This is a genomic window from Actinomycetota bacterium, assembly GCA_016700055.1.
In the GTDB taxonomy this organism is placed as follows: domain Bacteria; phylum Actinomycetota; class Acidimicrobiia; order Acidimicrobiales; family Ilumatobacteraceae; genus Kalu-18.
Genome location: CP064997.1, coordinates 1,028,335 through 1,085,713, shown reverse-complemented (window position 1 = coordinate 1,085,713; position 57,379 = coordinate 1,028,335). Strand labels below are relative to the sequence as shown.

General features: G+C 70.7%; 54 protein-coding genes, 1 tRNA gene, 1 pseudogene and 1 riboswitch (2 of these 57 running past the window's edge). Of the genes and pseudogenes, 41 read left to right on the top strand and 15 right to left on the bottom strand.

Annotation, left to right across the window (positions count from 1 at the left end; all coding sequences use genetic code 11):
- The 3 genes and pseudogenes from IPM43_05200 to IPM43_05190 all read left to right on the top strand — a co-directional run.
- Window positions 1-416, top strand: partial view of an IS481 family transposase gene (locus IPM43_05200; GenBank protein ID QQS25765.1) — the final stretch only. 790 nt of this gene lie to the left of the window's left edge; only the last 416 of its 1,206 coding nucleotides appear in the window; the start codon falls outside the window, past its left edge; it ends in the stop codon at window positions 414-416.
- A 52-nt stretch (window positions 417-468) separates the two neighbouring features.
- Complete coding sequence (locus IPM43_05195) at window positions 469-1,665, top strand: helix-turn-helix domain-containing protein (GenBank protein ID QQS25764.1); 1,197 nt, start codon at window positions 469-471, stop codon at window positions 1,663-1,665.
- Window positions 1,666-1,808: 143 nt separating this feature from the next.
- Window positions 1,809-3,011 (top strand): annotated as a pseudogene (locus IPM43_05190) (IS481 family transposase).
- A 40-nt stretch (window positions 3,012-3,051) separates the two neighbouring features.
- On the opposite strand, the gene IPM43_05185 reads toward IPM43_05190, so the two are convergent.
- A tRNA-Arg gene (locus tag IPM43_05185) sits at window positions 3,052-3,123 on the bottom strand.
- Between the two features lie 94 nt (window positions 3,124-3,217).
- On the opposite strand from IPM43_05185, the gene argS reads away from it, so the two are divergent.
- The 11 genes from argS (at window position 3,218) to IPM43_05130 (ending at window position 18,692) form a co-directional block, all read left to right on the top strand.
- On the top strand, window positions 3,218-4,957 hold the full coding sequence (gene argS / locus IPM43_05180) for an arginine--tRNA ligase (GenBank protein ID QQS25763.1): 1,740 nt from the start codon (window positions 3,218-3,220) through the stop codon (window positions 4,955-4,957).
- A 10-nt stretch (window positions 4,958-4,967) separates the two neighbouring features.
- Entirely contained in the window at window positions 4,968-6,245 is a 1,278-nt protein-coding gene (gene lysA, locus IPM43_05175) for a diaminopimelate decarboxylase (protein ID QQS25762.1), read from the top strand.
- Between the two features lie 150 nt (window positions 6,246-6,395).
- A riboswitch (cyclic di-GMP riboswitch) is annotated at window positions 6,396-6,476 on the top strand.
- 114 nt (window positions 6,477-6,590) lie between these two features.
- Window positions 6,591-7,811 carry an LPXTG cell wall anchor domain-containing protein gene (locus tag IPM43_05170; GenBank protein ID QQS25761.1) on the top strand — a complete coding sequence of 407 codons (1,221 nt, stop codon included), beginning with the start codon at window positions 6,591-6,593 and terminating at the stop codon, window positions 7,809-7,811.
- A 119-nt stretch (window positions 7,812-7,930) separates the two neighbouring features.
- On the top strand, window positions 7,931-8,440 hold the full coding sequence (locus IPM43_05165; GenBank protein QQS25760.1) for a type II toxin-antitoxin system PemK/MazF family toxin: 510 nt from the start codon (window positions 7,931-7,933) through the stop codon (window positions 8,438-8,440).
- A gap of 71 nt (window positions 8,441-8,511) precedes the next feature.
- Entirely contained in the window at window positions 8,512-9,780 is a 1,269-nt protein-coding gene (locus IPM43_05160; protein ID QQS26338.1) for a homoserine dehydrogenase, read from the top strand.
- A 10-nt stretch (window positions 9,781-9,790) separates the two neighbouring features.
- Window positions 9,791-11,164: a threonine synthase gene (locus tag IPM43_05155; GenBank protein ID QQS25759.1), complete on the top strand. Its 1,374-nt coding sequence runs from the start codon at window positions 9,791-9,793 to the stop codon at window positions 11,162-11,164.
- A gap of 403 nt (window positions 11,165-11,567) precedes the next feature.
- The gene (gene rho / locus IPM43_05150) at window positions 11,568-13,427 is read left to right on the top strand and encodes a transcription termination factor Rho (GenBank protein QQS25758.1); all 1,860 of its coding nucleotides are present in this window, start codon (window positions 11,568-11,570) and stop codon (window positions 13,425-13,427) included.
- Between the two features lie 113 nt (window positions 13,428-13,540).
- Window positions 13,541-13,756, top strand: coding sequence for a 50S ribosomal protein L31 (gene rpmE, locus IPM43_05145; GenBank protein QQS25757.1), 216 nt, complete (start codon window positions 13,541-13,543; stop codon window positions 13,754-13,756).
- Window positions 13,757-13,894: 138 nt separating this feature from the next.
- Window positions 13,895-15,205: a DUF1800 domain-containing protein gene (locus IPM43_05140; protein ID QQS25756.1), complete on the top strand. Its 1,311-nt coding sequence runs from the start codon at window positions 13,895-13,897 to the stop codon at window positions 15,203-15,205.
- 12 nt (window positions 15,206-15,217) lie between these two features.
- The gene (locus IPM43_05135) at window positions 15,218-17,674 is read left to right on the top strand and encodes a DUF1501 domain-containing protein (protein ID QQS25755.1); all 2,457 of its coding nucleotides are present in this window, start codon (window positions 15,218-15,220) and stop codon (window positions 17,672-17,674) included.
- A gap of 10 nt (window positions 17,675-17,684) precedes the next feature.
- Window positions 17,685-18,692, top strand: coding sequence for a hypothetical protein (locus tag IPM43_05130; GenBank protein QQS25754.1), 1,008 nt, complete (start codon window positions 17,685-17,687; stop codon window positions 18,690-18,692).
- A gap of 11 nt (window positions 18,693-18,703) precedes the next feature.
- Here the strand turns inward: IPM43_05130 and IPM43_05125 are convergent, their stop codons facing one another.
- Entirely contained in the window at window positions 18,704-19,201 is a 498-nt protein-coding gene (locus IPM43_05125; protein QQS25753.1) for an Hsp20/alpha crystallin family protein, read from the bottom strand.
- 125 nt (window positions 19,202-19,326) lie between these two features.
- Between IPM43_05125 and prfA the strand changes: the two genes are divergently transcribed.
- Both prfA and prmC read left to right on the top strand, forming a co-directional pair.
- Window positions 19,327-20,409 carry a peptide chain release factor 1 gene (gene prfA / locus IPM43_05120; protein ID QQS25752.1) on the top strand — a complete coding sequence of 361 codons (1,083 nt, stop codon included), beginning with the start codon at window positions 19,327-19,329 and terminating at the stop codon, window positions 20,407-20,409.
- Window positions 20,410-20,429: 20 nt separating this feature from the next.
- On the top strand, window positions 20,430-21,287 hold the full coding sequence (gene prmC / locus IPM43_05115; protein QQS25751.1) for a peptide chain release factor N(5)-glutamine methyltransferase: 858 nt from the start codon (window positions 20,430-20,432) through the stop codon (window positions 21,285-21,287).
- A gap of 27 nt (window positions 21,288-21,314) precedes the next feature.
- Here the strand turns inward: prmC and IPM43_05110 are convergent, their stop codons facing one another.
- The 6 genes from IPM43_05110 to IPM43_05085 form a co-directional block, all read right to left on the bottom strand.
- Window positions 21,315-21,719 carry a hypothetical protein gene (locus IPM43_05110; GenBank protein QQS25750.1) on the bottom strand — a complete coding sequence of 135 codons (405 nt, stop codon included), beginning with the start codon at window positions 21,717-21,719 and terminating at the stop codon, window positions 21,315-21,317.
- A gap of 37 nt (window positions 21,720-21,756) precedes the next feature.
- Window positions 21,757-23,961: a prolyl oligopeptidase family serine peptidase gene (locus tag IPM43_05105; protein ID QQS25749.1), complete on the bottom strand. Its 2,205-nt coding sequence runs from the start codon at window positions 23,959-23,961 to the stop codon at window positions 21,757-21,759.
- A gap of 7 nt (window positions 23,962-23,968) precedes the next feature.
- A complete protein-coding gene (locus IPM43_05100) occupies window positions 23,969-25,039 on the bottom strand; it encodes a zinc-binding dehydrogenase (protein ID QQS25748.1) in 1,071 nt (356 codons plus the stop codon).
- Between the two features lie 53 nt (window positions 25,040-25,092).
- The gene (locus tag IPM43_05095) at window positions 25,093-25,728 is read right to left on the bottom strand and encodes a 4'-phosphopantetheinyl transferase superfamily protein (protein ID QQS25747.1); all 636 of its coding nucleotides are present in this window, start codon (window positions 25,726-25,728) and stop codon (window positions 25,093-25,095) included.
- Window positions 25,729-25,741: 13 nt separating this feature from the next.
- A complete protein-coding gene (locus IPM43_05090; protein QQS25746.1) occupies window positions 25,742-26,704 on the bottom strand; it encodes a nucleoside hydrolase in 963 nt (320 codons plus the stop codon).
- A 119-nt stretch (window positions 26,705-26,823) separates the two neighbouring features.
- Complete coding sequence (locus IPM43_05085; GenBank protein QQS25745.1) at window positions 26,824-28,314, bottom strand: acetyl-CoA acetyltransferase; 1,491 nt, start codon at window positions 28,312-28,314, stop codon at window positions 26,824-26,826.
- 59 nt (window positions 28,315-28,373) lie between these two features.
- Between IPM43_05085 and rpiB the strand changes: the two genes are divergently transcribed.
- The 17 genes from rpiB (at window position 28,374) to IPM43_05000 (ending at window position 41,582) form a co-directional block, all read left to right on the top strand.
- Window positions 28,374-28,820 (top strand): ribose 5-phosphate isomerase B, encoded by a 447-nt coding sequence (gene rpiB / locus IPM43_05080; protein ID QQS25744.1) that lies wholly within the window; start codon window positions 28,374-28,376, stop codon window positions 28,818-28,820.
- A 23-nt stretch (window positions 28,821-28,843) separates the two neighbouring features.
- Window positions 28,844-30,100 carry a serine hydroxymethyltransferase gene (locus tag IPM43_05075; protein QQS25743.1) on the top strand — a complete coding sequence of 419 codons (1,257 nt, stop codon included), beginning with the start codon at window positions 28,844-28,846 and terminating at the stop codon, window positions 30,098-30,100.
- 190 nt (window positions 30,101-30,290) lie between these two features.
- The gene (locus tag IPM43_05070; protein QQS25742.1) at window positions 30,291-31,511 is read left to right on the top strand and encodes an undecaprenyl/decaprenyl-phosphate alpha-N-acetylglucosaminyl 1-phosphate transferase; all 1,221 of its coding nucleotides are present in this window, start codon (window positions 30,291-30,293) and stop codon (window positions 31,509-31,511) included.
- Between the two features lie 83 nt (window positions 31,512-31,594).
- Window positions 31,595-31,915, top strand: a complete 321-nt coding sequence (locus IPM43_05065) for a hypothetical protein (GenBank protein ID QQS25741.1) — start codon at window positions 31,595-31,597, stop codon at window positions 31,913-31,915.
- A complete protein-coding gene (locus IPM43_05060) occupies window positions 31,912-32,361 on the top strand; it encodes an ATP synthase subunit I (protein ID QQS25740.1) in 450 nt (149 codons plus the stop codon). Before IPM43_05065 ends, IPM43_05060 begins: the two co-directional genes overlap by 4 nt.
- 58 nt (window positions 32,362-32,419) lie before the next feature.
- Entirely contained in the window at window positions 32,420-33,181 is a 762-nt protein-coding gene (gene atpB, locus IPM43_05055; GenBank protein ID QQS25739.1) for a F0F1 ATP synthase subunit A, read from the top strand.
- Window positions 33,182-33,249: 68 nt separating this feature from the next.
- Window positions 33,250-33,519: an ATP synthase F0 subunit C gene (gene atpE, locus IPM43_05050; GenBank protein ID QQS25738.1), complete on the top strand. Its 270-nt coding sequence runs from the start codon at window positions 33,250-33,252 to the stop codon at window positions 33,517-33,519.
- 18 nt (window positions 33,520-33,537) lie between these two features.
- Window positions 33,538-34,140, top strand: a complete 603-nt coding sequence (locus IPM43_05045; GenBank protein QQS25737.1) for an ATP synthase F0 subunit B — start codon at window positions 33,538-33,540, stop codon at window positions 34,138-34,140.
- Complete coding sequence (locus IPM43_05040) at window positions 34,137-34,709, top strand: hypothetical protein (protein ID QQS25736.1); 573 nt, start codon at window positions 34,137-34,139, stop codon at window positions 34,707-34,709. Before IPM43_05045 ends, IPM43_05040 begins: the two co-directional genes overlap by 4 nt.
- Window positions 34,706-35,236 carry an ATP synthase F1 subunit delta gene (gene atpH / locus IPM43_05035; GenBank protein ID QQS25735.1) on the top strand — a complete coding sequence of 177 codons (531 nt, stop codon included), beginning with the start codon at window positions 34,706-34,708 and terminating at the stop codon, window positions 35,234-35,236. Before IPM43_05040 ends, atpH begins: the two co-directional genes overlap by 4 nt.
- A gap of 85 nt (window positions 35,237-35,321) precedes the next feature.
- Window positions 35,322-36,914, top strand: a complete 1,593-nt coding sequence (locus tag IPM43_05030) for a F0F1 ATP synthase subunit alpha (protein ID QQS25734.1) — start codon at window positions 35,322-35,324, stop codon at window positions 36,912-36,914.
- Window positions 36,914-37,894, top strand: a complete 981-nt coding sequence (locus tag IPM43_05025; protein ID QQS25733.1) for a F0F1 ATP synthase subunit gamma — start codon at window positions 36,914-36,916, stop codon at window positions 37,892-37,894. The genes IPM43_05030 and IPM43_05025 overlap by 1 nt, the downstream gene beginning before the upstream one ends.
- Before the next feature lie 29 nt (window positions 37,895-37,923).
- The gene (gene atpD / locus IPM43_05020; GenBank protein ID QQS26337.1) at window positions 37,924-39,351 is read left to right on the top strand and encodes a F0F1 ATP synthase subunit beta; all 1,428 of its coding nucleotides are present in this window, start codon (window positions 37,924-37,926) and stop codon (window positions 39,349-39,351) included.
- On the top strand, window positions 39,351-39,764 hold the full coding sequence (gene atpC, locus IPM43_05015; GenBank protein ID QQS25732.1) for an ATP synthase F1 subunit epsilon: 414 nt from the start codon (window positions 39,351-39,353) through the stop codon (window positions 39,762-39,764). The genes atpD and atpC overlap by 1 nt, the downstream gene beginning before the upstream one ends.
- Window positions 39,765-39,777: 13 nt before the next feature.
- Window positions 39,778-40,563, top strand: coding sequence for an SDR family oxidoreductase (locus tag IPM43_05010; protein ID QQS26336.1), 786 nt, complete (start codon window positions 39,778-39,780; stop codon window positions 40,561-40,563).
- A 19-nt stretch (window positions 40,564-40,582) separates the two neighbouring features.
- Complete coding sequence (locus tag IPM43_05005; GenBank protein ID QQS25731.1) at window positions 40,583-40,807, top strand: hypothetical protein; 225 nt, start codon at window positions 40,583-40,585, stop codon at window positions 40,805-40,807.
- A 10-nt stretch (window positions 40,808-40,817) separates the two neighbouring features.
- The gene (locus IPM43_05000) at window positions 40,818-41,582 is read left to right on the top strand and encodes an alpha/beta hydrolase (GenBank protein ID QQS25730.1); all 765 of its coding nucleotides are present in this window, start codon (window positions 40,818-40,820) and stop codon (window positions 41,580-41,582) included.
- 19 nt (window positions 41,583-41,601) lie between these two features.
- Here the strand turns inward: IPM43_05000 and IPM43_04995 are convergent, their stop codons facing one another.
- The 3 genes from IPM43_04995 to glpX form a co-directional block, all read right to left on the bottom strand.
- Window positions 41,602-42,564 carry a GDP-mannose 4,6-dehydratase gene (locus tag IPM43_04995; protein QQS25729.1) on the bottom strand — a complete coding sequence of 321 codons (963 nt, stop codon included), beginning with the start codon at window positions 42,562-42,564 and terminating at the stop codon, window positions 41,602-41,604.
- Window positions 42,565-42,566: 2 nt separating this feature from the next.
- A complete protein-coding gene (locus IPM43_04990) occupies window positions 42,567-43,829 on the bottom strand; it encodes a UDP-glucose/GDP-mannose dehydrogenase family protein (protein ID QQS26335.1) in 1,263 nt (420 codons plus the stop codon).
- Between the two features lie 78 nt (window positions 43,830-43,907).
- Window positions 43,908-44,894, bottom strand: a complete 987-nt coding sequence (gene glpX, locus IPM43_04985; protein QQS25728.1) for a class II fructose-bisphosphatase — start codon at window positions 44,892-44,894, stop codon at window positions 43,908-43,910.
- A 509-nt stretch (window positions 44,895-45,403) separates the two neighbouring features.
- Between glpX and IPM43_04980 the strand changes: the two genes are divergently transcribed.
- The 4 genes from IPM43_04980 to IPM43_04965 are packed head-to-tail and all read left to right on the top strand — an operon-like array spanning window position 45,404 to window position 49,319.
- Complete coding sequence (locus tag IPM43_04980) at window positions 45,404-47,203, top strand: S9 family peptidase (GenBank protein ID QQS25727.1); 1,800 nt, start codon at window positions 45,404-45,406, stop codon at window positions 47,201-47,203.
- 20 nt (window positions 47,204-47,223) lie between these two features.
- Window positions 47,224-47,964, top strand: a complete 741-nt coding sequence (locus IPM43_04975) for a hypothetical protein (GenBank protein QQS25726.1) — start codon at window positions 47,224-47,226, stop codon at window positions 47,962-47,964.
- 60 nt (window positions 47,965-48,024) lie between these two features.
- Window positions 48,025-48,720: a hypothetical protein gene (locus IPM43_04970; GenBank protein ID QQS25725.1), complete on the top strand. Its 696-nt coding sequence runs from the start codon at window positions 48,025-48,027 to the stop codon at window positions 48,718-48,720.
- Window positions 48,721-48,728: 8 nt separating this feature from the next.
- Window positions 48,729-49,319, top strand: a complete 591-nt coding sequence (locus IPM43_04965) for a dienelactone hydrolase (protein ID QQS25724.1) — start codon at window positions 48,729-48,731, stop codon at window positions 49,317-49,319.
- 5 nt (window positions 49,320-49,324) lie between these two features.
- Here IPM43_04965 and IPM43_04960 read toward each other — a convergent pair whose 3' ends face one another.
- Window positions 49,325-50,851 carry an MFS transporter gene (locus tag IPM43_04960; GenBank protein ID QQS25723.1) on the bottom strand — a complete coding sequence of 509 codons (1,527 nt, stop codon included), beginning with the start codon at window positions 50,849-50,851 and terminating at the stop codon, window positions 49,325-49,327.
- A gap of 23 nt (window positions 50,852-50,874) precedes the next feature.
- Here IPM43_04960 and murA point away from each other — a divergent pair, with 23 nt between their 5' ends.
- On the top strand, window positions 50,875-52,137 hold the full coding sequence (murA, locus tag IPM43_04955) for a UDP-N-acetylglucosamine 1-carboxyvinyltransferase (protein ID QQS25722.1): 1,263 nt from the start codon (window positions 50,875-50,877) through the stop codon (window positions 52,135-52,137).
- Here the strand turns inward: murA and IPM43_04950 are convergent.
- On the bottom strand, window positions 52,127-52,294 hold the full coding sequence (locus IPM43_04950; GenBank protein ID QQS25721.1) for a hypothetical protein: 168 nt from the start codon (window positions 52,292-52,294) through the stop codon (window positions 52,127-52,129). The genes murA and IPM43_04950 overlap by 11 nt on opposite strands.
- Window positions 52,295-52,424: 130 nt before the next feature.
- Between IPM43_04950 and IPM43_04945 the strand changes: the two genes are divergently transcribed.
- Genes IPM43_04945 through IPM43_04935 form a run of 3 tightly spaced genes read left to right on the top strand, consistent with a single transcriptional unit; the run spans window position 52,425 to window position 54,460 of the window.
- Window positions 52,425-52,649: a NifU family protein gene (locus tag IPM43_04945; protein QQS25720.1), complete on the top strand. Its 225-nt coding sequence runs from the start codon at window positions 52,425-52,427 to the stop codon at window positions 52,647-52,649.
- Complete coding sequence (meaB, locus tag IPM43_04940) at window positions 52,642-53,628, top strand: methylmalonyl Co-A mutase-associated GTPase MeaB (protein ID QQS25719.1); 987 nt, start codon at window positions 52,642-52,644, stop codon at window positions 53,626-53,628. Before IPM43_04945 ends, meaB begins: the two co-directional genes overlap by 8 nt.
- Before the next feature lie 34 nt (window positions 53,629-53,662).
- Window positions 53,663-54,460: an enoyl-CoA hydratase/isomerase family protein gene (locus IPM43_04935; GenBank protein QQS25718.1), complete on the top strand. Its 798-nt coding sequence runs from the start codon at window positions 53,663-53,665 to the stop codon at window positions 54,458-54,460.
- A gap of 18 nt (window positions 54,461-54,478) precedes the next feature.
- On the opposite strand, the gene glgP is transcribed toward IPM43_04935, so the two are convergent.
- Together glgP and IPM43_04925 are read right to left on the bottom strand one after the other, a co-directional pair.
- Window positions 54,479-57,001 (bottom strand): alpha-glucan family phosphorylase, encoded by a 2,523-nt coding sequence (gene glgP, locus IPM43_04930; GenBank protein ID QQS25717.1) that lies wholly within the window; start codon window positions 56,999-57,001, stop codon window positions 54,479-54,481.
- 52 nt (window positions 57,002-57,053) lie between these two features.
- On the bottom strand, window positions 57,054-57,379 hold the 3' end of the coding sequence (locus IPM43_04925; GenBank protein QQS25716.1) for a glycosyltransferase family 4 protein. Its footprint extends 823 nt past the window's final position; 326 of the gene's 1,149 nt are visible here — the last part of the coding sequence; the start codon falls outside the window, past its right edge; it ends in the stop codon at window positions 57,054-57,056.

Below are 57,379 nucleotides of genomic sequence, written 5' to 3'. Positions count from 1 at the left end.
CCATCACTGCTCTCCAACACCAACTCAACGTCTTCATCGAGACCTACAACCATCACCGACCGCACCGCTCGCTCCCACACCGAACCACCCCGCACGTCGCCTACACGACACGCCCCAAAGCCACCCCCACCGGCGTCCACTCACCGCACTCACGAGTCCGCCGCGACCGCATCAACGCCGGCAACATCAGCCTGCGCGTCAACGGCCACCTCCACCACATCGGCCTCGGACGAACCCTCGACCGAACCCCCGTCCTGATGCTCATCGACGACCTCGAAGTGCGCGTCATCCACGCCACCACCGGCGAAATCATCCGCACCCTCACGATCGACCCCAACCGCCGCTACCACGGCACCGGCAAACCAACCGGCGGACCCAAAGGACCCCGAAAAACCAAGAACCCGAACCCCAAATGAAGGTTCGGGCCTTGCCGATGTCTCGCGACATCACAAGCGTGCCCTCGGCAGTGTGTGGTTTCAGGACAAGGAAACGGGTGTCGCGACATGGAAACGCGGGGTCCGGGTGGGTCCGGCGGTGACTGCGGTGTCGATAGCCCGTCTGGTCATCACCGCTGTCGTTGTCCAGGGACGCTCCCAGGCTGAGGTCGCCCGCACCTACAAGGTGTCGAAGGGGTGGGTGTCGAAGCTCGTGGCCCGCTACCGCGCCGAAGGCGAGGCGGCGTTCGAGCCACGATCGCGTCGCCCGGCCCGCTCGCCGACCGCGACCCCTGAGACTGTCGTCGAGCTGGTCCTCGAGCACCGCAAGTCTCGTGTCGCCGGCGGGCCTGGACGCCGGCCCGGCGACGTTGGTGTGGATCCTCGAACACCATCACCCATCCGGGTGTCAGCGCGACCATCTGGCGGATCCTGCGCCGCGCCAGGGCCGTGGACCCCAACCGCACGCGCCCCGCTCGTCGTACATCCCTTCGCCGACCAACCCACGAGTGCTGGCAAGCCGACTTCACCCACGTCCGCCTGGCCGACGGCACCGACGTCGAAGTCCTCACTTCTGGCGACCACTCCCCTACCTCATCTCGGTCACCGCCACCGTCGGGTCACCGGCCCCATCGTCGTGGCCGCCTTCCGCCAAGCGTGCGCCACCACGGGATCCCATCCACCCTCACCGACAACGGCATGGTGTTCACCACCCGCCTGTCAGGTGGCCGTGGCCCAAGGCTTCGGACCGACTCGCCACCTCGGCGTCACCCAGAAGAACTCCGACCCAACCCCCCGGCACCTGCGGCAAGGTCACCTCCAACAAACCATGAAGCTTGGCTCACCGCCCGACCACCCCCACCACGATCGCGCTCCACGCTCTGCGACCGCTTCGTCGACGTCTACAACCACCAGCGCCCCACCGCTCCCTACCCGGCCACCACCCCGCCGTCGCCTAGCGACACGCCCAAAGCCACACCCACCCCGACACGACCGCCACCACCCCCGACACCGCGACCAGCCGGCGTCACCCTGCGCCACCACGGCGCCTCCACCACATCGGCCTCAGCCGAACCCTCGCCCGAACCCCGTCCTCTCCTCATCGACGACCTCGACATCCGCGTCATCGACGCCGCCACCGGCGAGCTCTACCGCCACCTCACCCTCGACCCCACCCGACCAACCCTCAACGACCGGGACCCCGACCCCAAAACAACAGCAACCCCAATGAAGGTTCGGACCGTTTCCTATGTCTCGCGACATCACAAGCGTGCCCTCGGCAGTGTGTGGTTTCAGGACATAGGAAACGGGTGTCGCGAGACATAGGAAACGCGGGGTCCGCGGCCGGGGTGGGTCCGGCGGTGACCGTTGCCGGTGTCGATAGCCCGTCTGGTCATCACCGCTGTCGTTGTCCAGGGACGCTCCCAGGCTGAGGTCGCCCGCACCTACAAGGTGTCGAAGGGGTGGGTGTCGAAGCTCGTGGCCCGCTACCGCGCCGAAGGCGAGGCGGCGTTCGAGCCACGATCGCGTCGCCCGGCCCGCTCGCCGACCGCGACCCCTGAGACTGTCGTCGAGCTGGTCCTCGAGCACCGCAAGTCTCGTGTCGCCGGCGGGCTCGACGCCGGCCCGGCGACGTTGGTGTGGATCCTCGAACACCATCACCACATCCGGGTGTCAGCAGCGACCATCTGGCGGATCCTGCGCCGCGCCGGGGCCGTGGACCCCCAACCGCACAAGCGTCCCCGCTCGTCGTACATCCGCTTCCAAGCCGACCAACCCAACGAGTGCTGGCAAGCCGACTTCACCCACGTCCGCCTCGCCGACGGCACCGACGTCGAAGTCCTCACCTTCCTCGACGACCACTCCCGCTACCTCATCTCGGTCACCGCCCACCGTCGGGTCACCGGCCCCATCGTCGTGGCCGCCTTCCGCCAAGCGTGCGCCACCCACGGGATCCCCGCATCCACCCTCACCGACAACGGCATGGTGTTCACCACCCGCCTGTCAGGTGGCCGCAGTGGCCGCAGGCTTCGAGACCGAACTACGCCACCTCGGCGTCACCCAGAAGAACTCCCGACCCAACCACCCCGGCACCTGCGGCAAGGTCAGGCGCGTCCAACAAACCATGAAGCTCTGGCTCACCGCCCGACCACCCGCCACCACGATCGACGAGCTCCAACAGCTCTGCGACCGCTTCGTCGACGTCTACAACCACCAGCGCCCCCACCGCTCCCTACCCGGCCACAGCACCCCCGCCGTCGCCTACGCGACACGGCCCAAAGCCACACCCGGCACCCGCGACGACGACCGCCACCACCGCGTCCGGCGCGACACCGTCGACCAAGCCGGACGCGTCACCCTGCGCCACCACGGACGCCTCCACCACATCGGCCTCAGCCGAACCCTCGCCCGACCCGCGTCCTACTCCTCATCGACGACCTCGACATCCGCGTCATCGACGCCGCCACCGGCGAGCTCTACCGCCACCTCACCCTCGACCCCACCCGCGACTACCAACCCTTCAACGACCGAGACCCCCGACCCACCCGAAAAACAACACAGTCCGAACCCCAATGAAGGTTCGGACCGTTTCCTATGTCTCGCGACATCACAAGCGTGCCCTCGGCAGGATTCGAACCTGCGCACACGGCTCCGGAGGCCGATGCTCTATCCCCTGAGCTACGAGGGCGGGCCGGGGCAGGCTACCTGGGCACCGTCGAGCGCTCCATGCCGGCGGATCGTGTAGGAGGATCGATCCGAGCGCGCGCCACAATGGGCGGCTCATGGCCGATCCGCTGCGCAACATCGAAGACCTGCTGCGCCCTGCCTTCGCGCAGGTGGCCGGTGGCGACGTCGACGTCGACCCGGTGGTGCGCCCGAGCGAGCACGCCGACGCGCAGGCCAACGGTGCCCTCGCCCTGGCGAAGCGTCTCGGCCGCAATCCGCGCGAGGTCGCGCAGGCGGTCGTCGACGCCGCGGGCGGCCTGGCGGCCGTGTGCAGCGGCATCGAGATCGCCGGGCCGGGGTTCTTGAACCTCACCTTCGACGACGCCTTCCTCGCGGGTCAGCTCGCATCGTCTGCTGCCGACGAGCGGCTGGGGGTGACTGCGCCGGCGCGGGCGCTGACCGTGGTGGTCGACTACTCCGCACCGAACGTGGCGAAAGAAATTCACGTCGGCCACCTGCGCACGACTGTGATCGGCGACGCATTGGTTCGCCTGCTCGGCTTCGTCGGTCACCGGGTGATCCGAGAGAACCACATCGGCGACTGGGGCACCCCGTTCGGGATGCTCATCGAGCACCTCGTCGACATCGGCGAGGCCGAGGCCGCGCAGCACCTGTCGCTCGGCGACCTCGACGCCTTCTACAAGCATGCTCGGGCCGCGTTCGACGCCTCCGACGAACTGAGAGAGCGCTCCCGGCAGAGGGTGGTCGCGCTTCAAGCCGGCGACCCCGAGACGCTGCGTCTGTGGAACCTGCTCGTGGAGGTCTCCGCCGCCCACTTCAACACCGTGTACGACCGCCTCGGCGTGCTGCTGAACGACGGCGATCTGATGGGGGAGAGCGCGTACAACGACCTGCTTCCCGAGGTGATCCGCCGGCTCGACGAGTTGGGCATGCTGCAGCAGTCCGCCGGGGCAGACGTGGTGTTCGTGCCCGGTTACACGAACCGTGAGGGCGATCCGCTGCCGCTGATCGTGCAGAAGGGCACAGGCGGGTTCAACTACGCGACGAGCGACCTCGCCTGCGTGATCGACCGTGTCGAGCGGTTGCACGCCGACCTGCTGCTGTACGTCGTCGGCGCCCCCCAGGCCCAACACCTGCAGATGGTGTTCGACGTGGCCCGGCTAGCCGGATGGCTGCGGCCGCCGGTCGAGGCCGTGCACGTTCCTTTCGGCAACGTGCTCGGCAGCGACCGCAAGATGCTGAAGAGCCGCAGCGGCGAGCCGATGAAGCTCGCCGATCTGCTGTCCGAGGCGGTGGTCCGCGCCCGCGCCGCGGTCGAGGAGAAGAACCCCGCCCTGCCCGACGCGCAGGCCGCCGAAGTGGCCCGCATGGTGGGCATCGGCGCAGTCAAGTACGCCGACCTGTCGACGGACCGCATCAAGGACTACGTCTTCGACTGGGACCGGATGCTGTCCTTCGACGGCAACACCGCGCCCTACCTCCAGTACGCGCACGCCCGCATCTGCTCCATTTTCAGGCGCGCCGGAGTGGAGAGGGCCTCCGTGCGGGCGGTGACGCCCCAGATCGCCGCGCCCGAAGAGCGCCGGCTCGCCCTCGCGCTGTTGGGTTTCGACGCCGCGGTGCAGGACACGCTGGAGCGCTACAGCCCCCACCGGCTGTGCGGCTACCTGTACGACCTGGCCACCGACTTCACCGCGTTCTACGAGCACTGCCCGGTGCTGAAGGCCGGTCACGAGGCCACGCGCGAGAGCCGGTTGGCGCTCTGCGACCTGACCGCGCGGGTGCTCGAAACCGGGCTCGGGCTGCTCGGCATCGAAGCCCCCGAGCAGATGTGAGCGGGCGGCGATGAGTGCCCCCGTGCCGCTGCGCCTGCTGCCCGACACCGCCGAGGTGGGCGCGTCCGGCGAGCTGCGCATCGGCGGTTGCGACGTGACGGCGCTGGCCGCCGAGCACGGCACCCCGCTGTTCGTGTACGACGAGGCCCACCTGCGGAGGCGCTGTCGCGAGGCGGTCGCCGCGTTCGGTCCCGACCGAGTCGTCTACGCGACGAAGGCGTTCCTGTGCACCGCGATGGCCCGCCTCGCCCACGACGAGGGGCTGCTGCTCGACGTCGCCACGGGAGGCGAGCTGTTCGTCGCGCTTCATGCCGGCGTGCCCGCGGACCGCTGCGTGATGCACGGCAACAACAAGAGCCTCGACGAGTTGCGCATGGCCTTGAGCGAGGGCGTGCGCCACGTGGTGGTCGACTCCTTCGACGAGCTCGATCGCCTGGACGCGCTCCGTGCCGAAGGGCTGCCCCGGCCTCGGCTTCAGGTGCGGGTCACTCCCGGTGTACACGCCCACACCCACGAGTACATCGCCACCGGGCAGGACGACTCCAAGTTCGGGTTCAACCTGTCGAACGGCGACGCGCTCCGCGCCATCGAGCGCATCCGCGCCTCCGGCGTCGGCGAGCTCGTCGGCGTGCACTGCCACATCGGCTCCAACGTCTTCGAGGCGTCGAGCTTCGCCAAGGCGGCCGAGGTGATGGCCGGCTTCGTGCGGCCGCTCGACCTGCCCGAGCTCACCCTCGGCGGCGGGCTGGGCGTCGCGTACGTGACCGACGAGGAGGCACCGACGATCACCACGTGGGGCTCGGTGCTGCTCGACGCCTGCGCCGCGCTCGGGGTGCGCAGTCGCGTGTACGTCGAGCCGGGCCGGGCGATCGTCGGCGCCGCGGCCGTCACCGTCTACACCGTCGGCACGGTGAAGCGCATCCCCTCCGTGCGTACCTATGTCGCGGTCGACGGCGGGATGAGCGACAACCCTCGCCCCGTGCTGTACGGCAGTGGCTACGAGGCCTTCCTCGTGCGCGACGTCTTGGCCGAGCGCCGTGAGCAGGTGAGGGTCGTCGGCAAGCACTGCGAGAGCGGCGACGTGCTGATCTTCCGCGCCGCCGTGCCCGCCGGGGCGGCGGTGGGCGACCTGCTGGCGATGCCGGTGACCGGTGCCTACGGGCACTCGATGGGCTCCAACTACAACAAGGTGCTGCGCCCGGCAGTGGTGTTCGTGCACGACGGCGACGCCCGTCTGGTGGTGCGCCGGGAGACGTTCGACGACCTGGTGCGCGGCGACGTCGGCTGAGTCGCGGTTCGGCTTCCGCGCTCGGCCGCCGACACGCCACGCTGGGGCGATGGGCCCAACGACCCATTCCCGTCAAGGATCTGCGAACGGCCGAGACATTTGCTACACCCATCGCGTAGGGTCTTCTTGCCGGATCGTTCGCGAACCGGCACGGTAGGGATGCGTTGATCCGCTGGCTGCAACTGGTCGCTTGGCCGGCGGGGAGCAAGAGCGAAACCGGCCCGCCACCGAACCAACCAAGCGCCGAACGGCGCTCGAGAGGCGGAGGCCGCAGCAATGACGAAAGTGACGTCAGGGAGCCCAAGTCGAAGGACCACCCGCATCCTGCTCAGCGCAGCGATTGCCGTGGCCGCGGTGCTGGCGTTGCCCGCTCTCAGTTCTCCGGTGAGCGCCCACCACTCCGACGTGTCCGCATACGCAGATTGCGAAGGCGTCGTCCACTACACCGCAACGGCTTGGGAAGGCTGGCCGGGGGTGGAAGGGTCACGCACCAACCCATCTGTCGTCATCGGCGCAGAGGGCGACAGCGGGTGGCTCGGGCTGGTCGGTTCGGGGGCGTTCACTCCCGAGAACGGCTATTCGTTCAGCGGCTCGTTCCCGTGGCCGGCGAGCAACCCCGCATACGTGCGGATCTACGCCGAGACCCAGGCCCCTTGGGGCTCGGGCGAGGCTGGTGGCCAGACCAACTGGTCAGGGACGGTAACGCGCCCGACCGACTGTGACGACCCCGGCGAGGGCACCGGGACGCTTTCGGTGAACTGCGTCGAGGGCACGGCGACGGTGAAGTTGACGCTGGCGCACACCGGCGGTGACGAGGCCGTCACGTTCGAGGTGCCGGGCTTCCCGAACCCGATCGTGATCCAGCCCGGAGGTGCGTCTCAGGAGCTGACGCTCACCACTGATGCACCGGATGGCTTGTTCCAGATCACGATCCGGATCGACGGTGTCGACACCCCGCTCAGCATCGACGTCGCTTGCGATCGCCCCGGCGAGGGTACGGCCGACCTGCGGATCGATTGCGACGAGGAGACCGGAGTGGCGACCGCGATCGTCACCATCACCTGGACCGGTGGCGACAAGCCGGTCACGTTCGTGGTCGACGGTGTGCAGTACGTGCTCGACGCGAACAACCCGAGCGTCCAGATCCCCTTCGAAGACGTCGACGACCCGGTGTTCCAGATCGTCGTCACCATCGACGGCCGCGAGGTGCCGCTGACCGAGGACGTCGACTGCGACCCGCCAGACACGACGAACCCGCCGTCCACGACGAACCCGCCGTCGACGACGAACCCGCCGTCCACCACGGAGCCGCCGTCGACTACGGAGCCGCCGACGACGGCGCCGCCGACGACGGAGCCCGCGGAGACGACGACGTCGGTCGACTCGGGTGGGCCGACGACCACCACAGGGTCCGGCTCGGGTGCGGTGACCACCACGATCGCCTCCGGCTCGGGGGGCGGACTGCCGAGCACCGGGGGTTCGGTGAGCCTGCTGCTCGTCGGGCTCCTTCTCGTCGGCGCCGGTGGGGCGATGGTGCTGGTTCGCCGCCGCCCGGACACCGCATGACCCTCGACAGCTAGGAAGCCCCGTCCCCTAGACCGTGGCCCGCCGGGAACTCGTCGCCCGGCGGGCCACGCTCGCGCCGCCGCTGATGCAAGGATGATCTTCGTGAGGGCGTGGCGGCGATGACCGGTCAGCGGGGCGGGTTGGCTCGGCGCACGATCGATGCTCTGCGCCGAGCCGTGCGTGGCGGCGGCGCCGGCGGTGGCGGCGAGGCCGTCCGAGCTCCGTCTGCAACCGACATCGAGCTGAGCGCGGACATCGCCGTCACCTACGAGCCCATGCTCGACGGCGACCCCGACCCGGGTGAGGTGGTGTGGACCTGGGTGCCCTACGAGGACGATCCAAGCCAGGGCAAGGACCGCCCGGTGGTGCTCTTCGGCCGGCGGCGAGAGCACGCGGTCGGGGTGGCACTCACCTCGAAGGAGCGCCCAGACGAGGCGCAGGTGTGCGTCGGGCGGGGACCGTGGGACAGAGAAGGTCGCACCAGCTACGCGAAGCTCGACAGGATCATCGACGTCGATCCGGCGCAAGTGCGTCGGGAGGGCACGGTGCTGGAGCGCGAGCGGTTCGACGCCCTCGTTGAAGCGCTGCGCGCCCACCACGGCATCGTCGTCGCGCCGCGACGCCGCTGAACTGCCTTCCCCGCCGCTCCCGCCGTCCCCTACCCTCACGGATCGTGACGCAGCAGGCGAAGACGGTCCGCATCGGTGTGCTCGGCTGCGGCAACGTCGGCGCCGCGCTGGTACAGCTCGTCACGCGCCAGGCCGACGCCATCGCCGCCCGCACCGGCGTGCGCCTGGAGGTGACGCGCGTGGCGGTGCGCAACCTGTCGCGCGAGCGCGAGGTCGACTTGGACGAGGGCGTGCTCACGCGTGACGCCCACGCGGTGGTTACGGATCCCAACATCGACCTCGTCGTCGAGGTGATCGGTGGCATCGAACCGGCGCGCGAGCTGATCACCGGCGCGATCGCCCGCGGCAAGCCGGTGGTGACGGCGAACAAGGAGCTGCTCGCGAACGTCGGCGCCGAGCTGTTCGCAGCTGCCGATGCTGCCGGCGTCGACCTGCTGTTCGAGGCCGCGGTCGCCGGGGGGATCCCTCTGGTGCGGGTGCTGCGCGAGAGCCTGCTCGGCGAGCCGGTGCGCCGAGTGATGGGCATTCTGAACGGCACCACCAACTACATCCTCACCAAGATGACCGAGGACGGCGCCGACTACGCCGAGGCTCTGGCCGAGGCACAGCGCCTCGGCTACGCGGAGCGCGATCCGACCGCCGATGTCGAGGGCTTCGACGCGGGGGCCAAGGCGGCGATCCTCGCCTCGATCGCGTTCGGCAAGCGGGTGGTCGCCGGCGACGTGTACCACGAGGGCATCGCCGCGGTGTCCGCGGGCGACATCGCGATGGCCAAGCGGCTCGGCTACGTGGTGAAGCTGCTCGGCATCGCGGAACAAGACGCGGAGACCGGCGAGATCGCGGTGCGCGTGCACCCGGCGATGGTGCCGGTGCACCACCCTCTGGCGAGCGTGCGGGAGAGCTACAACGCGGTCTTCATCGAAGGCGACGCGGTGGGCTCGCTGATGTTCTTCGGCCGTGGCGCCGGCGGCATGCCGACGGCTAGTGCCGTGCTCGGAGACGTCATCGACGCCGCCGTCAACCTGGTGAAGGGCGCACACGGCACCATCGGCAGCTTCGGCAAGGCACAGATCCGCGCGATCGACGAGACCAGCGCCGAGTACCTGCTGAGCCTCGACGTCGCCGACATCCCCGGGGTGCTCCACGCGGTCACCGGCGTCTTCGCCCGGCACCTCGTGAGCATCAGGGCCGCGGAGCAAGAGGGCAGCGGCGACGGAGCCCGCCTCGTGTTCATCACCCACGTGGCCAAGGAGTCCGCCGTGCAGGCGACACTGCGTGAGCTGCGCGACCTCGACGTGGTGCACTCCGTCGGCAGCCTGCTGCGCGTGATCGGGAGCTGACGCTTTGTCGATGCGGTACGTCTCCACCCGGGGCTCGGCGCCAGAGCTCGGCTTCGCCGACGTGCTGCTGGCCGGGCTCGCCGCCGACGGCGGGTTGTACGTGCCCGCCGAGTGGCCGGCGTTGCCCGAGTTGCCCGTCGGTGACTACGCCGCGATGGCGGCGGCGGTGATGGCGCCCTACGTCGAGGGCGAGATCGACCGCGCGGCGTTCAAGTCGATGTGCCACCACGCCTACGCGACGTTCCGCCACCCGGCGACCACCCCGCTGGTGCAGATCGGGCCGGACCAGTGGCTGCTCGAGCTGCACCACGGTCCGACGCTCGCCTTCAAGGACGTCGCGCTGCAGCTCGTCGGGCGGCTGTTCGATCACGTGCTCGGCCAGCGCGGCCAGCGGGTGACAATCGTCGGCGCGACGAGCGGCGACACCGGCTCGGCGGCGATCGACGGAGTGCTGGGCTGCGCGCACGTCGACATCGTCATCCTCTACCCGCACGGCCGGGTGAGCGACGTCCAGCGGCGCCAGATGACCACTGTCGACGCACCGAACGTGCACACCGTCGCCGTCGACGGCACGTTCGACGACTGCCAGGACCTGGTGAAGGCGATGTTCAACGACGCCCCCTTCCGTCAGGAGCTGTCGTTGTCGGCGGTGAACAGCATCAACTGGGCGCGGGTGATGGCCCAGGTCGTCTACTACGTGGTCGCCGTCGACGCGCTCGGCGGCCAGCCGCTGAGCTTCAGCGTGCCCACCGGGAACTTCGGCAACGTGCTGGCGGGCTGGATCGCCCGTGAGGCAGGGGCCCCGATCGAGACGCTCGTCGTCGGCTCGAACACGAACGACATCCTCACCCGCTTCTTCGAGACGCACTCGATGACGACCAGCACCGTGGTGCCGACGCTGTCGCCGTCGATGGACATCCAGGTGTCGTCCAACTTCGAGCGGCTGCTCTACGAGATCAACGACCGCGACGGTGGGATGACCGCCGAGCAGATGGCTCGCTTCCGGGCCTGCGGGCGCCTCGACGTGGAAGCCGACCAGTACACGCGTTGGATCGCCCCGGTGTTCCGCAGTGCACGCTTCGACGACGCTGCGACGCTCGCCGAGATCGGCCGAGTGCACGCCGAGACCGGGCTTCTGATCGACCCCCACACCGCGGTCGGCACCGCGGCAGCACGAGTCCGCTGCGTTCCGGGGATACCGATGGTGACCCTCGCCACCGCCCATGCGGCCAAGTTCCCCGACGCCGTGCACAAGGCCACCGGCGTGCACCCCCCGCTGCCGGCCCATCTGGCCGACCTGCTCGAGCGCCCCGAGCGCACCACCCGCCTGCCGAACGATCTCGCCGCGGTGCAAGCCTTCGTCCGCACTGTCGCCCGCCCCTGAGACCCCCGCCGCCGGCCACCGCGGCCCACCGCCGCCCTCCGCTCACCGCCTCGAAAAGCCGGAGGAAAACCGCAGCTTGCGCGCCAATGTGTCAACGAAACGACGCCTAGAGCAGGTTGGTTGACAGATTGGCGCGCAAGCTGCGCGCGCTGGTGGGGGGGCGGACGCGGTTGGTGGTGGGTGGGCTACTGCGGGTGGTGACGTTGCGGAGGGTGGGGCAGTCTCGGTAGGTTGGGGGTGCCCGATATGTCGGGCCGCACCCCGTCCGATCCGGCCGAACGTTCGGTCGAGCAGCCGGTCGTGTGCGAATCCCTCTTCCGGCGGTGGGGCCGCTGGTTGTTCGAGCTCTTCGCTCGTCACCTCCCCCACTTGTCCAGAACCCCTCTCGGGAAAGCAGGTAGTAGTGGCCGCAGAGGCGCTAGAGCAGTCGGTGCTCGAATCCAAAGACAAAGAACAACTTCTCGCGATCGCTTCGGCGCTCGGTGTGAAGGCGACGAGCCGGTCGAAGAAGTCCGACATCATCGACAAGATCCTCGAGACCGTCGGCGCCGGCGCATCAGCCGCGCCGGCGGCCGAGGGCAACGGCGCCACGTCACGGCCGGCGGACCGGTCGCCCCGGGGCGCAGCTTCTCCCGAAACCGGCGAAGCCGGCGACGACGAACGTCGCGCCGACGACAGCGCGGCCGCCGACGCAGCCGCGCCACCCTCGGCCGAGGTGGATGCCGTGGTGCTCGGACCCGACGGCGAGCCCCTCGCCGAGTGGGAGATCGAGCTGGCCAAGCAGGGGGTCGACACGGCCGAGCCGGCCTCGTCGGGCGGCGCAGCCCGCTCGGAGCGCTCGGGTGGGGACGCCGAGGGCTCCCCGCGCCCCCCGCGCGACGATCGCCAGGCCGGGCAAGGCCGCCAGGGCGCCGAGCGCCAAGGCGGACAGGGCGGACAGGGCCAGCAGGGCGCCGAGCGCCAAGGCGGACAGGGCCAGCAAGGTGGGCAAGGCGGCGCGCACGGTGACGACGGCGACGGGAATCGCCGCAAGCGTCGGCGTCGTCGGGGCAAGTCGGGCCGCGACGAGATCGGCCCCCAGGGGACCGACCGCGACATCGTGGAAGAGGGTGTCGAGCAGCCCTCGATGGAGCCCGTCGCCGTGTCCGGCTATCTCGACCTGCGCGACGAGGGTTACGGCTTCTTGCGCGTGAAGGGCTACCTGCCGAGCAAGGACGACGTATACATCTCGGTGCGCCAGACCCGCCAGTACGGGCTGCGCAAGGGTGACCACATCACCGGCATGTCACGTCCGGCTGCCCGCAACGAGAAGAACCCGGCGTTGCTCGAGCTGCTCACCGTGAACGGCGGCGACCCGGACAAGATCAAGAACCGGCCTCGCTTCGAAGACCTCACCGCGCTCTTCCCCGACGAGCGGCTGCACCTCGAAGACGGCAGCGACCCGATGAACATGACGGCGCGGATCATCGACCTCGTCTCGCCGATCGGCAAGGGCCAGCGCGGCATCATCGTGTCTCCGCCGAAGGCGGGCAAGACGACGGTGATGAAGACCATCGCCACCGCGATCGAGCGCAACAACCCCGAGGTGACGCTGATGGTGCTGCTCATCGACGAGCGCCCCGAAGAGGTCACCGACATGCGCCGCACGGTGAAGGGGGAAGTGATCTCTTCCACCTTCGACCGTCCGAGCGACGAGCACACCCACGTCGCCGAGCTCGCCATCGAGAAGGCCAAGCGTCTCGTCGAGCAGGGCGAGGACGTGGTGGTGATCCTCGACGGCATCACCCGCCTGAGCCGCGCCTACAACCTCGCCGCCCCGGCGAGCGGGCGAATCCTGTCCGGCGGCATCGACGCCGGTGCGCTCTACCCGCCGAAGAAGTTCTTCGGAGCGGCGCGCAACGTGGAAGAGGGCGGCTCACTGACGATCCTCGCGACGGCGCTGGTCGAGACGAACAGCCGCATGGACGAGGCGATCTTCGAGGAGTTCAAGGGCACCGGCAACATGGAGCTGCGTCTCGACCGCAAGCTCTCCGAGCGGCGCATCTACCCGGCGATCGACGTCGACGCGTCGAGCACGCGCCACGAGGAGCTGCTGTTCGACCGCAAGCAGCTGCAGATGGTGTGGAAGCTGCGTCGCGTCCTCTCCGGTCTGGCCGCCGACGGCAACGCCGCCCCGGGGCTCGAGCTGCTGATCGACCGGTTGCGGACGTTCCGCACGAACGACGAGTTCTTGAACGAGATCGCCAAGCAGCCCTCGATGTGACGCACCCGCTGTCACCTCGGCCACCCGTGATGGGTGGGGCGAGGAGGCCGCGTCGGTACACTTATTCGGTCCTTGGAGCGAGGGATTCGCTCGACGAAGCGGAGCAGATCGCGATGAAGTCCGACATCCATCCCACCTACACCGAGGCCGTCGTGGTCTGCTCGTGCGGCAACACGTTCACCACGCGCAGCACCCGCGACGGCGAGCTCCGTGTAGAGCTGTGCAACGAATGCCACCCGTTCTTCACCGGCAAGCAGAAGCTCGTCGACACCGGTGGCCGGGTCGAGCGGTTCAACCGCCGCTACGGCCAGCGCAAGTCCAAGGGCTGATCCTTAGGGTCCCGCCACCCTCCGTGGTGGCCCTTGACGAAATCCTGACTCTTCCTTTGGTGTACCGGCGCTCGGGCGCGACCGATACCTGACCTGGGACCGCGGCGGCAGAGCGCGGCGAGTTGGGAAGGGGTCTCCGTGGCGTCGAGCACCGACGACATCACGCATCTGTTGCGGCGCACCGAGTTCGTCGCTCGTCCGGCGCGGGTCAGCGCGCTGACCCCGCTCGACTTGAGCGCAGCCGTCGACGACGTGCTGAACGTCGGCCTGAACCCCGCCGACACGCTGCCCCCGTTCCTCCAGGCCCACAACGAGAACATGACCTGGGAGCAGTTCGTCGCCTCCGTGCACTGGTGGATCGACCGCATGGTCGACGTGCCTCGTCCGGTGCAGGAGAAGATGACGCTGTTCTGGCACGGGCACTTCGTGAGCGGGTGGGAGAAGGTGTTCCGCACCGACGCGATGCTCAGCCAGAACCGGCTGTACCGCCAGCGGGCACTGGGCGACCTGCGGCTGCTGGCACAGGCGATGGCGATCGAGCCGGCGATGCTGCTGTATCTCGACAACGCCGAGAGCGTGAAGGGCAACGAGAACCAGAACTTCGCCCGTGAGCTGCTCGAGCTGTTCCTGCTCGGCGTCGGCAACTACGCCGAGTCCGACGTGGAGGCCGCGGCAAAGGCGTGGACCGGGCACAACCTGGACTGGGACACGTACCGGTACGTGTTCCGCCCCGGTGACCACGACACCGCCCAGAAGACGTTCTTCGGCACGACGAGGGACTGGAACGGACCCGACATCATCGACCACGTGCTGCGTGACAACCCGTCCACGCGCGCCGTCGCCGCTCGGTTCATCGCCAAGAAGCTGTGGGAGTTCTTCGCGTACCAGGGGCCGAGCGCCGATCTCGTGAACGCGCTGGCCGACGGCTTCATCACCAGCGGGCTCGACATCCGCGCGCTGCTGCGCGCGATCCTGCTCCACCCCGAGTTCTACAGCCAGCGTGCCCGGCAGGGGATGGTGCGGTCGCCGATCGACTACGTCGTGGCGCTGATGGAGGCCACCGGGCATCGCTGCGCGACGTTGCACCCGGAGTGGTTCTTCGAGGACATGGGCCAGGTGCCGTTCAACCCCCCGAACGTGTCCGGCTGGCGGCTGAACGGGTACTGGGTGAACTCGGCGACCTTCGGTGGACGGGCGTCGATTGCTCGCCACGCCACCTGGTCGATGCGCGAGGACGGTGGATTCGACCACCTGAAGCAACTCACCGTCCCCGCGGCGATCGCGGAGATGGCGACGATGTTCCGCCTGGTGCCGCTGTCGTCGACGACCGACGCGGCGCTCACCACCTGGCTGCAGGGCGAGCGATCCGTGGAGCCGTGGGGCGGGTGGTGGCAGCCGACCAACCTGCTGACGATGTCGATGCTCACCCCCGAATTCCACGTGGCCTGATCGGAACCGACGATGCTTGACCCCGACATCTCCACTGCTGATGCCCGCCGGTTGCTCTCCGTCCAAGACGACGACCCGAGCGGCTGGAGCCGCCGGCAGTTCCTGACCGCGGTCGGTTGGGGCGTCGGCGGCGGCGTGCTGTTCGGCAGCCTCGGGGAGCTCGTCGCCCCCGGCCTGTTGCCGGGAGGGCTGCGCGACGCGTGGGCCGCCGAACCTGTCGCTGACGACGAGGGGATCCTGATCTCCATCGTGATGTACGGCGGCAACGACGGCCTGAACACCGTCGTCCCCTTTGCCGACTCCAACTACCAGACCCAGCACGGCCGGCTCGCGATCGGAGCCGCGCAGGCGCTGGCCCTCAATGCCAGCGTCGGGCTGAACCCCGAGCTGACCGAGCTGAAGACACGTTGGGACGCCGGCCAGCTCGCGGTGATCCAGGGTGTCGGCTACCCCAACCCCGACCTCAGCCACTTCAACTCGATGGCGAAGTGGATGTACGGCCGGGCCGGCTCGGGCGTCCCGACGTCGGGCTGGGTGGGGCGCTGGCTCGACGGCCTGCCCGGCGGAGCCGACCTGTTCCGGGCGGCGACCATCGGATCGAGCGTGCCGCTGCACATGGTCGGCGAACAGCGTCGGGCGACAGCGGTGCCCCCGTGGGGCGTCGGCTTCGGCGGCGACACCGATCCTGCCGACGCGCGCATGTACTCCGGGCTGCGCAACTACAGCGCGGCGGCGAGCGGGCGTGGCCAGTGGCACGACACGGTGGCCTCCACGGTGCGCAACCAACTCGACGTCGCCGCCACCGTCGCCCCGGTCTTCGCGGCCGCGCTGCCCGACAGCGAGATCGTGCGCAAGCTCGTCGTAGCCGCGCGGCTCGTCAACGCGAACCTCGGACTGCGGGTGATCGACGTCGGCTGGGGTGACTTCGACAGCCACGCCAATCAGCCGTACCAGCACACGGAGCGCATGCGTGAGCTGAACGACGGCATCCGCCAGTTCTTCGCGGCTCTCGACGGACGCTGGCACGGCCAGGTGGCGTTGATGACCACCTCGGAGTTCGGGCGCACGTCGTACCGCAACGACTCCAACGGCACCGACCACGGCACCGCCGCGCCGCACTTCGTGATCGGGCGCAACGTGAAGGGGGGGCTCTACGGCATGCAGCCCTCGCTCGCCGGTCTGCGCCGCTGGGACCGGATGGCGCACCACGTCGACTTCCGCTCGATGTACCGCAGCGTGATCGACGGATGGCTGGGCGGTGGGGGGTCGACCGTGCTCGGGGGCGAGTTCGAGGACCTCGGTCTCTTCAGCCAGCCTCCCGGCGGAGGCGGCTCCGGCCCTCCGTCGACCGGGCCCGGCGGGTTCGTGCCGCTCACACCGGCACGGGTGCTCGACACCAAGACCGGGGTGGGCGTGGGCACTGCGGCGCGGATGACCACGAGGGGCACGATCTCCTTCCCGGTGGGCGGCCTCGGCGGCGTCCCTGCGGCGGGCGTGACCGCCGTCCTGCTCGACGTGACGGCCACCGAAGCTTCGGCCCAGACCCGGCTCACCTGGTTCCCGGCGGGGCAGGCGCAGCCGAACACGGTGCAGCTCTGGCCGGCGCGCAGCACCACGCTCAGCAACTTGGTCGTCGTGCCGCTCGGTGAGCTCGGCGCGGTCTCGGTGTACAACGCGACCGGGCGCGTGCATGCCCGCGCCGACGTCGTCGGCTACTTCGGGTCGGGCATCGGCACCACGCTCGCCCCGCTGGCTCCGGCGCGCCTGCTGGACACGCGCACCGGTCTCGGCGCGGCGAAGGCCAAGCTCGGCCCGAGCGGCACCGTCGATCTGCAGGTGACCGGTCAGGCCGGGGTGCCCGCTGACGCGTCGGCGGTGGTGTTGCAGGTGGGCTCCACCCGCTCCACGGCGAACTCGACGCTGACGGTGTGGCCGAAGGGTGCCCCCCGGCCGTCGACCGCGAGTGTCGACGTCATGAAGACTCGTGCGGTGTCGAACCTCGTCGTGTGCCCGATCGGCACCGGCGGGATGGTGAGCGTCTACAACGGCTCCGGCTCCACCGACGTCAGCGTCGACGTCGTCGGGTGCTTCGTCGGCACAGCGCTCGCGCGACACGTGTCGATCCCGCCGGCGCGTCTTCTCGACAGCGCCGCCGGGATCGGCATGCCGCCGGCCGCAATTGGCACCGCGTCGCGACGTGTCGTCGTTGCCGGAGCAGGCGGAGTGCCGGTGGACGCCGAGGCCGTCGTGCTGAACATGGTCCTCGTCGGCCCGAGCACGGTCACCGACCTGACGGCTTGGCCGGCCGGCCAGCCCCGCCCGACCATGCCCCACGTCAGCACGAAGGCGGGGACGACGCTTGCCGGCACGGCGATCGTGCCCATCGGCCAGGACGGATCGATCGATCTCAGCCTGCGCACAGGGACCGGGCACGTGATCGTCGACGCGGTCGGCTACTTCGTCGCTTAGCCTCGCCGGGGTGTCCGTACTCCCCTCCGGCACCACCTCGGACGGCGCGGAGCGCCGCGCACGGCTCAACGCGGCCAAGCTCCGCGCCCTCGTTCGCGACCACCTCGGGCGCGAGCTCGTCGCCGACCCCGCCGCGTTTGCCCGCGGCGCGGCTCTCGTCGAATCAGGAGTTGGCTGGGTGTTGGTCGACGAGCAGCCAGAGCGTGGGCTTGGCGCGGCGATGGCCTGGGCGATGCGCGCCGGCGCCGGCTCTTTGAACCTGCTCGCCGAATCGTCCACGGGTGTGCTCGCGCGGCGTGCGGGCGAGATGTCCACCGAGGTGCGCGTCTGGCAGGTCGAAGGACGCGCGCTGGTGGCTGCCGTACCCGAGCAGTTCTGCCCCTCGCCGCCGGTGCCCGTCGAGCACGAGGCCTTCCGCGAGGTGATCGCGGCCGCGGGCGCGACGCCGAACGTGGAACACGGGGTGCTGGTCGGCGAGGTGCGCGGGCTGGAGGTGTGCCGGGCCGTCACCGATCCCCACACCGGCGCCGCCCGGCTCGAGGTGGGAGTCGGAGCCCATGACCGCGAGGCGTTCGCGCTGTTGCACGGCGACACCCCGACGGTCGACTCGCTGGCGCGCATCGTCGGCGTCGTCGCCGAACGCCGCCGGCCCGGCGCCGATCCACACCCGCTGAATCGCCTGGGGGCCGAACGCGCGCTGCGCGGCGACGCGCTCGACGATCCTCACCGCGTGGGGGCGGCCGAGCTGCGTTCGGCGGACCCGCCGGTGCCACGGCGCAATGTGAAGGATGCGGTGCCATGCGTCGCGCAGGGCCTCGCCGAAGACGGCGGACCGCTGGTCGTGGTGTTCTCCACCGGCATCGACCTGGATCTGGTGCCGTTTGCCGCCGACGCGCGGCTTGCGCTGGACCCCGACGCGGAACTGGCGCTGGTGGTGCCCGAGCGCGACGCCGCGCCGGTCACCGCAGCGCTGGCTTCGGCGCTGCGCCGGCCGGCGCGGCTCGTCGGTTGGGTCTAGAGCCGAAGCGTTCAGCTCTCGGCGGCGTCGGACTCGCCAGGGGCCGACTCGGCGGCCGTCGTGTCGAGGACGGCCGGCTCCGGCGCGGTGGCGATCTCGATCCGGCGCACGGGAGGCTCGACGACTTCGACAGGGGCGACGGTGACGCTCAGGCGGCCGTTCGCGTAGCGAGCCTCGACACGCTCGGGGTCGAGGGCCGGGCCGAGCTTGAACGTGCGCTGCCAGGTGACGGCCGGGGCTTGCGCCTCGGTGGCCGACGGGGCGGGCTCGGCGGTGACCGACAGGGTCAGCACGCGGGCGCTCACCTCTACGCCGACGCGCTCGGCGGGCACTCCGGGCAGGTCGACGGTGAGCACGAGCGAACCGTCACGCCAGCCGGCGTCGACGACGGGCGAGCGCCGCGGGGTGCCGAACCCGGCGACCAGTTGGTCGAAGGCGCGGTCGAACTCGACGGGCGAGGTGAGCAGGGCGGCATTGAAGGGACGGACCAGACGACGATGAACCAGCATTGGTGGGCTTCTCCTTGGGAGAGGTGGATTGCTCATTCCGACTCTACAAAGAAGCTGAGCTGATCCAACTCAAGTTTGCTGATCTGCCGCGTGAGGGTGTGGCGCCTCGTAGCCTCGGCACTGTCATGGAGCACGGCGACAGGTACGAAGATCTGCTCGGGACACTGCAGGCCGAGCTGGCCTCGCTGGAAGCAGACCTCTCCGATTCCGCGGTGCTGTCGGACCAGGGACGTCTCCGCGACGCCTCCCGCCGCTACCGGGAGCTGGCGCCCGTGGTCGAGTTGACGAGGCGCCTCGTGGAGCGCCGAGGCGACGCCACCACCGCGCGTGAGCTGCTCGAAGGCGCCAACGCGGAAGAGCGCGAGCTGCTCACGGCCGAGCTGGCCGAGGCCGAGGCCGACGCGGCGCGGATGGACGCCGAGCTGACCGTCTTGCTGCTGCCCAAGGACCCGAACGAGGGCAAGGCGGTGATCGTCGAGATCCGCGGGGCCGAGGGCGGTGAGGAGGCGAACCTGTTCGCCCGGGATCTGTACGAGATGTACACCGCTTACGCCGCTCGTCACCGGTGGCCGGTCGAGGTGCTCTCCGTCGACCCGAGCGACCTCGGCGGGCTCAACCAGGTGACGTTCGTCGTGCGCGGCGACGACGCATGGCGCCATCTGCACCTGGAGGGCGGGCCGCACCGCGTGCAGCGGGTGCCGGTGACCGAGAGCCAGGGACGCATCCACACCTCGTCGGCGACGGTGATGGTGCTGCCCGAGGCCGACGAGGTCGACGTCGTCGTCGACGAACGTGACCTCGACGTCGACGTGTACCGCGCGAGCGGGCCCGGTGGCCAGGGTGTGAACACCACCGACTCGGCGGTGCGCATCACGCACCGACCGACGGGCATCGTCGTGACGATGCAAGACGAGCGCAGCCAGCTCCAGAACAAGGCCAGGGCGATGATGGTGCTGCGCTCGCGCCTCAAGAAGGCGGCCGAGGACGAACAAGCGGCGACGATGTCGGCCGAGCGGCGCTCGCAGGTGGGCGGCGGCGGGCGCAGCGAGAAGATCCGCACCTACAACTACAAGGAGAACCGGGTCACCGACCATCGCATCGGCTTCACGCTGTACAGGCTGGCCGACGTGATCGCGGGCGACCTCGACCCAGTCGTCGAGGCGCTGCTCTCCGACGAGCGGGGGCGCCTGCTCGCCGGCGACCGATGACGAGTGGGTCCGGCGCGCCCGTGACGTGGCGCCGTCTGTGGACCGAGACGGCGGCAGCCCTCGACGACCGGCGCGCCGCCCGTTGGATGTGCGAGGTGGCGAGCGCGCTGGAGGGCGACGAGTTCTTCGCCGCGCTCGACGAACCGGCGACGCAGCGGATGGTGGCTCACCTCGACGCGATGGTGGCGCGCCGCCGCGCCGGCGAGCCGCTGCAGTACGTGCTCGGGCGGTGGTCGTTCCGCCGGCTCGATCTGCTCGTCGACCGGCGGGTGCTGATCCCCCGGCCGGAGACCGAGCTCGTCGCCGAGGCTGCGCTGCGCCAGGCGCGTGAGCTGCTCGTTCACCGCGACTCGGTGACGGTGGCCGACCTCGGCACCGGCTCGGGGGCAATCGGGCTGGCGCTTGCCGACGAGCTGCCGCTCGGCCGGGCGCTGGTGTGGCTCGTCGATTCGTCGGCGGCCGCGCTCGAGGTCGCGCGCGCCAACCTCGCCGGCATCGGGCGCGCGGGCGCGCACGTCCTCGTCGCCGAGGGGAGCTGGTTCGACGCGCTTCCCGCCGAACTGCGCGGTCGCCTCGACGTGGTCGTGTCCAACCCGCCCTACGTCGCCGATGGTGATCCCGAGGTGGCGCCGGAGGTCGCGCAGTGGGAGCCCGCGACGGCCTTGTACAGCGGTGCCGACGGGCTCGACGCGGTGCGCGCGATCGCGGCGGGGGCGCACGACTGGCTGAGCGTTGGTGGCTGGCTGGTGCTCGAGGTGGGCCATCGCCAGGGCGCGGCCGTGCGTTCGATCCTCGTCGCTGCCGGTCTGGTCGACGTCGAGGTGCGGCCCGATCTCGCCGGCCGCGACCGCATCGCGCTGGCGCGGCGCCCCGGCTGATCCGGCTAGTTCGGCTGGTCCGGCTGGTCAGCCGAAGCGGGCGGCGATCTGGCCGAGGATCGTCGCCTCGTCGAGGTCGACGTCGTGGTCGACCCCGGCCACGTCGCGGGCGGCGGAGAACAGCGATCGGCGCAGCACGCTGCTGACGACGCGCGCGTCGATGTCGGCGAGCAGGTCGGCGACACCGCCTACCTCACGCAGCGCCGAGCGGACCTTGGTGATCGCTTCGCCGAAGTGCTGATCGAAGCTGAACGTGTCGGTCTCCCAGCCGGCGTCCTCGCTGATGACGCGGATCTCGTCGAGTTCGTCGGCGCTCAACCGCCCGTCTGCGTACATCACGAGGAGCAGCAGCTCGACCGCGGCCTCGTGCTCCGCGTCTGCCGTGGCGTGGACAGCCACGTGACGGTAGAGCTCTTCGATGCTGTCCTTCATCGTGGTCGACCGTAGCCGCTGCCGCTCGGTCGTCGCCTCAACCGATCAGGCCGAGTGCCCGACGCAGGAAGTCGAGCTGGTGCAGCAGCAGGTTCTCGGCGACGACGGGTTGGGGGGTCATGTGGGTGACACCGCTCAGCGCCAGCATCTCGTGCGGTCGGCCCGCGGCGAGCAGGGCACCCGATAACTGCAGGCTGTGCGCGGCGACCACGTTGTCGTCGGCCAGGCCGTGCACCAGCAGCAGCGGACGCTCGAGCAAGCCGGCTTCGACGATCAGCGAGCAGCGGTCGTAAGGCGAGGGGTCGTCGTTCGGGTCACCCAGGTAGCGCTCGGTGTAGTGCGTGTCGTAGAGACGCCATTCGGTGACCGGCGCGCCCGCGATCGCAGCGTGGAACACGTCGGGCCGGCGAAGCACGGCGAGCGCGGCTAGATAGCCGCCGAAGCTCCAACCGCGGATCGCCACCCGGGTCAGATCGAGCTGGGGGACTTCGACCGCGGCGTGGAGCAGTGCCTCGACCTGGTCGTCGAGCACCGGGCCGGCGAGGTCGAGGTGGACGGCGCGCTCCCACTCGCTGCCCCTCCCCGGCGTGCCGCGGCCGTCGACGACCACCACCGCGAAGCCCTGGTCGGCGAACCACTGGCTGGACAGGTAGGCGGGGTCGGCGGCGAGCACGCGCTGGGCGTGGGGGCCGCCGTAGGGGTCGAGCAGCACCGGTAAGCGGTCGTCGGGCCCCACACCGTCGGGCAGCAGCACCGCGGTCGCGAGGTGGCGCCCGCCGAGGCGCAGCAACTTCGCGCGCGGTGTGACCAGCGGGGTCTCGGCGTGGTTCGTGAGCTCGATCGACGCCGGCTCGGGCAGTGCCTCGTCCGTGTCGGCGGTGGCTGCGTCGGCGGTAGCTGCGGCGGGGGCGGCCAGGTCGGCTGCGTCGTGCACGGTCGTCACCGACCGAGCCTGCCCGAGGGCGACGCGGCGCAGCGCGACGGTGGGGCCGCCGACCGCCGCGGTGTGCACGCCCGAGCCAGCGGTCAGCGCTTCCAGCTGGCCCTCGCGCCAACGCCAGACGTGCTGCACCGTCGGGTCGTCGAGCGGGTTGGCGAGCAGCACGACCGTCGCCGCGGTGGTGCTGAGCACGCTGCGCACCTGTAGCTCGGCAGGGGTCACCGGCTCTCCGCCGACGATCAGCCGCCTGGCGCCGTCACGGTCGGCGCAGGTCACGAGGCGTCCGTCGGCGAGAGCGCTCGGGGTGCCGGGGACGAGCTCGACCCACGCGTCGTCGGTGTCGCTCCAGCGCTCCTCGGTGCGCCCCGACTCGGCGTCGGCCTCGAGCACCACGAGGCGGCGCTGGTCACGTGACTGCACCGCCAGCAGCAGGCGGTGAGGCGCCACCCAGCGCACCTCGGCCAGGTAGGGCAGCGACTGGCGGTCCCACACGACCTCGGTCGAGGTGCCGTCGAGGCGGCGCACGTGCAACGTGACGATGGCGTTGTCGGTGCCGGCGGCCGGATAGGCGATCTCGCTCGGGGCGCGAGATGGCTGGGCAGGGTCGCCGATCCACCACCGCTGCACCGGCGAGGTGTCCACGCGGCAGGCGGCGACGGCGGTGCCGTCCGGGTTCCACCAGTAGCCGCGCTGGCGGCCCATCTCCTCGGCGGCGATGAACTCCGCCGTGCCCCACGTGACGTCGATGTCGTCGTCGGCACCGAGCACACGCGTCGTCGCGTCGAGCTCGGCCACCCGCAACGTCGGCCCGCACACGTACGCCAGCCGACGGGCGGTGGGGTCTGGCCGGGGATCGAACACGGGGCCGGGTACGCTCAGCTCGCGCGCCGTGCCCGAGAGCAGGCCGGCGACGAACAGCCGCCCGCTCAGGGCGAATGCGGCGACCGTCACGGCGAGGTCGGTGGCGTAGGACACCACGCCGCCCGCGCTCTCGCGGGCTCGCTCACGCCGGGCGAGCTCCTCGTCGGGGAGCATCTCCTGGTCGGGCTCGCCGTGCTCGCCTTGCTCCGCGACCGCCAGCTCGGCCGGGTCGGCGACGAGGCGCTCGGTGCCGCTGGCCACGTCGAGCACCCACAGGCAGTTGACCGCGTCGTCGCCGGCGCGGCTGCGCAGGAACACGACCCGCTGGCCGTCCGGCGACACCGTCAGCGTGCGGGGTTCGCCGAGGGTGAGCCGCTGGGTGCGCGCGTACTGCCGGGGGAACGTGTCGCCGCCGGCCACCGGTCGGTCGAGCTCGGACATCGCGGGGTCACCCCTTGGGTTTGACGAGGGTCTTCTCGGGTGTGACGAGGATCTTCGCGTGGGCGTCGGGATGGGCGAGGTCGGCGAAGGCCTGGGGTACGTCGTCGATGCCGACCCGCCCCGTGATCAGGGGCTCGAGATCGATCTTGCCCTCGGCGATCGCGCTGAGCGAGGACGCGAACTCGAGCGGGTCGTAGCCGAGCACGAACTGGATCGAGAGCTCACGGCCGATGCCGATCATTGGGTGGATGCTGTCCTGCTGCATGCAGACGCCGACCACCAGGATGCGGGCGTCCTTCGGAGCCATGCGCATCGCCTGCTCGATCATCCCCGGTACGCCGACGGCCTCGAAGATCACGAGGGGGCGAGTGGGGTCGATGCGCCGCCAGGCCTCGATCGCGGGTGTCTCGCGCGGGTCGACGACGACGTCGGCGCCGAGGCGCTCGGCGAGCGCGCGGCGCATCGGCGAGAAGTCGGCGGCGACGATCGGGCCGATGCCGCGCATCACGAGCTCGGCGATGCAAGCCAGGCCGACAGGGCCCAGCCCGAGCACGATCGCCGTGTCGCCCTTCGCAATCCTGCTCTTGGCGACCGCGTGCACCCCGACGGCGAGGGGCTCGGTGAGCGCGGCCAGCTCGGCGGGCAGTCCGTTCGGCACCTTGATGCCGAGCAGCTCGTTCATCACGATCATCTCCGAGTACCCGCCCGGGTACTTGTTGGAGTAGCCGATCGGATGCACGCCCTGCTCGTCGAAAGCCACCGGCATGCCGACGACCACGTCGCCGATCTTCAGGTTCTCCACCCCCGGCCCGGTGTCGAGCACCTCGCAGCAGTACTCGTGGCCCATCACCGTGTCGAACTGTGGGTCGAAGGCGACGGGACGCATCGGGTCGGGAGGGGTGTCGCCCTCGACCTCGTCCTGTAGCTGGCGGGTCTCCTTGCCGTGCACGAGCATGTGCAGGTCGCTGCCGCAGATCCCGCAGGCGAGCACCCTGGCCAACACCTGCCCGGCCGCGGGGACCGGATCGGCGACATCGTCTACCCGGAGCGACCAGTCACGCATCACCGCAGCACGCATGGACCGAAGCTAGTTGACGCCCCGCCGGGCGCGACGAGGTGGCCGGCCGCGCCTCAGCGCCCGGGGGGCGCCGGCGCGACGACGAGGGCCAAGAACCGATCGCCGACTTGTGCGTAGCGCCCCTCGTACTGCGCGGCACCGTCGCGCATCACGGCGGTGAACGCGCCCGGGCGCACGCTGAGGCGTACGTCGGAGTGCTCGAGCATCTGCCCGCCGCCGGCGCTCCACGCCTTGTACGCGGCCTCCTTCATGGTGAAGGCCAGGTGCGCATCGATGTCCCGCTCGTCCTCGCGCAACACGAGATCGGCCACGTCGGCAGAGAGCGCGGTGGCGGGCTCGACGTCGATGCCGAGCACGAGATCTGCGCTGTGGACGGCGGCGGCGACGGCGAAGTCGTGGTCGTGCGCGAGCGTTGCCGCCACGCCCGGGGGCAGCACGGGCTTGCGATCGGGGCCGATCGTCAGCGGCGCCGAGGTGCCGATCAGCTCGTGCAGCAGCGCCCGCCCGGTCGCGAACTCGTGGCGGCGCTTCGGCACCGCGTGCGCCACGGCGGCGGCCTCTGCGGGGTGCAGCCGCGCGACGTCGTCGGCCGAGATCCGGCGCGACCCGGTCAGCACCCCCGGCGGGGCGATGGCCTGCAGCGCCCTGTCGAGTTGTGGGTCGCCGCGGTCGCCCGTCGTCGCGCTCACGAAGGCTCCGCGCTCAGCCCGCCGAGAAGTCGGCGACGGCCGCGGTGATCACGGCGAACGCGGCGGCGGCGTCGACGCCCATCAGCACGTCGCAGTTGGGGTCGGGACGCTCCACCAGGTCGCGCTGGTCGATGACCGTCATCCCGCGCGTGTGCAGGCCCTGGGTCTCGACCACCACGTGCGCGAAGCGGCGGGTGAAGAGGTGGGGATGGCTGAGCACCAGAACCGCTGCCGGATCGTGTACCGCCGCACCCTCCATGTGGTGGTACCGGCGCACGTAGCCCTCCGAGAAGTAGGCGAGCAGGTCGGCGAGCACGGCCGCCAGACGCCCCGGCAGGCGCCGGATCGCTTCGACGCGCGCAGGCGTCGCCTGGAGTTGGTGGGTGAGATGCAACCCGCTCTGGATCAGCGGGCCTCCGTACTCGAACACCATCGCGGCCGCCTCGGGGTCGGCCCAGATGTTGAACTCGGCCGCCGCGCTGCGGTTGCCGAACAGCCCGCCGCCCATCACCGAGATGCCGGCGATGCGCCCGGCGAGGTCGGGTGCCCGGCGCAGCGCGATCGCGAGGTTGGTGAGCGGGCCGGTGGCGACGAGCCAAACGCCCTCGCGCTCGCGGCAGGTGTCGACGATGAACGCCGCCGCGTCGTCACCGGCGGTGCCGCGATCGGGCGGCGGCAGGTCGGCGCCGTCGAGGCCGCTCTCGCCGTGCACGTAGCTCGCGTGGCGGGGAGGGGCGAGCAGCGGCCGACCCGCGCCGCGGTGAACGGGCACGTCGAGGCCGAGCAAGGTGGTCATCACGAGAGCGTTGTGCGTCGTCGACTCGACAGGCGCGTTGCCGGCGACGGTGGTGATGCCGAGCAGCTCGGTGTGGCGGGCGGCGACGACGATCGCGATCGCGTCGTCGTGACCGGGATCGCAGTCGAGGATCACGGGCAGAGCCGGCACGGAGGCCGCCGTCGAATCGGCATCGCTCACCGGTTGAGCATGCCATCGCGGCGCCACCAAGCGCGCACCCCCCGTGCGTTCTCGGTCGGATGAGTCGCGCTATGTGTCACAAATCCGACCGAGAACGCGGGGGTGGGGGCGTGGGGGGTTCAGTCGACGCGCAGGGTGGCATCGGCGGCGAGGGTGACGGTGCGCCCCACCCACTCGCCCTCGCACATCGCGGCCACGAGGTGGGGGTCGGCCGAGGTTCCCCAGGCGCGTCGCCCGTCGGACAGCAAGCAGGCGGCGAAGGCGTTCTCCGGCGAGCCCTCGCGCGAGTGCATCACCGTGTAGGCCTCGATCCTCACCGGCGCGTCTTCGCCGACGGACCCGGTGAACTCGCGCCGGGGGAGGGCATCGACCTCGGCCTGCGGGTCGCCCAAACGGAAGCCCGCGGCCGGAGGGCTGGTGCGGTAGACGCCGAACGAGTGCTTCGTCGCGTAGCCGCCGTTCGCCCATACGAGCCCCCACTCGCCGGGCCGTTCGCGCAGATCGGCGACCACGGTGGCGATGGCGTGCATCACGTAGTTGTTCCACGGCCCGCCGGCGAAGGGCAGCCCGCCCGTGCGCGTCAGCTGGCCGTCGAGGGCGAGCCCGAGAGACTGCGCGCCGAGCTGCACCGCCGAGGGGAAGCACGAGTAGAGGTCGACGACCGACACGTCGTCGATGCCGATTCCCGCCAGCTCCAGCGCCGAGCGGCCGCCGAGCTCGATCGCGGGCGTGCGCGTGAAGTCCCAACGCTGCGAGACGTACTGGTGCTCGTGGCAGTCCGCACCGGCGTTGGGGAACACCCACCGGTCGGGGGCGATGCCGAGCGCGCGGGCCCGCTCGACACTGCACATGATGAGCGCGGCGGCCATGTCGACGTCGTTGTTGGAGTTCATGTACTTCGGGTACGGCAGGCCGATCATCCGGTTGTCCGGCCCGACCGTGCGGACCTGTTCCGGCGTCAGCGGGGTGCGCAGCCACGCCGCGGGGTTCGCGGCAGCGACGTGGGAGAAGCGCGACCACAGCTCGCCGAGCATCGCCTGGTGCTCGTCGACGGTGCGGCCCGCCGACGCCCGCAGCGCGGTTTCGAACATCGGGTACACCTGCACCGGTTGGACGATGCCGACCGCCGTCTCGACCTCGTGGTTCATCACCAGCTCGCTGCCGACGGAACGCCGGGGAGAGACGTCTTCGGGCACCTTCGGCCACGGCAGCGTCGCCCCCTCCCGGCGAGCCCGCATGCGGGTACGCCAAGCCTCACCGCCGACGATCACCGCCAGGTCGAGCTCGCCGCGCTGGATCTGGGCGGCCGTGACGTTGACCAGCATCTGGGGTGAGTTGCCCCCGCCGGCGGAGAGCACCGTCTCGGCAGGGTCGATCCCGAGCTCGGCGGCCACGAAGCGGGCCGGGTCGCGGTAGCGCCACGACAGCAGCGACACGACGCGCATCGAGTTCGGTGTTTTCGGCACCGACGGCAGGCCGGCATCGAGCGCCGCGGCCCGCACGGCTTGTGCCATCAACTGCGCGGGGGAGGCGGCGTCGTCGAGCGATGCGGCACGGTGCAAGTACTGGCCGGCTCCGACGATGACCGGGCTCTGCGGGTCGGGTTTCACGGCGGCGAAGGCTACGACGGGTCCGTACACTCGACGTTCGTGACGCGGATCGAGCCTCGATGACCCAGATCGTGATCGGCTCCGACCACGCCGGCTACGAGCTGAAGCAACACCTCGTCCGCCTGCTCGGCGAGCAGGGCCACGCGGTCGTCGACCTCGGCACCCACTCCACGGAGAGCTGCGACTACCCGCCGATCTGTGCCGCCGTCGGGCGCAAGGTGCGTGACGGCGAAGCCGAGCTCGGCATCGTGCTCGGCGGCAGCGGGCAGGGCGAGCAGCTCGCCGCGAACAAGGTCCGTGGTGTGCGCGCCGCGCTCTGCAACGACCTGTACACGGCGAAGATGGCGAGAGCCCACAATGACGCGAACGTGCTGTCGATGGGCGCGAGAGTTGTCGGCACCGGGTTGGCCGAAGAGATCGTCGCTACCTTTCTCGACACAGCGTTCGAAGGCGGCCGCCACGCCCGGCGAGTGGCCCAGCTGATGGCCCTCGAAGACGAGTTCTGATCCAGCCGAAACGGAGCCCCTCGATGCCCTTCCCCTCGGACACCGATCCCGACCACGAGGTCGAAGACCTGATCGCGCTGGAGCTCGAGCGCCAGATCACCGGGCTGCAGCTGATCGCGAGCGAGAACTTCACCTCGCCGGCGGTGATGCGCGCCGTCGGGTCGGTGCTCACCAACAAGTACGCGGAGGGCTACCCGGGCAAGCGGTACTACGGCGGCAACGCTGTGGTCGACTCGATCGAGGCGCTCGCCATCGAGCGGGCGAGGTCGTTGTTCGGCGCCGACCACGCCAACGTCCAGCCGCACTCCGGTGCCAACGCGAACATGTGCGCCTACCAGGCCTTGCTCCAGCCCGGCGACACCGTGCTCGGGCTGAGCCTCGACCACGGCGGCCACCTCACGCACGGCTCCCCGGTGAACGCGAGCGGCAAGCTGTACCGCTTCGTGCCGTACAAGGTGACCCCCGGCGACGAGCGCATCGACATGGACCAGGTGCGTGATCTCGCGCTCGAGCACCGCCCGCGGATGATCGTCGCCGGCACCACGAGCTACCCGCGCCGGCTGGATGCGGAGCCGTTCCGGGCCATCGCCGACGAGGTCGGCGCGTACTTCTTGTTCGATGCCGCGCACATCGCCGGCCTGATCGCCGGTGGCGTGCACCCCAATCCGGTGCCCTACGCCGACGTGGTCACGTTCACCACGCACAAGACGCTGCGGGGACCGCGCGGTGGGTGCATCCTGTCCACCGCCGAGCACGCGACGGCCATCGACAAGGCCGTGTTCCCCGGATGGCAGGGCGGCCCGCTGGAGCACGTCATCGCCGGCAAGGCGGTGGCCTTCCGCGAGGCGGCCGACCCGAGCTTCAGCGAGTACGCGGCGCAGATCGTGGCCAATGCATCGGCACTCGCGGCCGCGCTGGCGGCGGAGGGCTTCCGCCTGGTGTCGGGCGGTACCGACAACCACCTGATGGTCGTCGACCTGCGGCCCTTCGACGGTGAGCTCACCGGCAAGGAGGCGCAGGCCGCCCTCGACCGGGCGGGCATCACGTTGAACAAGAACACCATCCCCGACGACCCGCGCAGCCCGTTCGTCACCTCGGGGGTGCGCATCGGGACGCCGTCGGTGACCACGCAGGGGATGCGTGAGCCGGAGATGGCCCAAGTCGGCGCCTTGATCGCCAGGGCGCTGCGCGACAGGGCCGTCGCCGGCGCGCTCGACGACGTACGCGCCGACGTCGCCAAGCTCTGTGCGCAGTTCCCTGCGTACCCCTCCCCCCACTGACCGCGCGCACCCCCTCCGCAAGAGTGACCTTCGCGCGCGCGGCTTGCGCGCCAATCTGTCGATGAAGCTGCGGCAGGCGCCGGTTCGTTGACAGATTGGCGCGCAAGCTGCGGTTTGGCGGGCGGCAGACAGCGCCGCGGCGGGCGGGCAACAGCCCGGGGTGGTGGGGGGTGCGTAGGCTCTCGCGCCGATGACGGACACCGCGGGCTACCTGATCGTGGGTGGTGTCGCGGCGGTGGTCACGTTCAGCCTGGTGCCGGTCGTCGCGCGGCTCGCGCGGTGGCGTGGCTGGGTGGTGGAGCCCGACGACCGCCGGGTGCACCAGAAGGTGACCCCCGACGTGGGTGGCATCGCGATGTACGCCGGCTTCGTCGCGGCGCTCGGCCTCGCGTGGTGGATGGACCGCTTCGATCCGCTGTTCGACCGCAACTCCGAGCCGCTCGGCGTCGTCCTCGCCGCGACGCTCATCTTCGGGCTCGGCTTCATCGACGACATCCGTGAGATCTCGGCGCCGGCGAAGGTCACCGGCACCGTCGTCACCGGGCTCGTCCTCGTGTGGTTCGGCGTGACGATGTACTACTTCCGCGTCCCGTTCCTCGAAGTGTTCGTGCTGTCGGACGACTGGATCCCGCTGATCACCGTGCTGTGGCTGCTCGGCATGACGACCGCGGTCAATCTGATCGACGGCCTCGACGGCCTGGCCGCGGGCATCGTCGCCATCGCGGCGGGCGCGTTCTTCCTGTACAGCCGGCGCCTCGAGGACCTCGGTGTGCTCGTGCAGCCGAACGTCGGGCCGCTGATCGCGGTGATCACGCTCGGCATCTGCATCGGCTTCCTGCCCCACAACTTCAACCCGGCCCGGATCTTCATGGGCGACGGCGGGGCGATGCTGCTCGGGCTGCTGCTGGCCGCGGCGACGAGCGTCGTCGGCGGTCGCGCCGATCCCAACAGCGACCAGTACCTGCCGGGCCAGACGTACTTCTTCCTCGCGCCGCTCTTCATCCCCCTCGTCGTGCTCGGCGTACCGATCGTCGACACGTTGTTCGCGATCGTGCGCCGGGCTACTCGACGCCAGGGCGTGGCCACCGCCGACAAGGGCCACCTCCACCACCGGTTGATGGACCTTGGGCACGGCCAGCGGCGCAGCGTGCTGATCCTCTGGCTCTGGACGGCGCTGCTGTCCGGGTTCGCCCTATACCCGATCTTCACCCGCGCCACCACGCCGCTGATCCCGATCGGGTTGATCGCGATCGCGCTGGGTCTTTACACCGTGCTCCACCCGGAGGTACGCCGCGGCCGGAGGGGACCGTCGGCCGACGCGGACGTCGACGGCCTCGACTACGACGACGAGCGCGAATCAGACCCGAACGGCGCGGAATCCGAGGTTTCGGGTTTGAGCGATCCCACTTGATCCTGTACTTTGTGCGCGCGTTCACGAGCGCGCGGCAACGGTGCCGCGCTCCGTACGCAGAGTGCCGAAGGTCGTCAACCACCTTGCCCACGCCGGAATCCCGCTCGAACACGCCAACCGCTGCTCCGCCCGACGCCGGCCTCGGTCAGGGAATGGAGACTGCGCTCACGTTGGCGCTGTTCCTCGGCATCGGATGGCTGGTCGACCGCCTGGCCGGGACTACCCCGATCTTCATGATCGTGCTCACCGTGCTCGCCGCGGTCGGAGTGTTCGCCAAGCTCTGGTACGGCTACAACGCGAGCATGGCGCATCTCGAGGCCGAGCGCGCCGAGCAGGCCTCGGCGGCAGGTCGATTGGGTCGAGCAGCCCAAGCCGGTCGGGTCGCGCCGCGGAGTGAGCCGTGACGAGCTCGGCGATCGACCCGGTCACCACCCGGCTCGAGGGTCCCGCCCCCGAGGTCGCGGTGTCGAAGGACATGGTGCGCCGAGGGTTGATCGCCGGTCCGGTGCTCGTCGCCGTATGCGGAGTCATCTGGGGTCTCGACGGCGCCGCGGGCGCGGTGATGGGGATCGCGCTGGTGCTCGTCAACTTCTTGCTGGCCGCGCTGCTGGTGTCCGTCACCGCGCGCATCTCGCTCGGGCTGATGATGGGCACCGTGCTGTTCGGCTACCTCATCCGCCTTGGCTTGATCTTCCTCGCCATCTGGCTCGTGCGCGACGCAGATTGGATTTCGCTCATCGCCCTCGGGCTGACCATCATCGTCACACACCTCGGCCTGCTGCTGTGGGAGATGCGCTTCGTGGCCGCATCGCTCGCCTACCCAGGCCTCAAGCCTTCACCCACCCGGTAGCCAGAGCCCCGCTGGCCGCCCACTCCAAGCCGGTTTCACGACAGGAACGGAAACGAACGTGATCGCTCTCGAGTTCCCGCCGATCAACGCCATCCTCCGCTGGAAGGACCTCTTCCCGACGTTCAACAAGATCGCCTTGATCGCCGTCTTGGCGGCCGTGATCGCGTCGGTCGTGTTCCTGCTCGCGGGCCGCAAGGACCCGATGGTCGCGCCGAAGGGCGTGCGCAACCTGGCCGAGGCCACCGTCGAGTTCATCGAGAACGGGGTGGTGATGCAGACGATGGGGCGCGACGGGCTCGGCTGGACGCCGTTCCTGCTGTCGATCTTCCTCTTCATCTACCTCTGCAACGTGCCCGGCATCATCCCGATCCTGCAGATGCCCGCGACCGCCCGCATCGCCATCCCGCTCACGCTGTCACTGCTCGTCTGGGTGGTGTTCATCGGCGTCGGCCTGAAGCACCAGGGCCTCAAGTACTTCGGTCACCTCATCTGGCCCCCCGGGGTGCCGACGGCGCTGAAGCCGCTCGTCGGCCTCATCGAATTCGTGTCGACGATCATCGTGCGCCCCTTCTCGCTGACCGTGCGACTCATGGCCAACATGATGGCCGGGCACATCCTGCTCGTGACGTTCGCCCTGCTGTCCGCGGCGCTGTTCCAGGCCGAGACGAAGAAGGTGTTCCTGGTGCCGATGGGCGTCCTGCCCTTCTTCATGCTCGTCTTCCTCACCGCGTTCGAGGTGCTGGTCGCGTTCTTGCAGGCATACATCTTCACCATCCTCACCGCGGTGTACATCGGCAGCTCCGCCCACCCCGAGCACTGACCGGCACCCCCTAGACCCCGCTACCCAAGATCTCCCATACCCAGAGCACAACAGGAGAACCACATCCCATGGAAGCCTTCTCGCACCTCGTAGCCGCGGTAGACCCGGCCGACGCGAAGAACACCGCCGCTGCCAGCTCCGCAGGCTTCGCCTACGGTCTGGCCGCCATCGGCCCGGGCATCGGCATCGGCTACCTCGTCGGCAAGTCCGTCGAGGCGATGGCCCGCCAGCCCGAGGCCGCCGGCATGGTGCGCACCACGATGTTCCTCGGCATCGCCTTCACGGAGGCCCTCGCCCTCATCGGCTTCGTGGTCTTCATCCTGCTCAAGTTCGCCTGATCTCCATAAGGAGCTGACGTGCTGACAGCCGTCGTCACCCAGTCGGGTGCATCGGTTCTGGTCAGTCTTCCCGGTGGCCTCGTGGCCGCCGCGGAGGGTGACCACGAGCTCGAGGTGCCCGAAAAGGACCTGAACCCCATCGCGCCCGAGATGAAGGAGATGGCGTGGGGCTTCGGGTCGTTCGCGGTCCTCGCGCTCTTGATGCGTTTCGTGCTGTACCCGCGCCTCAAGAAGGGGATGGACGCGCGCTACGCGTCGATCCGCGACGACCACGAGGCCGCCGACGCGATGAAGGCCGACGCCCGCGGCGAGGTGGCCGGCTACGACGCCGCGATCGCCGAGGTGCGGGTGGAGGCGGCTCAGCGCATCGAGGCCGCTCGCCAGATCTTGGAGGACGAGCGCCAGGCGCAGATGTCCCAGGTCAATGCGCGCATCGCGGAGCGCAAGGCCGAGGCCGCAGCCGGTGCAGAGTCGGCCCGCGCCGCCGTGCAGGGCCAGGTGGAGAGCGCGATCGCCGCCGTCACCTCCCGTGCCGTCGAGCTGTCCGTCGGCAGGCAACCTGACCCGGCCGTGGTGCAGCGGGCCGTGGCCGACGTGATGAGTGTGGGGGCGAGCCGATGAGCCCGCTCGCACTTCTCGCCGCACGGCTGCCGATGTCGGAGTTCGGCATCGACGACGACGGCTACGTCACGTCCCACCACTGGCTGTGGCCCGAGCGCGCCGAGATCATCTACGGCGGCCTGGCTTCGATCATCATCTTCGCCGCGCTGATCAAGTTCGCTGGCCCGATGGCGAAGAAGGCGATGGAGGCCCGCAGCGCTCGCATCCAGACCGAGCTCGACAACGCGAGCGCGGACCGCACGGCGGCGACAGCCGAGGCCGAACGAATCCGCCAGGCGCTCGGCGACATCGGAACAGAGCGCGCTCGCCTCCTCGCCGAGGCCGACGCGCAGGCCGCCGGCCTGCTGAGCGAGGGCCGGTCCCGGCTGGCCCAAGAGCTGATCGACGCCGAGGAACGGGCCGCGGCCGAGATCGCCTCGGCTGCTGGCCGGGCGGGTGACGAGCTGCACGCCGACATCTCCCGTCTGGCCGCCGAGGCCACCGACCGGGTCGTGGCCGAGACCCTCGACGAGAGCGTCCAGCACGATCTGGTCGAGAGCTTCATCGCGAGAGTGGGAGCGTCGAGATGACCGCCAACGCACGCATCGAGGGCTACGCGAGGGCGCTGTTCGAAGTCGCCCGGGCGGAGGGTTCGCTCGACGAGGTGGAAGACGAGCTGTTCCGCTTCGCCCGCTCGTACGAGTCGAGCGACTCGCTGCGCAACGCCCTCACCGACGAGATGATCCCCGCCGGCAAGCGCCAGGCGATCGTCGAGGACCTGCTCGGTGGTAAGGCAACCGCCACCACGGTGCAGCTCGTCTCGATGGTGGTCGGCGCCGGCCGCGGCCGTGACCTGCCGGCGATCATCGACCGCTTGGTGCAGCGCGCCTCCAGCGCGAAGGAGCTCGAGTTCGCCGAGGTGCGCTCGGCGGTGCCGCTGACCGCCGACCAGCAGACCCGTCTCGCCGCGGCGCTCGCCAACGCCACGGGCAAGCAGGTGAACGTGAAGGTGGTGGTCGACCCCTCCGTGCTCGGGGGCATCGTCGCCACCGTGGGCGATACCGTCATCGACGGCAGCATCCGCGCCCGCCTCGACCAGGTGAAGAGCCGGCTCTAGGCAGCCACCACGACGATCACGACGACGACCACGATCACGACGACGACCACGACCAGACGATCGACAGGAACGGGATAGACACGACATGGCAGAGCTGACCCTGTCCGCCGCCGACATTGCTGCGGTGATCAACAAGAACCTCGAGGGTTTCGAGCCCTCGGTCGAGGCGCGCACCGTCGGGCGGATCGCCGAGGTCGGTGACGGCATCGCCCGGGTGTCGGGGCTGCCCGACTGCGCGGTCAACGAGTTGCTCGAGTTCGAGGACGGCACGAAGGGCCTGGCCCTCAACCTCGAAGAAGAGTCGATCGGCGCGGTGGTGCTCGGTGGTGCCGATCGCATCGAGGAAGGCCAGACGGTGAAGGCCACCGGCCAGATCCTCTCGGTGCCCGTCGGCGACGGCGTGCTCGGCCGGGTCGTGAACGCGCTCGGCGAGCCGGTAGACGGCCGTGGCCCGCTCGTCGGCACGCAGAGCCGCCGGATGGAGATCCAGGCGCCGGGGATCATGGGCCGCAAGCCGGTCCACGAGCCGCTGCAGACCGGCATCAAGGCGATCGACGCGATGACCCCGATCGGGCGCGGCCAGCGCGAGCTGATCATCGGCGACCGCAAGACCGGCAAGACCACGGTCGCCGTCGACACGATCCTGAACCAGAAGGGTCAGGGCGTGAAGTGCATCTACGTGGCCATCGGCCAGAAGGGCTCGACCGTCGCCCAGACCGTCGAGACGCTGCGCCAGAACGGCGCGATGGAGTACACCGTCGTCGTGACGGCGCCTGCGGCCGACCCGGCACCGTTCAAGTACCTCGCGCCATACGCCGGCTGCGCGATGGGCCAGCACTGGATGGAGACCGGCGAGCACGCCCTCGTCGTGTACGACGACCTGTCCAAGCAGGCCGAGGCATACCGTCAGCTCTCCCTGCTGCTGCGCCGCCCGCCGGGGCGTGAGGCGTACCCCGGCGACGTCTTCTACCTCCACAGCCGCCTGCTCGAGCGCGCCGCCAAGCTCTCCGACGAGAACGGCGCCGGCTCGCTCACCGCGCTCCCGATCATCGAGACCAAGGCCGGCGACGTGTCGGCCTACATCCCGACGAACGTGATCTCGATCACCGACGGCCAGGTGTACCTGCAGGACAACCTGTTCAAGTCCGGTGTGCGCCCGGCGGTCGACGTCGGCATCTCCGTCTCCCGAGTCGGCAGCGCGGCGCAGATCAAGTCGATGAAGGGCGTCGCCGGCACGCTGAAGCTCGACCTCGCCCAGTTCCGCGAGCTCGAGGCGTTCGCCACGTTCGGCTCCGAGCTCGACGCCGTGTCGAAGGCCCAGCTCGAGCGTGGCTACCGGCTGGTCGAGCTGCTGAAGCAGTCGCTCAACAGCCCGATGCCCGTCGAAGAGCAGGTGGTCACCATCTTCGCCGGCACGCGCGGCTATCTCGACGACGTCGACGTCGCCGACGTGCGCCGCTTCGAGGGCGAGCTGCTCGACTTCATGCGCACCCGCCACGGGTCGCTGCTCGACTCCTTGCGCTCGGGCGCCGTGCCCGACGATCTCGGTCCCCTCGTCCAGGCGTTCAAGGAGCAGTTCCTCGCCAAGCGGGCCGAGGAGCGCGTGGCCGACCCGACGGCAACCGACGCCGAGGCACTCGGCGAGGCACACAGCCCGAAGACCCTGGCGACCGAGTAATGGCCGGCGGGCAGGAGCGAATCCTTCGTGGACGCATCCGCAGCGTCCAGGCGACGAAGAAGATCACGCGCGCGATGGAGCTCATCGCCGCGTCTCGCATCGTGAAGGCCCAACAGCGTGTCGCCGCCGCCGTCCCGTACTCGGAGCAGATCACCGCGGTGGTGAAAGACCTGGCCGCGGCGGGGGCGAGCAGCGATTCGCCGCTGCTGCAGGGCCGAGCGCAGGAAAAGGTCACCTGCTACGTGGCGGTCACCGCCGATCGCGGGCTGTGCGGGGGCTACAACGCCGGAGTGCTGCGCGCCGCCGAGGGCGAGATCAAAGCCGGCGTGCTCGCCGGCAACGACTACGTGATCGTGCCGGTCGGGCGCAAGGCAGAGTCGTACTTCCGCTTCCGCGGATACCGCCTCGACCGCCCCTTCGCCGGCTTCTCCGACTCGCCCAGCTATGCCGACGCGAAGGCGATCGCGGATCACGTCATCGAGTTGTACGAAGACGGTCGCGTCGACCGCGTCGAGCTCGTGTACACGCGCTTCATCACCCCCGGGTCCCAAGAGGTCGTGCAGCGACCGCTGGTGCCCCTCGAGCGCGACGTCGTGGTGGGCGGCGACGGCAAGCCGGTGGTCGCCGGCCCGGCCGCCGACTACGAGTTCGAGCCCGACCCGACGACCATCTTGGCGACACTGCTGCCGCGCTACGTGGAAGCCCGCGTGTACGCGGCGCTGCTCAACGCCGCGGCCAGCGAGCACGCATTCCGCCAGCGGGCGATGAAGAGCGCCACCGACAACGCGGAAGAGCTGATCAAGACCCTGTCCCGCATCATGAACCGGGCCCGCCAGGACGCCATCACCACCGAGATCATGGAGATCGTCGGCGGTGCCGAGGCGTTGGGCTCCGACGAGGCCAAGTCCGTGCGCTTCGTCGAACTGGGACCAATCGGCGCCGAGCTGGCCGCCTCCGCCGCGACCGGCGAGAACCTCTGAGCAGGAGAACACCGACACCCATGACCACCATGACCGAGAACGAGCGCAAGGAAGGCCGCGTCGTCGGTATCGCCGGCCCGGTGATCGACGTCGAGTTCCCGCGCGGCTCGCTGCCCGAGCTCAACTCCGCCGTCGAGTTCACCGTGCAGGTAGAGGGTCGCGACGTCGACGTCCTCGCCGAGGTCGCGCAGCAGCTCGGCGAGGGCCGCGTGCGCGCTGTGTGCCTGAAGCCCACAGACGGGCTGAAGCGGGGCACCCCGGTACGCAACACCGGCCGCGGCATCACCGTGCCCGTCGGCGACCGCGTGCTCGGACACGTGTGGAACGTCTGGGGCGACCCCCTCGACGCCGACCCGGCCGACTTCGCCGACATGGAGCGGTGGGACATCCACCGCGACGCGCCGACGTTCGACGCGCTCGAGCCCTCGGCACGCATGTTCCCGACCGGCATCAAGGTGATCGACCTGCTGACGCCGTACGTGGCCGGCGGCAAGATCGGCCTGTTCGGAGGCGCCGGCGTCGGCAAGACCGTGCTGATCACCGAGATGATCAACCGCGTCGCTTCCCAGCACGGTGGTGTGTCGGTGTTCGCGGGCGTCGGTGAGCGCACCCGTGAAGGCACCGACCTGCGCATCGAGATGATGGAGTCCGGGGTGTTCGAGAAGGCGGCTCTCGTCTTCGGCCAGATGGACGAGCCGCCGGGCGTGCGCCTGCGGGTCGCGCTGTCGGCGCTGACCATGGCCGAGTACTTCCGCGACGTGCAGAACCAGGACGTGCTGCTCTTCGTCGACAACATCTTCCGCTTCGTCCAGGCCGGCTCGGAGGTGTCCACGCTGCTCGGGCGGATGCCGTCAGCCGTCGGTTACCAGCCGACCCTCGCCGACGAGATGGGCCAGCTCCAGGAGCGGATCACCTCCACCCGGGGTCGTTCGATCACCTCGCTCCAGGCCGTCTACGTGCCTGCCGACGACTACACCGACCCGGCGCCGTTCACCACGTTCACGCACCTCGACGCGACGACCGAGCTCTCTCGCCAGGTGGCCGCGCTCGGCATCTACCCCGCCGTCGACCCGCTCGCGTCCACCTCCACGATCCTGTCGCCCGAGGTGGTCGGCCAGCGGCACTACTCGGTCGCTCGCGGCGTGCAGGAGAACCTGCAGCGCTACCGCGAGCTGCAAGACATCATCGCCATCCTCGGTCTCGACGAGCTCTCCGAGGAAGACCGCCTGACGGTGTCGCGGGCACGCAAGATCCAGCGTTTCTTGTCCCAGCCGTTCTTCGTGGCCAAGGTGTTCACCGGCATCGACGGCGAGTTCGTGCCTGTCGAGGAGACCGTCGACAGCTTCGAGGCGATCCTGCGCGGCGATCTCGACACGGTCCCCGAGCAGGCGTTCTTGAACGTCGGCAGCGTCGAGCAGGTGTTCGCCAAGGCGAAGGCACTGCAAGAAGGCGTCTGATGGCCGATTCGATGCGCGTCGAGATCGTCTCGCCCGAGCGGGTGCTCTACTCGGGTGAGGCAACCCAGCTGATCACCCGCACCCTCGGCGGCGGCGAGATCGCCTTCCTCGCCGGCCACGCGCCGTTCCTCGGGGCGCTCGGCGAGAGCCACACCCGCATCTTCCTCGTCGACGGCAGCGTGCTCGACGTCGCCATCCACGGCGGCTTCGTCGAGGTCTCCAACAACACGGTGTCGCTCCTCACCGACCTCGCCGAACTGTCGAGTGAGATCGACGTCGGCCGCGCCAGCTCGGCGAAGGAGCGCGCCGAGACGTCGTTGCGTCACGAGCACGACGCGGAGGCGCTGACGGCGTTGTCGCGTGCCCACGCCCGCCTGGCGGCCGCCGGCGGGATGCCCGGCACCGGCCACTGAGCCCGCGGCGACGATGGCCGCGGCCCGCTACCCGTTCCGCACGGCCCTCGTCACCGGCGCGTCCAGCGGCATCGGCGAGGAGATGGCGCGCCTGCTCGGCGCAGCAGGGGTGCCGACTGTGGTCGTCGCGCGGCGTAAGGACCGCCTGCGCGAGCTCGCCGACGAGTACCCCGGCGTCGAGGTGCTCGTCGCCGACCTCACCACCACCGCCGGACGAGCGGCCGTCGCCGGGCGAATCGCCGATCCGGCTCGACCGCTCGACCTGGTCGTCAACAACGCCGGCTTCGGCACCAGTGGGCTGTTCCACGAGCTGGATGCCGATCGTCTCGACCGCGAGGTGACGCTGAACGTCGCCGCGCTCACCCAGCTCTCCCGGGCGGCCCTCGGTGTGATGGTGCCGCGCAAGCGGGGATGGCTGCTCAACGTCGCGAGCGTCGCCGCCTTCCAGCCGGCTCCCGGGCTGGCCGTGTACGCGGCCACGAAGGCGTACGTCACGAGCCTCACCGAGTCGCTGCACGAAGAGGTGCGCGGCACCGGCGTGCGCGTCACCGCGCTGTGCCCCGGCCTCACCCGCACCGAGTTCCAGAGCATCAGCAACTACCAGGGCGCGGCGACCCGCTACCCGGACCTGGCGTGGACGTCGGTCCAGGATGTGGCTCGCTCCGGGCTCGACGACGTCGCCCACGGCAAGGCGCTGAGCGTGCCCGGGCTGCTCTACAAGGGGATGGTCGCCGCCAGCCAAGTGCTGCCGAACGCGCTGAAGCGGCGCATCACCGGAGTGGCTCTCGGGCGGCGGTGAGCCGCTACCTTTGGTGACCATGGAGCGCCCAGTCCGGTTCGAGCACTCTCGGTTCCTCGGCGACAAGCGCACCCAGCTCGTCTACGACCTCGACGCGTGGGAAGACCCCGGTGTGATCGACGAGATCATCGCCGCCGAGACGGGGCTCTCCTTCGGGCCCGACACCTTGGCCGAGGCCCGCAACCGCGGCTACAAGCTGGCCGCGCCCGGGATGACGCGACGTCACCGGGCGCCGCGGGCCTGACCCGGCGCAGGTGCACGACAACGGGTCGTTCACGTCGGGCGGCCTCCAACTCGCCCGCTACCTGTCCCGCCCGGCAGGCCGCGCCGATCCGCTGCCCGGGCTGATCCTCTGCCACGGGTTCCCGATCGGCCCGATCGACGCCCGACACTCCGCCGGTACGTTCCCCGAGCTCATCGACCGCATCGCGAACGAGCTCCAGTACGTGGCGATGACGTTCACGTTCCGCGGCTGTGGGCAGAGCGAGGGCGACTTCTCCCTCCAGGGCTGGGTCGACGACCTGCGCGCGGCGATCGCCCACCTGATCGACGCGGCCCACCCGACCGGGCTGTGGCTCGCCGGCACGAACACCGGTGGGTCGATCGCGGTGTGTGTGGCCGCCGACGACCCGCGCGTGCGCGGCGCCGCCCTGCTCAGCGCACGGGCCGACTTCGACGACTGGGCGGCCCAGCCGCGCCGCTTCCTGGAGCACGCCCGCGAGATCGGAGCCATCCGCCGGCCGCAGTTCCCCGAGCACTTCGACGAGTGGAGCCGCGAGCTGCGCCGCTTCCGTCCCGTCGCTGCCGCCGCCCGCTTCGCCCCGCGGGGGCTGCTGGTGATGCACGGTGAGGACGACGAGAGCGTGCCGACGGCCGATGCCCGCCAGCTCGCGCAGGCCCATGGTTCGGCCGAGCTGCACCTGCTGCACGGCGCCGGTCACCGCCTGCGCCACGACCCCCGGGCGATCGCGGTGCTGATGGGCTGGCTCGACCGCCAGCGCCTGGTCGAACCCGACTGAGGGCGCCGGCGCCGGCGCGTCAGGAGCCGAGATCTTCGTGGCGGCGGAAGTGCTCGATCATGTCGGCCAGCCCGTCGCGCAACGTCACCGTCGGTTCCCAGCCGAGCTCGCGCCGCGCGACGGTGATGTCCGGGCAGCGCCGCAGCGGGTCGCCTTCGCGCTCGTCGGGGATGGGAACGGTGACGATCTCGCTCGCCGAGCCGGTCAGCTCGACCACCAGCTCGGCCACCTCACGCACGGTGTTCTCCGTCGGGTTGCCGATGTTCACCGGCGTCGTCACGTTGCTGTCGAGCAAGGCGGCGATGCCGCGCACCTCGTCGCTGACGTGGCAGAAGCTGCGGGTCTGGCTGCCGTCGCCGTGGATCGTCAGCGGTGCGCCCGCCAGCGCCTGGCTGATGAATGTGTTGACCACCCGGCCGTCCTCGGGGCGCATGCGCTCGCCGTACGTGTTGAAGATGCGCACGATGCGCACATCGGTGCCGAGCTTGCGATGGTGCGCCATGGTGAGCGCCTCGCCGAAGCGCTTCGCCTCGTCGTAGCAGCTGCGCGGCCCGATGGAGCTGACGTTGCCCCAGTACGTCTCGGGCTGAGGATGCACGAGCGGGTCGCCGTACACCTCGCTCGTGGACGCGAGCAGGAACGTCGCGCCGTCGGCCAGGGCGCGCTCGATGAGGCGCCGGGTGCCGGTGCTGCCCACCTCGAGGATCTGCAGCGGCATCGTCGCGAAGTCATCCGGCGAGGCGGGGCTGGCGAGGTGCAGCACGGCGTCGAAGGGTCGCGAAAACGGTTCGGTGTCGGGCAGCGCGTGGGTGACGTCGTGCTCGACGAACGTGCACCGATCGTTCCCGGCGAGCTGCGCGAGGTTGCGCCGGCGGCCGGTGACGAGGTTGTCCACCACCACCACCTCTTCGCCACGCGCGACGAGCAGGTCGGCGAGGTGGGAGCCGATGAAGCCGCAGCCCCCGGCGAGCAGCACCCTCATCCTCAGCGCCCGATCCCGACGTGGCTGAACCCGGAGCGGCGCCACTCGTTGCGGTCGAGCAGGTTGCGCCCGTCGACGACGGCACGCCCGGACATCGCGCCGAGCACCTCGGCCGGCTCGACCCAGCGGAACTCGTCCCACTCGGTGAGCACCGCGAGCACGTCGGCGCCGCGCGTCGCTTCGACCGCCGAAGAGGCGAGCGTGACCTCGGCCGGAACGCCCGCGCGGGCAACGGTGACCGTCGGGTCGTAGGCGACCACCGACGCGCCGCGACCGAGCAGCCGGGAGATGATCGAGAGCGACGGCGACTCGCGCAGATCGTCCGTGCCCGCCTTGAAGGTGAGCCCCCACACCGCGACGCGACGGCCGTCGAGGCTTCCTCCCACCGCTTCGGTGATCTTGTCGCAGACTCGCTCGAACTGCTCCTCGTTGACGGCGATCACGCCGTCGAGCAGGTCGAACTCGTAGTCGGCGTCACGCGCGATGCGCAGCAGGGCGCGGGTGTCCTTCGGGAAGCACGAGCCGCCCCATCCCGGCCCCGGACGCAAGAAGTCCTTGCCGATGCGGTGGTCGTAGCCGACGCCGAGCACGACGTCGTGCACGTCGGCGCCGACCCGCTCGCAGATCGCGGCGATGGCGTTGATGAACGACAGCTTGGTGGCGAGGAACGCGTTGGCCGCGTACTTGATCGTCTCCGCCGAGGCGGGATCGGTGAGGATCACCGGTGCGCCGATGCTTGCGTAGAGATCGGCCACCCGGATCGCCGCCGCCTGGTCGGTGCTGCCGACGACGATCCGATCGGGCTTCAAGAAGTCCTGCAGCGCGGAGCCTTCGCGCAGGAACTCGGGGTTGGAGACCACCTTCACGTCGGGCCGGCCGAGCACGCGCTCGACCACCTTGGCCGAGCCGACGGGAACCGTCGACTTGTTGACGACGATCGACTCGAACGGCAGCACCGGGCCGATCTCGCGCGCCGCCGCCTCGATGTAGCTGAGGTCGGCCGAGCCGTCCTCGCCCTGCGGCGTCGGTACGCACAAGAAGGCGATGTCGCAATCGGCTGCGGCAGTCGCAGCGCCGACGACGAAGGTGAGCCTCCCCGACGCGATGCCCTCGGCGACGAGCTCGTCGAGGCCCCGTTCGACGATCGGCACCTCTCCCGCGTTCAACCGGGCGACCTTGCCCTCGTCGACGTCGGCGCACACCACGTGGTGACCGAGGTGCGCGAAGCAGGCCCCCGTGGTGAGCCCGACGTAGCCCGTGCCGATGATCGCGATCTTCTCGCTCACTTGGATGTGCCTCCCGCCGTTCGGCGTAGTCCTCTGAGTGGTCCCTGGAGCAGACGCTCAGTCGTAGTCGACGCTCGCGAACTCGCGCAGCTTGTCCAGCCGGTGACGTGCCTCGATCAGTCGTACGGTGCCCGACCGGGAGCGCATCACGAGGCTCTGCGTCGTCGCTCCGCCGGCTTCGAAGCGTACGCCTTGCAGCAGTTCGCCGTCGGTGACGCCGGTGGCGGCGAAGAAGCAGTTGTCGCCCTGCACCAGATCGTCGGTGCCGAGCACCCGGTCGAGGTCGTAGCCGGCGTCGAGGGCGGCCCTGCGCTCGGTGTCGTTGCGCGGCCACAGCCTGCCTTGGATCTCGCCGCCCATGCACTTCAGCGCCGCGGCGGAGGTGACTCCTTCCGGGGTGCCGCCGATGCCGATCAGCACGTCGACGCCGGCATCGGGCCAGGCGGTGGCGATGGCACCGAAGATGTCGCCGTCGGAGATCAGCTTGATCCGTGCGCCGCTCGCGCGGACCTCGTCGATCAGCTCGCCGTGGCGCTCGCGGTCGAGGATCACCACCGTCAGGTCACGCACGCTGGTGCCCTTGGCCTTGGCCACCCAGCGCAGGTTCTGCGTGGGCGAAGCGGTGATGTCGATCGAGCCCGCGGCGTCGGGGCCGACGGCGATCTTCTCCATGTACACGCACGGCCCGGGGTTGAACATCGTGCCGCGCTCGGAGACCGCGATCACCGCGAGCGCGTTGCCGCGACCGAGGGCGGTGAGCGTGGTCCCGTCGATCGGGTCTACGGCGATGTCGGTGAGTGGCGGTGTGCCGTCGCCGATCCTTTCGCCGTTGAACAGCATCGGCGCATCGTCCTTCTCGCCCTCGCCGATGACGACCACGCCGTCCATCGGCACGGTGGTCAGCACGGTGCGCATCGCCTCGACCGCCGCGCCGTCGGCACCGAGCTTGTCGCCGCGGCCCACCCAGCGGCTGGCGGCGAGCGCGGCTGATTCGGTGACCCGCACGAGCTCGAGGGCCAGGTTGCGGTCTGGGCGTTGGGACATGGCCCTACGGTAGCCGTTCACCCCCCGCGGTTACGGGGGGCGAACGGCCCCGGTTCCTATGGATTGTCTATGGTCGCCTGCGTCGCAGGCGTCTGGCCTCGCTGCGCAGCCGGGCGGCGCCGGCCTGCTGGCGGATCCGCTCCTGGTGCGCTTGAACCTGCGCGCGGTGGAAGTCGGCGTTCTGCTCGAACATGGCTTCATGTCTCCTGGGGGAAGGTGCCCGGATCGGGCGGTGGTGGAAGGGCAGTTCTTCGTGCCCGCGTCGCGAGAAGGCGTAAGCCGTCGTCGACGGTGGGCGGCGGCGCAGCGCCGGCGGGTCGGAACCCGTTCAGCTGCCGGCAGCGCAACCGCAACCGACGAGCGGGGCAACAGCGGCCTCGTCCATGTCGGTGGTGATGTTCACGGCATTGATCGTCATCGCTGTTCCTCCTCTCCGGTCTGTCGCGGGTCGGGGCCAGCATGGTTCATTCGCGTCCTCGGCGCCAGCGAATAACGCGTACCCTCCGCCGGTGCGTGTGATCCCGCCAGCTCGCTGCATCGCCGGGCGAGAGCTCACCGAGCCTCGCCTTTCGCCGGATGGGACGACCGTCGCCTTCGTCGCTTCGACGCCCGCGGGTGCGGCGGTGCAGCTCGTACCGGTCGCCGGTGGGCCGGAGCGCCAACTGACGGCGGACCCTGCACCGCGGCCCGGGCGCGGCCTCGGCGGTGGCTGCTTCGACTGGCTGCCCGACGCAACTGGGGTGGTCTACGCGGCAGCCGACGGAGCGCTGTGGCAACAGCCGGTGGCCGACGCGGCGCCACCCAGGCGCCTCACCGATCCCGATCCGGCTCGCCCGCCGATGGCACCGGCGGCATCCCCCGACGGGAGCCGGGTGGCGTTCGCGGTGGACCTCGCCGAGATCCACACCGTCGACCTGGGCACCGGCGAGCGGACCAGGCTCGACGACGCAGCGTTCGAGTTCGTCAACGATCCGTGCTGGTCTCCGTCTGGATCCGTCGCCTGGCAGGCGTGGAGCCCGCCCCACATGCCCTGGGACGAGTCCGCAGTCGTCACCTGGGCCGGCAGCGGGTCGGGCGGGGTCAGCGTCGAACAGGTGCCTCTGGTGCAACAGCAACAACCTCGCTTCGCGTCGGACGGTGTGCTGCTGCGTGTGCGCGACGACACGGGCATGGCGAACGTCTGGCGGGGTGCGCAGCCCCTTTGGGAAGAGCCTTTCGAGCACGCCGGACCGACGTGGGGGCCGGGGCAGCGCTCGTTCGCGTCTTCTCCTGACGGCAAGTTCGTTGCATTTGCACGTAACGAGCGCGGCTTCGGCCGGCTCTGTGTGGTCGCCGCAGACGGCAGCGGAGTGGTCGCGGAGGTCGCCCGTGGCGTGCACGGGCAGCTCTCGTGGGTCGGGTCCAGCCTGACCGCGCTGCGTACCGGGGCGCGGACACCGACGCAGGTGGTCGCCTACGACACCGCGACTTGGGCGAGGACGCCACTCGCCGTCGGGCCGTTGGCCGGTTGGGAGGGGTCGGCGGCTCTCGTCGAGCCGGAGCCGGTGGAGCTGGTGACCGACGCCACGGTGCTCCACGCCAGGCTCTATCGCGCCCCGGGCACCGGCGCCAGGTTGATCTGCTGGGTGCACGGTGGCCCGACCGACCAGTGGCAGGTCACGTTCATGCCCCGGCTGGCCCACTGGATCAGCCGCGGGTACAGCATCCTCGTGCCGGACCACCGCGGCTCGACCGGTCACGGTCGCGCCTACACCCAGGCGCTGCGCGGACGCTGGGGCGAGCTCGACGTGGCCGACACCGCCGCGCTCGTCCGCCACGTGCAAGAACGCGGCGGCGCAGCTCCGGACGCCACGGTGCTGTTCGGATCCTCGGCAGGGGGTCTCACCGTGCTCGGTGTCGCAGCTCGGCATCCCGGGCTGGCCTCCTGTGCCGTCGTCGCCTACCCGGTGAGCGACCTGATCTCCCTCGACGAGGCGACTCATCGGTTCGAGGCCCACTACACGTCGACGCTGGTCGGCGCTCGCCCGGCGGCCGATGCTCTCTACCGGGCGAGGTCCCCGCTCTCGTACGCGGACCGGCTGGTGGACGTGCCGCTGCTCGTCCTGCACGGTGACGCCGACCCGGTGGTGCCCGTCGAGCAGAGCCGGGCGCTGGTCGAACGCGTGATCGACGCCGGCGGCACGGCGACGCTGCACGTCTACGAGGGCGAGGGTCATGGCCTGCGCGTGCGGGCCAACCAGCTCGACGAGTACGAACGCGTCGGCGCCTTCGTCGACCGCCATCTGCCCGGGCCGTCCTCCCGGGGCTGAGCGCCCGTTAGCGTGCCGCCGTGACCGACTGGAGCCCGAACGACCCCGACGCGGCGAACGTCTACTACGACCTCGCCGCTTGGACGCCCGACCAGCACGCGGAGCTGGCCGAAGCTCTCGCTGAGGCCGGTGTGCCCCACGGGTGGGACGGAACCGAGCTCGTCGTTCCCGAGGAGCTCGAGGGCGAGGTCGACGCGCTGTTCGAGGTGCTCGAAGCTCAGCTCGGCATCGGTGGCGACCAGCAGCCGGGGCTCGACATGGCGATGCTCGCCGAAGGCGAGCCGGTCACCGACTACGAGCTCGAAGGCTGGTCGGTCGCCGACCGCCAGCTGCTCACCGAGTCCCTGATCGCGTCCCGTGTGCCTCATCGGTGGGAGGTGGCGACGCTCGTCGTGCCGACCGCGGCCGAGTCTGCGGTCGACGAGTTGCTCGACGAGATCGAGGGTGGCGAGGTGGTCACCATGCCCGCCGACGACGAAGACGCCGAGCGCGGCGCAGAGGTGCTCGACGACTTCTTCGTCGCCGGCGACCGCCTCGCCCGCGACCCGCTCGATGCCGCGGGGCTGCAGTCGTTGCTCCGCGCGCTCGACTCCGCCGACCCCGCTGCACCGCCGCCGGGCGTGACGCTCGGGGCGTGGCGCGACGCGTGCGCGCTGGCCGACGAGCTGGCCGACGCCCTCGCCGGCGCCGAGCAGCCCGACGAGGTGCGGGCGATGGAGCTCGCCGAGCGCCTGCGCGACACGATCCGCCCGATCGACTGAGACGGCCGCCGCCGCGCGGCCCACGGCTCGGCCACGTCGGCCGCCGGTAGCCTCGCCCACATGTTGCTGGCCGAGCTCTCGGTGTGGCACAACCGGCCCCGGACGCCCACGCGGCGGGTGGCGCTCGGCCACCTGGTGCTACCGCTGGAACCAGCGCCGGGGTTCGGCGGTCTGCTGCTCGGCGCAGTCGTGGCCACGCACCTGGCCGAGGTCGACGGCGAGCTGCTACCCGACCTGCACCGGTTGGTCGAGCAGATCCACCGCGGCGAGCGCATCGTCCAGCCGCGGCTCTTCCACCGCTTCCAGACCGACCGCCACGGCCTCGCGCGGAGCGTGCACCGCATGGACGGCGACGGCGAGGAGCTGTCGCTGTCGTTCGAAACCACCGGAAGCCCCCTCGCCCAGGTGCTCGGGGCGCTGTACGCCGTCGAACGGCTGGCCGTCGAGGCCCGCCCCGCGCTCACCGCAGTCCTGCGCCGGGCGCTCGTCTGGCGTGGAGCCGCGGGCCCGGAGCTGATCGCCTACCTCGCCGATGCGCATGCCGTCTCGATGTCGGTGCTGATGGACCCCCGTGTCTGGGCGCTCGAAGTGCTCGGCTTCCCGCCCGGAACGACGTCGCCGTCGCGCCAAGACGTGCTCGCGCGCTTCCGGCGCCGCCTGCGCGAGGTGCATCCCGACCACGGCGGCGACCACTCGTCGGCGCACTCCGAGATCGGCGACCTCGGCGCCGCCCGACGCATCCTCACCTCGGGCTGAGCCGCCCTGTGGCCCGTGTCGGCGCCCTCGTGCTGTTCCCTGGTGCGGGGTCTTCGCGCGACCACTCCAGCCTGCTCGCGATCGAGGCGTCCGTGGCGCCGTTGCCGGTGGACAGGGTCGACTTCCCGTACCGCATCGCGGGGCGCAAGGCGCCGGACCGCCCGGCCGTGCTGCTGGCGAGCGTGCGCGACGCCGCGGCCGCGATGGCGAAGCGGGCGCGGGTGCGTCCGGCACGGGTCGTGCTCGGCGGGCGATCGATGGGTGGGCGGATGGGCGCGATGGCCGTTGCCGGCACCCCCGACCTGGACGGTGCGCCGCCGCTCGCGGCGCGGGCGCTGGTGCTGATCTCGTACCCGCTGCACCCGCCGGGCAAGCCGGACACGCTGCGGGTGGAGCACTTCTCCCGGCTTCACGTGCCATGTCTCTTCGTGCACGGCACCCGCGACCCGTTCGGCTCGCCGGCCGAGCTCGAGCGGTGGACGGCGACGATCCCCGCCGGGGCGACCCACGTGTGGATCGAAGGTGGCCGCCACGACCTGTCGGGAGCCGACGCCGACATCGCGGCCGCGGTGCACGACTGGTTCGGTACCTTGCGCTGACCCACCTACGACCGATCCGGGCTCGCGTCCTCGGGGTTCAGGTCCTCGAGCTCCCGGTGAGCCGTCTCGGGGTAGGTGGCGACGACGAGGACCGCGACGACGAGGGGGCCGACGAGCAACCCGGCCATCGTCGCCCCGTACGAGACTCCGCTGTCGAGCAGCCGCCCGGCGACGAGCAGCCCGATGCTGCCCCCGACCAGGGCCGACGCGAGGATCAGGCTCGACGCCCGACCGCGGTTGGCGGTCGGGAACAGCTCGGCCCGGTACACCGCGAGGGCCGGGTAGGCGGCGCTGGCCACGGTGCCCGCGGCGAGCGCGGCCAACCACATCCAGGCACCGGAGGTGGCGAAGTGGGTCACGCCGAGCACCGCGCCGACGGGCACGCAGACCGCGGCCACCCGTCGCCGCCCGCTGAAGTCGGCCACCCGTCCACCCGCGATCAGGCCGACGACCGCCGGGGTGCTGGTGGCCAGCACGAACACGGTGATCATGCCCGCGGAGAAGCCGCGGGCCTCCGACAGGTAGCCGTTCTGGAAGAACGACGCCGGCGCCACGAGCAAGTTGCCGGCGAAGGCGACCGTGGCCTGGATCGCGAGCCGCGAGCGGCGCAGCCGGGGACGGGGACCACTCGCCACCTCGACCCGGTGCTGCTCGAAGCGTGTGGTCTCCGGCAGCCGGCGCACCAGGTCGAGGGCCACCGGCAGCCATAGGAGCGCCACCAGGTAGACGAGGCGCCACGCACCAGAGGAGATGTCGGCTAGGGGCAAAGAGCCGACGGCGACGCCGGCGCCGAGGCCGCTCGCCATCGCGAGCACGCTCACCGCGAACGCCCGTGAGTTGCGGGGCATCTCCTCGGCGGCGATCACCGCGATCAGCACGTCGAGGGCCAGGCCGAGCGGGCGCCCGACCGTCTGCGTCAGCACCAGCACCTCGAAGCTCGGCGCGAGCGCGCCCAGCGCGGACACGATCGGTGCCAGCCAGGCGGTGATCACCACCACCCGGCGCCGGCCTACTCGGTCGGCCGCGAATGCGAACGGCAACCCGAGCAGGATGCCCATGCGCACCACGGTCCCGCCGACGCCGCGACCCCAGTCACCGACACCGAAGTCGTCGCCGGCGAAGGCCACGGTCTGCGTGAACAAGGTGTTGACGAAGGCGCTCGCCATCGACGCCGCAGCGAGCAGGCCGAGCACCTGGAGCTGGCGCGGCGTCAGGCGGTCGGGCGGCGCCCACCAAGGCTGGCGGCCGCCGTCGGCGCGCCCGGGCCGGCGCCGGCGCAGCATCGAGCGCACGGGCCAGGCGAAGAGCCACCCGAACCAGGGGACGTCGAGGCGGTAGCGCACGGTCTCGACCAGCTCGGCGCCCGAGGGCTCGACCCGGCGTTCGTAGTACGTGAACGGACCGACGCGCTGCACGTACCGGTCGCCGTCGAGCACCTCTTCGACGAGGTCGTCGCGCGGGCTGAGCAGCCATGAGCTGGTGGCGGGCTCGTCGGGCCAGGCCCGGACGAGGTCTGTACCTGCCCGGCCCACGGCGGGAGCATACTGGTGGGCCTATGGAGCGGATCAGGGTGTGGCGCCGCGGCCCGATCGAGGGCGAAGTCGTGGTGCCGGGCGCCAAGAACTCGGTCCTCAAGCTGATGGCGGCGTCGCTCCTCGCCGACGGCGAGTACCAGCTCACGAACGTGCCCGACATCGTCGACGTGGGGATCATGGCCGAGCTGCTGGCGGCGATCGGGGTCAGTGCCACCCCGTCGCACCCAGGCACCCTCACCCTCGTCAACTCCGGCGAGCTCGCCCCCGAGGCGCCCTACGAGCTGGTCGAGCAGCTGCGCGCGTCGATCAACGTGCTCGGCCCGCTGCTCACCCGCTGTGGCCGGGTGCGCGTCGCCATGCCCGGCGGCGACGACTTCGGTTCGCGCCCGATCGATCTCCACCTGCGCGGGCTCGAAGCGATGGGCGCCGAGTTCGAGCTGAGCGACGGCTACATCGAGGGGCGTGCCGACCGGCTGTACGGCGCCGACATCGAGCTGGCGTTTCCGAGCGTCGGCGCCACCGAGAACCTGGTCACCGCTGCCGTCTTCGCGAAGGGCACCACGGTGATCGATGGGGCGGCGCGCGAGCCCGAGGTCAACGACCTGGTGGTGTTCCTGCAGGAGATGGGTGCAGAGATCGAGGGCGTGGGCACCAGCTGCCTGGTGGTGCACGGCGTGGAGCCCGGCTCACTGCACGGCGTGCGCCACGAGGTCGTTCCCGACCGCATCCAGGCGGCCACCTACCTGGCCGCGCTCGGCGTCCAAGGCGGCGAGATCGTCGTACGCGGTGCCCGGCCCGACCAGATGACGATGCTGCTGCGGCGCTTCCGGGACATGGGCATGAGCCTCACCGCTCTGCCCGACGGGATCCATGCCGCGTGCGATGCGCGGCTGCGCGCGGTCGACGTGCAGACGCTGCCCTATCCCGGCATCGCCACCGACTACAAGCCGCTCGTCGTCACGATGCTCTCCGTCGCCGACGGGGTCAGCTTCGTCACCGAGAACCTCTACCCGGGGCGCTTCCGCTACGTCGAGGAACTGCAGCGCCTCGGTGCCGACATCCGCACCAACGGCCACCATGCCGTCGTCCGCGGCGTGGCCCACCTGTGCGGGGTGCCGGTGCGGGCGTCCGACATCCGTGCCGGGGCGGCGCTCGTCGTGGCCGGGCTCGCCGCCGAAGGCGAGACGATGATCGAGGGCGTTCACCACCTCGATCGCGGCTACGACGACCTCGTCGGGCGCCTGGCCTCGATCGGGGCCGGCATCGAGCGGATCAGCGGCTGAGCTGGTCGGACGGCACCTCGTCGTCGGGCGGCTCGCGGTGCATCTGCTCGATCCGGCGACGGGCGACGACGAGCAGCCCGAGGATGATCGCGATCGGCACGGCCACGAGCAGGATCTCGTCCCACCCGCCCTGGTGCGCGAGCAGCGTGGCTACCACGCGCGAGGACCCGTCACCGAAGGCGCCATTGGCGCACAATCTACGGTCGCGGCTGGTTCAATGGCAGCCGTCTTCGTGCCGTCACCACCGAATTCGCGAGTCGATCGAGAGTGATCCCATCGTGCCCGACATGCGCACCCAGGTAGAAGAGACAATCGAGGCGATCCGCCCGGCTCTGCAGGCCGACGGCGGCGACATCGTGTTGCGTGACGTCGACGCCGACACCGGGATCGTGTCGGTGACGCTCGTCGGTGCCTGCGGAACCTGTCCCGCCTCTACGCAGACGCTGAAGGCGGGCATCGAACGCATCATGCGCGATCGGGTCGACGGGGTGACCGAGGTCGTGAATGTCTGAACCTTCGCCCGCCACCCCTCGGCGGCGGAGTCGTGACCCGGGCGAGCTGTTCTCGGCCGCGCAAGCCGGCGACCGGGCCGCGCTGGCCCGGCTGCTCTCGCTGATCGAGCGCGGCGGCGACGAGGCCCGAACGATCTCCCGGCTGGCGTACGCCCACGGGGGCCAGGCGTACACGGTGGGGCTCACCGGCGCCCCGGGCGCCGGCAAGAGCACGCTCACGTCGTCGACCATCGCCCACTTGCGCACCCAGCAGATCGAAGTCGCCGTGCTCGCGATCGACCCCTCTTCGCCGTTCACCGGCGGGGCGATCCTTGGCGACCGGGTGCGGATGCAGGACCACGCCACCGATCCTGGAGTGTTCATCCGGTCGATGGCCACGCGGGGGCACCTCGGCGGGCTGGCGCTCGCCACCCCGGAGGCCGTGCGCCTGCTCGACGCCACCGGGAGGACGTGGATCCTGGTCGAGACCGTCGGCGTCGGTCAGGTCGAGGTGGAGATCGCGGGTAAGGCCGACACCACGGTCGTCGTCGTCAACCCCGGCTGGGGCGACTCGGTGCAGGCCAACAAGGCGGGCCTGATGGAGATCGCCGACGTGTTCGTGATCAACAAGGCCGACCGCGCCGGTGTCGAGGAGACACGGCGCGACCTCGAGCAGATGCTCGACCTGTCCGAGCTGGACACCGCGTCGTGGCGCCCCCCGATCCTCGCCACAGTCGGGTCGACCGGCCAAGGCGTGCCCGAGCTGTGGGCGGCGGTGCAGGAGCACCGTGACCACATCACTGCCTCCGGCGAGCTCACCCGGCGCCGGGCGTTCAGGGTGCGCGAGGAGCTGCGTGAGATCGTCGCTCGGCGGCTGGAACAGCGGGCGCGCGAGATCTGCACCGGCGAGCGGTGGGAGGCCTTGCAGGCAGGGGTCGTCGAGCGCGCCACCGATCCCTGGACGGCCGCCGACGAGATGCTCTCCGCCGTCGACGCCTGAACCCGGCCACGTCGGGCGCTGTACGGTCCGGTCCATGAGCAGCTCGGACAAACCTGCGACCGACGCGCTGGTGCACCTCGAGCGGCGCGCCGACGGTGTGGCCGTGATCACGTTGGACAACCCGAAGGTCAACGCCCTCAGCCGCGCCCTTCTCGCCCGCTTGGCCGACATCGCCGAATCGCTGTCGGTCGACCCACCGGGCGCGGTCGTCGTCACCGGAGGAGACCGGCTGTTCGCCGCTGGTGCGGACATCGCCGAGTTCGGTGGCCCCGACGAGGCGAGGGCGATCACCGCCGGCTTCCACCGCGCCCTCGACGCCGTCGCCGCGATCCCGCGGCTCGTCATCGCCGCCGTCAGCGGCTACGCCCTCGGCGGCGGCTGCGAGCTGGCCCTCGCGTGTGACTACCGCATCGCCGGCGAGCGGGCCGTCTTCGGCCAGCCCGAGATCCTGCTCGGGATCATCCCCGGCGGCGGAGGCACACAGCGCCTCAGCCGTGCGGTCGGTCCGAGCCGGGCGAAGGAGCTGATGCTCACCGGCCGCCAGGTGCGCTCCGACGAGGCGCTGCGCATCGGGCTGGTCGACGAGGTGGTGCCGAACGACGAGCTGTCCGGGCGCGCGCTCGGCCTGGCCGCCGAGCTCGCCGCCGGAGCGGTCGTCGCCCAGGCGCTGGTCAAGCGCGCCGTCGACGAGGGCTCGTCGGTGGCGCTCGCCGACGGGCTCGCCCTGGAGCAAGCGCTGTTCGAAGACGTGTTCACCACCGACGACAGCCGCGTCGGCGTGCAGAGCTTCCTGGAGCACGGCCCGGGGCAGGCCCGGTTCACGGGCCGGTAGCCGCGCCCGCGCGCCGGGTCAGGCCCAGGTGACCCGGCCGAGCTCGAAGCGGTTGACGAGGTCTGGATGGAAGGGCAGCACGCGCACTGCGGCGCCGTGCGGGCCGGCGACGTCGACCTCGTACGTGCCCTCGTAGATGGCGGCTCCGTCCTGCCAGCCGGTGTGGCTGAGGGGGAGCACCTCTGGCGTGCCGACGATCTCGCCCTCGATGTTGACCTGCCCGTGGGTGAGCTCTACCGAGACGTCGTCGGGCGTGAGGCCGTCGAGCATCACCACGGCGCGCAGCGGTCGCTCGACGCCCGCGGTGACGACGGCGATCGAGTCCGGGTCGTCGCCGGGCACGTCGAGCGACAACACGCTCAGGTTCTGCCACAGGCTGTTCACCTTCGTCTTCCACGCGGCGAGCGCCTTGGCTCTGGCGAACCCGTCCTTCGCGAGCGAGCGCGAGGACTCGGCGGCGGGGAGATAGAGCTCGGTGACGTAGTCGCGCATCATGCGGGAGGCGGTCACCAGCGGCCCGAGCGTGACCCAGTTGTGCTTGATCTTCGCGATCCACCCGAGCGGGACGCCGTCGTCGTCGCGGTCGTAGAACAGCGGCATCACCTCGCGCTCCAGCAACGCGAACAGCGCGTGGGCCTCGCGGGTGTCGCGCCGGCCGACGTCGGGATCGTCGTCGGCGGAGGGGATGTCCCACCCGTTCTCGCCGTCGCTCCACTCGTCCCACCACCCGTCGCGGATGGAGCAGTTGAGCGCGCCGTTCAGCGCGGCCTTCATCCCGCTCGTGCCGCAGGCCTCCTGGGGGCGGCGCGGGTTGTTCAACCACACGTCGCACCCGTGGTACATGTGCCGCGCGACCTCCATGTCGTAGTCCGGCAGGAACACGAAGCGATGGCGGACGTCGAGGTGGCGGGCGAACTGCTCGATCTCCTGGATCATCGCCTTGCCGGGCTCGTCGGCGGGATGAGCCTTGCCGGCGAAGACGAACTGCACCGGGCGATCGGGGTCGAGCAGCAGCCGGCGGAGCCGGTCTGGTTGGCTGAGCAGCAGCGTCGCCCGCTTGTACGTGGCGAAGCGGCGGGCGAAGCCGATGGTGAGCGCCTCGGGGTCGAGCACGTCGTCGCCCATGCGTGAGCGCACGAAGCTGACAAGCTCGGAGCGCCCCACGGAGCGCACCTGCCATACGCGCAGGTCGTCGATGCCGCCGGCGCGCTCCCAGGACTCGGCGTCGGCGCCGTCCCACACCCCGTGCACGTGCTCGTCGAACACCCGGTCGACCTCGGCGGAGACCCAGGTGCGGGCGTGGATGCCGTTGGTGATCGAACCGATCGGCACCTCGTCGACGGGCACGTCGGGCCACACACCCTGGAACATCTGGCGGCTGACGGCTCCGTGCAGGCGGGCCACGCCGTTGGCGCGCGCCGCCAGGCGCAAGCCCATCACCGCCATGTTGAAGCGAACCTCGTCGGGCTCGTCGGCTCGGCGCCCGAGGCGCATCAGGTCGTCGATCGACATCCCGCACGCCTGCGCCCACCCGCCGAAGTACTTGTACATCAGCTCCGGGGGGAAGCGGTCGATGCCAGCGGGCACCGGTGTGTGGGTGGTGAACACCCCCGATGCGCGCACCTGCTCGACGGCCTGGGGGAACGTCAACCCCTCCGCGATCAGCTCGCGGATGCGTTCGAGCGAGTTGAACCCGGCGTGGCCCTCGTTGCTGTGGAACACGTCGGGCTCCAGGCCGAGCTTGCGCAAGGCGCGCACGCCCCCGACGCCGAGCACGATCTCCTGGCGCAGACGGTGCTCGACATCACCCCCGTAAAGGCGGTCGGTCACGGCGCGGCCCTCGGCGCTGTTACCGGCGACGTTCGTGTCGAGCAGGTAGAGCTTCACCCGCCCGACGTCCACCTGCCAGATCTTCACCCCCACCGGCTCGCCGGCGAGCTCCACGGTGACCTGGACCCCCGTCGGGGTGATCGCGAGGCCGGCGGGGTCGAGGTGCGGGAAGCGTTCGGTCTGCCATCCGTCCGCGTTGAGGCGCTGGCGGAAGTACCCCTCCGCGTAGAGCAAGCCGACACCGACGAGGGGTACCCCGAGGTCGGAGGCCGCCTTCAGGTGGTCGCCGGCCAGAACGCCGAGCCCGCCCGAGTACTGCGGCAGGGTCTCGGAGATGCCGAACTCCGGCGAGAAGTAGGCGACGAGGTGCAGCGGGCTCGACGACTCCCCGCCACCTTCGTTCGCCGGCGAGACGTGGGTCTGGAACCACCGCGGCGACTGGAGGGCGGTGTCGAGGCGGTGCGCGGCGGCCTCGACGTCGGCGACCACGTCGGGGTCGGCGGCGAGGCCCGCCCAGCCCTCGACCGTGATCGCTTCGAGGACGCGTACCGGGTCGTGGCCCGAGCGCGCCCAGGCGTCGGGAGCGAGGCGGGAGAACAGCGCCTTCAGCTCGCGGTCCCACGTCCAGTGCAGGTTCGTGGCCAGTCGGCGCAGAGCGGCGAGAGGCGGGGGGATGCTGGGCTCCACACGGAAGCGTCGGATCGTGCGCATGCGGGGACCGAGGGTAACCGAGGGGCGGCCCCGACCCGACCGCCCGGAGGGCTCAGGCCGTGGCCTGCTCGTAGACCTCGATCGTCGACGCCGCGACCGCCGCCCAGCTGTACCGGTCGGCGACGAGCGCGGCGGCCTTGGACTGCATCTCGGCCGCGAGCGCAGGGTCGGTGAGCACTCGCTCGATCTGGGTGGCGAGGTCGCTCGAGTTGCCCGGCTCGAACAGCAACCCGGCGCCGGTGCCCTCGACGATCTCGGCGAGTCCGCCGGTTCGCGCGACGATCGTCGGTGCGCCGGCGGCCATCGCCTCGAGCGCGACGATGCCGAACGGCTCGTACAACGAGGGGATGACGACGCAACCGGCCCGGTGGAGCTGGG

Excerpts from the sequence above, each read along its gene's own strand:
- IPM43_05010 (QQS26336.1), top strand. The coding sequence starts at position 39,778 with ATGGCCGCGGCCCGCTACCCGTTCCGCACGGCCCTCGTCACCGGCGCG.
- IPM43_05165 (QQS25760.1), top strand. The coding sequence starts at position 7,931 with ATGACCGGTCAGCGGGGCGGGTTGGCTCGGCGCACGATCGATGCTCTG.
- IPM43_05105 (QQS25749.1), bottom strand. The coding sequence starts at position 23,961 with ATGTCCGAGCTCGACCGACCGGTGGCCGGCGGCGACACGTTCCCCCGG.
- murA (QQS25722.1), top strand. The coding sequence starts at position 50,875 with ATGGAGCGGATCAGGGTGTGGCGCCGCGGCCCGATCGAGGGCGAAGTC.
- IPM43_04970 (QQS25725.1), top strand. The coding sequence starts at position 48,025 with ATGTTGCTGGCCGAGCTCTCGGTGTGGCACAACCGGCCCCGGACGCCC.
- IPM43_05070 (QQS25742.1), top strand. The coding sequence starts at position 30,291 with ATGACGGACACCGCGGGCTACCTGATCGTGGGTGGTGTCGCGGCGGTG.
- IPM43_05135 (QQS25755.1), top strand. The coding sequence starts at position 15,218 with ATGCTTGACCCCGACATCTCCACTGCTGATGCCCGCCGGTTGCTCTCC.
- lysA (QQS25762.1), top strand. The coding sequence starts at position 4,968 with ATGAGTGCCCCCGTGCCGCTGCGCCTGCTGCCCGACACCGCCGAGGTG.
- IPM43_05110 (QQS25750.1), bottom strand. The coding sequence starts at position 21,719 with ATGAAGGACAGCATCGAAGAGCTCTACCGTCACGTGGCTGTCCACGCC.
- IPM43_05075 (QQS25743.1), top strand. The coding sequence starts at position 28,844 with ATGCCCTTCCCCTCGGACACCGATCCCGACCACGAGGTCGAAGACCTG.
- atpD (QQS26337.1), top strand. The coding sequence starts at position 37,924 with ATGACCGAGAACGAGCGCAAGGAAGGCCGCGTCGTCGGTATCGCCGGC.
- meaB (QQS25719.1), top strand. The coding sequence starts at position 52,642 with ATGTCTGAACCTTCGCCCGCCACCCCTCGGCGGCGGAGTCGTGACCCG.
- atpC (QQS25732.1), top strand. The coding sequence starts at position 39,351 with ATGGCCGATTCGATGCGCGTCGAGATCGTCTCGCCCGAGCGGGTGCTC.
- IPM43_04995 (QQS25729.1), bottom strand. The coding sequence starts at position 42,564 with ATGAGGGTGCTGCTCGCCGGGGGCTGCGGCTTCATCGGCTCCCACCTC.
- IPM43_05125 (QQS25753.1), bottom strand. The coding sequence starts at position 19,201 with ATGCTGGTTCATCGTCGTCTGGTCCGTCCCTTCAATGCCGCCCTGCTC.
- IPM43_05030 (QQS25734.1), top strand. The coding sequence starts at position 35,322 with ATGGCAGAGCTGACCCTGTCCGCCGCCGACATTGCTGCGGTGATCAAC.
- glpX (QQS25728.1), bottom strand. The coding sequence starts at position 44,894 with ATGTCCCAACGCCCAGACCGCAACCTGGCCCTCGAGCTCGTGCGGGTC.
- rpiB (QQS25744.1), top strand. The coding sequence starts at position 28,374 with ATGACCCAGATCGTGATCGGCTCCGACCACGCCGGCTACGAGCTGAAG.
- prfA (QQS25752.1), top strand. The coding sequence starts at position 19,327 with ATGGAGCACGGCGACAGGTACGAAGATCTGCTCGGGACACTGCAGGCC.
- IPM43_05040 (QQS25736.1), top strand. The coding sequence starts at position 34,137 with ATGAGCCCGCTCGCACTTCTCGCCGCACGGCTGCCGATGTCGGAGTTC.
- rpmE (QQS25757.1), top strand. The coding sequence starts at position 13,541 with ATGAAGTCCGACATCCATCCCACCTACACCGAGGCCGTCGTGGTCTGC.
- IPM43_05155 (QQS25759.1), top strand. The coding sequence starts at position 9,791 with ATGCGGTACGTCTCCACCCGGGGCTCGGCGCCAGAGCTCGGCTTCGCC.
- glgP (QQS25717.1), bottom strand. The coding sequence starts at position 57,001 with ATGCGCACGATCCGACGCTTCCGTGTGGAGCCCAGCATCCCCCCGCCT.
- atpE (QQS25738.1), top strand. The coding sequence starts at position 33,250 with ATGGAAGCCTTCTCGCACCTCGTAGCCGCGGTAGACCCGGCCGACGCG.
- IPM43_05005 (QQS25731.1), top strand. The coding sequence starts at position 40,583 with ATGGAGCGCCCAGTCCGGTTCGAGCACTCTCGGTTCCTCGGCGACAAG.
- IPM43_05100 (QQS25748.1), bottom strand. The coding sequence starts at position 25,039 with ATGCGTGCTGCGGTGATGCGTGACTGGTCGCTCCGGGTAGACGATGTC.
- atpH (QQS25735.1), top strand. The coding sequence starts at position 34,706 with ATGACCGCCAACGCACGCATCGAGGGCTACGCGAGGGCGCTGTTCGAA.
- IPM43_05025 (QQS25733.1), top strand. The coding sequence starts at position 36,914 with ATGGCCGGCGGGCAGGAGCGAATCCTTCGTGGACGCATCCGCAGCGTC.
- IPM43_04945 (QQS25720.1), top strand. The coding sequence starts at position 52,425 with ATGCGCACCCAGGTAGAAGAGACAATCGAGGCGATCCGCCCGGCTCTG.
- IPM43_04935 (QQS25718.1), top strand. The coding sequence starts at position 53,663 with ATGAGCAGCTCGGACAAACCTGCGACCGACGCGCTGGTGCACCTCGAG.
- argS (QQS25763.1), top strand. The coding sequence starts at position 3,218 with ATGGCCGATCCGCTGCGCAACATCGAAGACCTGCTGCGCCCTGCCTTC.